Origin of the sequence: Propionispora hippei DSM 15287 (assembly GCF_900141835.1) — a bacterium.
Lineage (GTDB): Bacteria > Bacillota > Negativicutes > Propionisporales > Propionisporaceae > Propionispora > Propionispora hippei.
Window position 1 is genome coordinate 115,343 of record NZ_FQZD01000007.1, and the last position, 57,671, is coordinate 173,013.

The 57,671-nt window shown below is 43.6% G+C and carries 50 protein-coding genes (2 of these 50 running past the window's edge); 41 read left to right on the forward strand and 9 right to left on the reverse strand.

From position 1 onward, the window contains the following. A protein-coding gene (locus tag F3H20_RS05065) for a Na+/H+ antiporter NhaC family protein (protein ID WP_188128205.1) crosses the window boundary here: on the reverse strand, positions 1-735 show its 5' portion. It extends 699 nt beyond the left edge of the window; the window shows 735 of its 1,434 coding nt (coding positions 1-735); it begins with the start codon at positions 733-735; the stop codon falls past the left edge of the window. A gap of 227 nt (positions 736-962) precedes the next feature. Here F3H20_RS05065 and F3H20_RS05070 point away from each other — a divergent pair, with 227 nt between their 5' ends. The 6 genes from F3H20_RS05070 (at position 963) to F3H20_RS05095 (ending at position 6,989) form a co-directional block, all read left to right on the forward strand. Further along, positions 963-1,514: a macro domain-containing protein gene (locus F3H20_RS05070; RefSeq protein ID WP_149733862.1), complete on the forward strand. Its 552-nt coding sequence runs from the start codon at positions 963-965 to the stop codon at positions 1,512-1,514. Positions 1,515-1,597: 83 nt separating this feature from the next. Continuing rightward, on the forward strand, positions 1,598-1,888 hold the full coding sequence (locus F3H20_RS05075) for a YciI family protein (RefSeq protein WP_149733863.1): 291 nt from the start codon (positions 1,598-1,600) through the stop codon (positions 1,886-1,888). A gap of 692 nt (positions 1,889-2,580) precedes the next feature. Further along, on the forward strand, positions 2,581-3,297 hold the full coding sequence (locus tag F3H20_RS05080) for a metallophosphoesterase (protein ID WP_149733864.1): 717 nt from the start codon (positions 2,581-2,583) through the stop codon (positions 3,295-3,297). A gap of 341 nt (positions 3,298-3,638) precedes the next feature. Continuing rightward, the gene (locus F3H20_RS05085; protein WP_149733865.1) at positions 3,639-4,667 is read left to right on the forward strand and encodes an ROK family protein; all 1,029 of its coding nucleotides are present in this window, start codon (positions 3,639-3,641) and stop codon (positions 4,665-4,667) included. Positions 4,668-4,723: 56 nt separating this feature from the next. Then, positions 4,724-5,917 carry an MFS transporter gene (locus F3H20_RS05090; RefSeq protein WP_223191630.1) on the forward strand — a complete coding sequence of 398 codons (1,194 nt, stop codon included), beginning with the start codon at positions 4,724-4,726 and terminating at the stop codon, positions 5,915-5,917. A gap of 328 nt (positions 5,918-6,245) precedes the next feature. Further along, the gene (locus F3H20_RS05095) at positions 6,246-6,989 is read left to right on the forward strand and encodes a GDSL-type esterase/lipase family protein (protein ID WP_149733866.1); all 744 of its coding nucleotides are present in this window, start codon (positions 6,246-6,248) and stop codon (positions 6,987-6,989) included. A gap of 278 nt (positions 6,990-7,267) precedes the next feature. On the opposite strand, the gene F3H20_RS05100 is transcribed toward F3H20_RS05095, so the two are convergent. The 3 genes from F3H20_RS05100 to F3H20_RS05110 form a co-directional block, all read right to left on the reverse strand. Continuing rightward, entirely contained in the window at positions 7,268-8,536 is a 1,269-nt protein-coding gene (locus F3H20_RS05100) for an MFS transporter (protein WP_149733867.1), read from the reverse strand. Positions 8,537-8,637: 101 nt separating this feature from the next. Continuing rightward, the gene (gene eda, locus F3H20_RS05105; protein WP_149733868.1) at positions 8,638-9,282 is read right to left on the reverse strand and encodes a bifunctional 4-hydroxy-2-oxoglutarate aldolase/2-dehydro-3-deoxy-phosphogluconate aldolase; all 645 of its coding nucleotides are present in this window, start codon (positions 9,280-9,282) and stop codon (positions 8,638-8,640) included. A gap of 36 nt (positions 9,283-9,318) precedes the next feature. Beyond that, entirely contained in the window at positions 9,319-10,107 is a 789-nt protein-coding gene (locus tag F3H20_RS05110) for an IclR family transcriptional regulator (protein ID WP_149733869.1), read from the reverse strand. 283 nt (positions 10,108-10,390) lie between these two features. On the opposite strand from F3H20_RS05110, the gene F3H20_RS05115 reads away from it, so the two are divergent. From F3H20_RS05115 to F3H20_RS05210, 19 genes are all read left to right on the forward strand, one after another. Next, positions 10,391-10,984: an AAA family ATPase gene (locus F3H20_RS05115; protein WP_149733870.1), complete on the forward strand. Its 594-nt coding sequence runs from the start codon at positions 10,391-10,393 to the stop codon at positions 10,982-10,984. A 574-nt stretch (positions 10,985-11,558) separates the two neighbouring features. Then, positions 11,559-13,445, forward strand: a complete 1,887-nt coding sequence (locus F3H20_RS05120) for a glycoside hydrolase family 9 protein (RefSeq protein WP_149733871.1) — start codon at positions 11,559-11,561, stop codon at positions 13,443-13,445. Between the two features lie 33 nt (positions 13,446-13,478). Then, positions 13,479-14,027, forward strand: coding sequence for a carbohydrate binding domain-containing protein (locus tag F3H20_RS05125; RefSeq protein WP_149733872.1), 549 nt, complete (start codon positions 13,479-13,481; stop codon positions 14,025-14,027). A 223-nt stretch (positions 14,028-14,250) separates the two neighbouring features. Continuing rightward, entirely contained in the window at positions 14,251-14,628 is a 378-nt protein-coding gene (locus F3H20_RS05130) for a nuclear transport factor 2 family protein (protein ID WP_149733873.1), read from the forward strand. 231 nt (positions 14,629-14,859) lie between these two features. Then, positions 14,860-15,420 (forward strand): flavin reductase family protein, encoded by a 561-nt coding sequence (locus F3H20_RS05135; protein WP_149733874.1) that lies wholly within the window; start codon positions 14,860-14,862, stop codon positions 15,418-15,420. 112 nt (positions 15,421-15,532) lie between these two features. After that, positions 15,533-15,715 (forward strand): 4-oxalocrotonate tautomerase DmpI, encoded by a 183-nt coding sequence (dmpI, locus tag F3H20_RS05140; protein WP_149733875.1) that lies wholly within the window; start codon positions 15,533-15,535, stop codon positions 15,713-15,715. Between the two features lie 328 nt (positions 15,716-16,043). After that, positions 16,044-17,243, forward strand: coding sequence for a DUF3800 domain-containing protein (locus tag F3H20_RS05145; RefSeq protein WP_149733876.1), 1,200 nt, complete (start codon positions 16,044-16,046; stop codon positions 17,241-17,243). A 126-nt stretch (positions 17,244-17,369) separates the two neighbouring features. After that, complete coding sequence (locus F3H20_RS05150) at positions 17,370-17,939, forward strand: hypothetical protein (protein WP_149733877.1); 570 nt, start codon at positions 17,370-17,372, stop codon at positions 17,937-17,939. Positions 17,940-18,146: 207 nt separating this feature from the next. Next, positions 18,147-21,917 carry a hypothetical protein gene (locus tag F3H20_RS05155; RefSeq protein WP_149733878.1) on the forward strand — a complete coding sequence of 1,257 codons (3,771 nt, stop codon included), beginning with the start codon at positions 18,147-18,149 and terminating at the stop codon, positions 21,915-21,917. 42 nt (positions 21,918-21,959) lie between these two features. Further along, entirely contained in the window at positions 21,960-22,829 is an 870-nt protein-coding gene (locus F3H20_RS05160) for a hypothetical protein (RefSeq protein ID WP_149733879.1), read from the forward strand. 1,084 nt (positions 22,830-23,913) lie between these two features. Next, positions 23,914-25,944, forward strand: coding sequence for an AIPR family protein (locus F3H20_RS05170; protein WP_149733880.1), 2,031 nt, complete (start codon positions 23,914-23,916; stop codon positions 25,942-25,944). A gap of 18 nt (positions 25,945-25,962) precedes the next feature. Beyond that, entirely contained in the window at positions 25,963-28,527 is a 2,565-nt protein-coding gene (locus tag F3H20_RS05175) for a DrmE family protein (RefSeq protein WP_149733881.1), read from the forward strand. A gap of 11 nt (positions 28,528-28,538) precedes the next feature. Next, the gene (locus tag F3H20_RS05180) at positions 28,539-30,266 is read left to right on the forward strand and encodes a DEAD/DEAH box helicase family protein (protein WP_149733882.1); all 1,728 of its coding nucleotides are present in this window, start codon (positions 28,539-28,541) and stop codon (positions 30,264-30,266) included. Then, the gene (locus tag F3H20_RS05185; protein WP_149733883.1) at positions 30,266-33,673 is read left to right on the forward strand and encodes a helicase-related protein; all 3,408 of its coding nucleotides are present in this window, start codon (positions 30,266-30,268) and stop codon (positions 33,671-33,673) included. Before F3H20_RS05180 ends, F3H20_RS05185 begins: the two co-directional genes overlap by 1 nt. 1 nt (position 33,674) lies before the next feature. Then, a complete protein-coding gene (gene drmB, locus F3H20_RS05190; RefSeq protein WP_149733884.1) occupies positions 33,675-35,549 on the forward strand; it encodes a DUF1998 domain-containing protein in 1,875 nt (624 codons plus the stop codon). Positions 35,550-35,591: 42 nt separating this feature from the next. After that, positions 35,592-37,505: a hypothetical protein gene (locus F3H20_RS05195; protein ID WP_149733885.1), complete on the forward strand. Its 1,914-nt coding sequence runs from the start codon at positions 35,592-35,594 to the stop codon at positions 37,503-37,505. Positions 37,506-37,694: 189 nt separating this feature from the next. Then, a complete protein-coding gene (locus F3H20_RS05200) occupies positions 37,695-39,164 on the forward strand; it encodes a DNA cytosine methyltransferase (RefSeq protein WP_149733886.1) in 1,470 nt (489 codons plus the stop codon). Continuing rightward, positions 39,155-39,559, forward strand: coding sequence for a very short patch repair endonuclease (locus F3H20_RS05205; protein WP_149733887.1), 405 nt, complete (start codon positions 39,155-39,157; stop codon positions 39,557-39,559). The genes F3H20_RS05200 and F3H20_RS05205 overlap by 10 nt, the downstream gene beginning before the upstream one ends. A 78-nt stretch (positions 39,560-39,637) precedes the next feature. Next, positions 39,638-40,507: an HNH endonuclease gene (locus F3H20_RS05210; protein ID WP_149733888.1), complete on the forward strand. Its 870-nt coding sequence runs from the start codon at positions 39,638-39,640 to the stop codon at positions 40,505-40,507. Between the two features lie 183 nt (positions 40,508-40,690). Here the strand turns inward: F3H20_RS05210 and F3H20_RS05215 are convergent, their stop codons facing one another. Together F3H20_RS05215 and F3H20_RS05220 are read right to left on the reverse strand one after the other, a co-directional pair. Continuing rightward, positions 40,691-42,409, reverse strand: a complete 1,719-nt coding sequence (locus tag F3H20_RS05215) for a hypothetical protein (protein ID WP_149733889.1) — start codon at positions 42,407-42,409, stop codon at positions 40,691-40,693. A 541-nt stretch (positions 42,410-42,950) separates the two neighbouring features. Beyond that, the gene (locus F3H20_RS05220; RefSeq protein WP_149733890.1) at positions 42,951-43,256 is read right to left on the reverse strand and encodes a helix-turn-helix domain-containing protein; all 306 of its coding nucleotides are present in this window, start codon (positions 43,254-43,256) and stop codon (positions 42,951-42,953) included. 405 nt (positions 43,257-43,661) lie between these two features. Between F3H20_RS05220 and srlA the strand changes: the two genes are divergently transcribed. The 9 genes from srlA to F3H20_RS05260 all read left to right on the forward strand — a co-directional run bounded on the left by srlA (position 43,662) and on the right by F3H20_RS05260 (position 49,072). Then, on the forward strand, positions 43,662-44,246 hold the full coding sequence (gene srlA, locus F3H20_RS05225) for a PTS glucitol/sorbitol transporter subunit IIC (RefSeq protein ID WP_149733891.1): 585 nt from the start codon (positions 43,662-43,664) through the stop codon (positions 44,244-44,246). 34 nt (positions 44,247-44,280) lie between these two features. Continuing rightward, complete coding sequence (locus F3H20_RS20355; RefSeq protein ID WP_316842525.1) at positions 44,281-44,664, forward strand: hypothetical protein; 384 nt, start codon at positions 44,281-44,283, stop codon at positions 44,662-44,664. Next, on the forward strand, positions 44,661-45,194 hold the full coding sequence (locus F3H20_RS20360; protein WP_316842527.1) for a PTS sorbitol transporter subunit IIB: 534 nt from the start codon (positions 44,661-44,663) through the stop codon (positions 45,192-45,194). Before F3H20_RS20355 ends, F3H20_RS20360 begins: the two co-directional genes overlap by 4 nt. 13 nt (positions 45,195-45,207) lie before the next feature. Next, positions 45,208-45,573 carry a PTS glucitol/sorbitol transporter subunit IIA gene (locus F3H20_RS05235; RefSeq protein ID WP_149733892.1) on the forward strand — a complete coding sequence of 122 codons (366 nt, stop codon included), beginning with the start codon at positions 45,208-45,210 and terminating at the stop codon, positions 45,571-45,573. A gap of 19 nt (positions 45,574-45,592) precedes the next feature. After that, positions 45,593-46,000, forward strand: a complete 408-nt coding sequence (locus F3H20_RS05240; RefSeq protein WP_149733893.1) for a transcriptional regulator GutM — start codon at positions 45,593-45,595, stop codon at positions 45,998-46,000. Between the two features lie 27 nt (positions 46,001-46,027). Continuing rightward, positions 46,028-47,047 carry an iron-containing alcohol dehydrogenase gene (locus tag F3H20_RS05245; protein WP_149733894.1) on the forward strand — a complete coding sequence of 340 codons (1,020 nt, stop codon included), beginning with the start codon at positions 46,028-46,030 and terminating at the stop codon, positions 47,045-47,047. Between the two features lie 83 nt (positions 47,048-47,130). Continuing rightward, positions 47,131-47,877 (forward strand): glucosamine-6-phosphate deaminase, encoded by a 747-nt coding sequence (locus tag F3H20_RS05250; RefSeq protein ID WP_149733895.1) that lies wholly within the window; start codon positions 47,131-47,133, stop codon positions 47,875-47,877. A 275-nt stretch (positions 47,878-48,152) separates the two neighbouring features. After that, positions 48,153-48,635, forward strand: coding sequence for a DUF3887 domain-containing protein (locus F3H20_RS05255; RefSeq protein ID WP_149733896.1), 483 nt, complete (start codon positions 48,153-48,155; stop codon positions 48,633-48,635). A gap of 47 nt (positions 48,636-48,682) precedes the next feature. Beyond that, positions 48,683-49,072, forward strand: coding sequence for a hypothetical protein (locus tag F3H20_RS05260; RefSeq protein WP_091748739.1), 390 nt, complete (start codon positions 48,683-48,685; stop codon positions 49,070-49,072). Between the two features lie 236 nt (positions 49,073-49,308). On the opposite strand, the gene F3H20_RS05265 is transcribed toward F3H20_RS05260, so the two are convergent. Continuing rightward, positions 49,309-50,292, reverse strand: coding sequence for an oxidoreductase (locus F3H20_RS05265; RefSeq protein WP_149733897.1), 984 nt, complete (start codon positions 50,290-50,292; stop codon positions 49,309-49,311). 34 nt (positions 50,293-50,326) lie between these two features. Continuing rightward, positions 50,327-50,920: a Crp/Fnr family transcriptional regulator gene (locus F3H20_RS05270; RefSeq protein ID WP_223191631.1), complete on the reverse strand. Its 594-nt coding sequence runs from the start codon at positions 50,918-50,920 to the stop codon at positions 50,327-50,329. A gap of 216 nt (positions 50,921-51,136) precedes the next feature. Here F3H20_RS05270 and F3H20_RS05275 point away from each other — a divergent pair, with 216 nt between their 5' ends. The 3 genes from F3H20_RS05275 (at position 51,137) to F3H20_RS05285 (ending at position 53,185) form a co-directional block, all read left to right on the forward strand. After that, a complete protein-coding gene (locus F3H20_RS05275) occupies positions 51,137-51,763 on the forward strand; it encodes a GyrI-like domain-containing protein (protein ID WP_149733898.1) in 627 nt (208 codons plus the stop codon). Between the two features lie 121 nt (positions 51,764-51,884). Next, positions 51,885-52,265 carry a VOC family protein gene (locus F3H20_RS05280; protein ID WP_149733899.1) on the forward strand — a complete coding sequence of 127 codons (381 nt, stop codon included), beginning with the start codon at positions 51,885-51,887 and terminating at the stop codon, positions 52,263-52,265. A gap of 38 nt (positions 52,266-52,303) precedes the next feature. Beyond that, positions 52,304-53,185 carry a class I SAM-dependent methyltransferase gene (locus tag F3H20_RS05285; protein WP_223191637.1) on the forward strand — a complete coding sequence of 294 codons (882 nt, stop codon included), beginning with the start codon at positions 52,304-52,306 and terminating at the stop codon, positions 53,183-53,185. 257 nt (positions 53,186-53,442) lie between these two features. Here the strand turns inward: F3H20_RS05285 and F3H20_RS05290 are convergent, their stop codons facing one another. Beyond that, positions 53,443-53,721: a hypothetical protein gene (locus F3H20_RS05290; protein WP_149733901.1), complete on the reverse strand. Its 279-nt coding sequence runs from the start codon at positions 53,719-53,721 to the stop codon at positions 53,443-53,445. Positions 53,722-53,875: 154 nt separating this feature from the next. Between F3H20_RS05290 and F3H20_RS05295 the strand changes: the two genes are divergently transcribed. The 4 genes from F3H20_RS05295 to F3H20_RS05310 all read left to right on the forward strand — a co-directional run. Continuing rightward, positions 53,876-54,130 (forward strand): hypothetical protein, encoded by a 255-nt coding sequence (locus tag F3H20_RS05295; RefSeq protein ID WP_149733902.1) that lies wholly within the window; start codon positions 53,876-53,878, stop codon positions 54,128-54,130. 202 nt (positions 54,131-54,332) lie between these two features. Beyond that, positions 54,333-55,844 carry a sugar ABC transporter ATP-binding protein gene (locus F3H20_RS05300; RefSeq protein ID WP_149733903.1) on the forward strand — a complete coding sequence of 504 codons (1,512 nt, stop codon included), beginning with the start codon at positions 54,333-54,335 and terminating at the stop codon, positions 55,842-55,844. Next, a complete protein-coding gene (locus tag F3H20_RS05305; protein ID WP_149733904.1) occupies positions 55,837-56,859 on the forward strand; it encodes an ABC transporter permease in 1,023 nt (340 codons plus the stop codon). The genes F3H20_RS05300 and F3H20_RS05305 overlap by 8 nt, the downstream gene beginning before the upstream one ends. Before the next feature lie 98 nt (positions 56,860-56,957). Continuing rightward, positions 56,958-57,671, forward strand: partial view of an arabinose ABC transporter substrate-binding protein gene (locus F3H20_RS05310; RefSeq protein ID WP_149733905.1) — the 5' portion only. Its footprint extends 309 nt past the window's final position; the window shows 714 of its 1,023 coding nt (coding positions 1-714); its start codon is at positions 56,958-56,960; its stop codon lies off the right edge, out of view.

Sequence of the window (57,671 nt, forward strand, 5' to 3'; positions counted from 1 at the left end):
ATGATGTTCATCGTGGGCCTCGTGGGAATTATGGTCGCCCGTATCCGCTTCCGGTTTATAAGCAGGCTGGGCCAATTTTAGCCAGCTAAACCGGAAGGAGTAAAAAATGGCAAGGCAGCTGACAACTAGCATACTGATAGAGTAAAAATTCAGGGCGATGGCCGACAAATAGAGCCGGTATGGATTGCCGGTAAGGCCGACTTGGGCCATGGACGAACCGATAACTCCCAGAATATAGCCGACATAGGTGGTAGCAAAGGGAATGAGTGCAATGAGCTGGGAAGAGGTGGTGTTGACGATAAGTGCCAGTTTATCCTTGGAGCCGCCTACCTTTTCCAGTAAGGGTTTACTGATAGCCCCTGTGGCAATGGTATGAAAACAGCAGTCAAGAAAGGTGACCGGCGAAGCCCATAGTACGCTGAGCAGGGCGCCGCGTTCGGTTTTGATATAGGGTTCCGTAAATTTGGCGAAGCCTGAGATACCGCCGCCTACTTTAAATATTTCGGCCAATGCGCCGAAGCTGAATAGGAACAGGATAATATAGGCATGGCTTTCCTCGGATACTACACCGGCCAGGGCCTGACCGGCCAGCAGGACGGACTCCAGGAGGCTGCCGCCTGACTGCAATAAGGTACCGGCCAGCAGCCCCAGTACCAGCGACGGAATAATTCGCTTGGTAATCGCCGCGCCAACAATGGCCGCTAACGGCGGTATGATACTGTAAAAATTCAGCAAGATTGATCGCTCCTTTGGTAATATCGGCTTAGTATTAGCCGAAAAGCTGCCGGTTATGAATAGCAGTTAGCGCAAGGGCGATGGGTTGGCTTGGCTGTCTGGCTTTTAATTGAGGGCGGCAGGACTATGGTTCTGTGCTGAAGAATTGGTAAAGTGTTCATAGGAAATTCAAGGAAGACAAGTGACGGTCAAACGATAACAACGGAGCAGAGGAAGGGTGATCAGCGGTGATAAGCGTAGGCAAAAAGTCCGTTAGTATTAAACAGGGCAATATAACGGCGGAAAGTACCGACGCGATTGTGAATCCCGCCAACTCCAAGCTTCAGCATGGCGGTGGTGCGGCCCGGGCCATTGCGGTCAAGGGCGGACCGGAGATACAAAAACAAAGTAATGATATTATTAAAAGAATCGGATCAGTGCCTGTCGGTAAAGCCGTAATCACCGACGCCGGGAATTTGCTCTGCAAATTTGTGATCCATACAGTCGGTCCGCAGTGGGGCGAGGGAAATGAACAGGAAAAATTAAGGAAGGCCATGATAAGTGTACTTACCTTGGCTGAACTATATAACTTAAAATCTGTCTCTATCCCTGCCATATCCAGCGGTATTTTTGGCTTTCCCAAAACAGACTGCGCCAAGATATTGCTCGAAACCGCATACTGGTTTTTGCAGCAAGACGGAGTGGGGCTTGAGCATATTGTCATGTGTAATTTTGACGATGAAACTTATCAGATATTCTTGCGGGAGGAGAAGAGGCTCAGTGAAGAGTTAGGCCTGTGATTCGCGGAATATGGTTGAAGCAAGCGAACCATTCTAAGAGTTGTGTTGTTAACAATTAGCTGATTAAGAAGGAGGAGAACAACATGTTTGTCATCATTTTGAAATACGTAAAACCGTTAGAGGTAATCGACGAGCTGATTCCCGGGCATATCGTTTTTTTGGATGCATGTTATGATAAGGGAATCTTTCTTATGTCCGGCCGGCAGAATCCCCGTGAGGGAGGTATTATCCTGGCACAGGCCAATAGCCGGGCTGAGATTGATGCAATCATAAAGCATGACCCGTTCTATACAAACCAGGCGGCGGAATATACGGTGATTGAATTTTTGCCTTCTAAATGTGCTGCGGGACTGGAAAGCTTGATTAAACCATAACGGTAGGAGCATGTGAGACAGTTAACCTAATGAGGGAATATTCACAAGAAAAGTATTTTCTTACTATCCTGGGAAAATATGCTATAATGGATGTGTAGGCTGCTCGGGGGACGGTTAGCCCCTTCCTTTTCAGGAAGGGGATGGTAAGATGACTGTTTATGAGGCATTGACATTTGCGGTCGCATTTGCCACGCTCATGGTACTGGTCATGACCCAAAAGAAATAACCGCCCCTGCTCAGATGGCGGTTATTTCCTAATAACATGCATTTTTGGGCTAGCCGTTTTCCGGTTAGACAGCCTGGAGGGCTGGCGTGTATTAAGCACGTCAGTCCTTTTATTATATTATACCCATGATGGGAAAATATGCAACTAATCAAGGGGAAATTTGGTCTGCCAGAAACTTTATTTATAAAGATATTTTTGCAGTTATACTACTACCTGATCTGATAGTGGGAGTGCTAGAAACGGAAGCTTCATTCACTTCTCATTAGGTGGTAGAATTTTGCCGCTTTTTAAGCTGCCTTGCAGACAGGCCAGGACTCATGGGAATAAGCTGGGCATATACTATATATAAGGATGGTTGTGTTTCCGACCACTGATTCCGCCAAGGGGACGATGAATGAAACACTTCCGTTTATATTTGGGATACTGAATCAAAGAAGACATTTAAAACAGACAGTAAGGTGAGTTTATGCGTGTGGTAGACAGGATACTGGCCATTTCCGATATTCATGGGGAAAGCAGAAGCCTGTTGGCTTTATTGAAAGTATGCGATTACGATCCCAACAATGATTTGCTGGTCATTGTCGGTGATCTGCTGGACCGGGGCCGCGAAAACCTGGAAACCCTGGCGATTTGTCAAAAGCTTCAACAGCAAGGGGCGATCGTGCTTAAGGGAAATCACGAAAGATTTGCTCAGGACAGTATTGTGGAAATGCTGACAACCGAAAATTGGCGTACCCAGCCGAGTGAAGATCTGTATAATTGGTATATGTATCATGGCGGATATTCCACGTTTCAGGAAATTAAAAATTTACCGCCCGGAGGCCTCGAACATATTTTGCAGTTCATCCGTTCCCTACCCTTTTACTACACGACAGGCCGGTATATTTTTGCCCATGCCGGAGCCGATACGACGAAATCTATTGAAAACAATGAAGAAAATGACACGATCTGGATGGACGAATCGTTTCCGTTTTGTCCGGCTTATCATGATAAAATGCTGATATTTGGGCATGTACCAACCTGGAACTTATCTCCCTACAATCCGAAATTTAATAAGAGGAAGCAGGCAAAAATCTGGTACGATAAAGTCTATAAGGACAAAATTGGGATTGACTGTGGCAGTTGCTTCGGCGGACGGCTGGCTGCACTGGAAATACCAACGTATCGGGAGTTTTATGTATAACGTTGCAGGCGAACCGCTTTTGTCTGATAATATGGGAACTGTGTACACCTCCAAGCTGGTGCAAAGCAAAAGCACCGGGCTTGGAGGGTTTTTTTGTACATTCAGGAGTTAGCGACAGTGCTTTTAGTAATTGACAAAGAGGAGTGTTAATAATATATTATTAATATAACACTTTTAATAAGAGTTATTTAAAGTATTATTGAAAGAATAGCTGGAATGCGGCGGGCCCTAACTATGCCTCTGTTAACGCTGAACGTCGTAAAAGAACCTGCAAGCTTTGTCTTTTAGCGCTAAGCCAAGCAAACTGTAAGATGAGTCGGATCGATAAGGAGAAGTGTAAAATGCCAATAGTTAATAATACCATCCGGGTTAAACAGGTCAATGTTGAATTGGTTAAGACCGCACTGAAGGCTTTGAAAGGCGGCACCAAAATCACGTTGGCCAATGCAACGGGATTAAGCGTTGCAACCTGCGGCAATATTTTAAATGAGCTATTGGAACGGGGTGAAGTTATTGAGACTGACTTAGAACAGTCCAGCGGCGGACGTCCGGCCCGGCGGTTTATGTACAACGCAAATTATTCTTATATTGCCTGTATTTATGTAAGTAATGAAGGCGGAAAGCAGCGGATCATTTATGCAGTTGCTAATTTGATCGGTGAGATGATTGAACAGCAGACGGTTGAGGTTCCTCTCATTACTTATGAAGTGATAGATAATCTGGTGGAAGAGCTCATTGAACGTTACGAAAATATTACGGCCCTGGGAATTGGTGTGCCCGGGCTTGTAAGCAAAGGCTTCATTGTCTCCTGTGACATAAAGGAACTGGCAGATATCGCTCTGTCTGCCAGGTTAAAAGAAAAATATAATGTAGCGGTTACTGTGGAGAATGATGTCAATTTAATCGCCTATGGCTTTTACCAAAAACAAAAATATGATGAAGACAAGACCATCGCAGTGGTCATTTTCCCCCGCGACAATTGTTCCGGAGCGGGCATTATGGTCGATGGCCACATTGTTCGGGGCAATACTAACTTTGCCGGGGAAGTCTCATATTTACCCTTTGATATTTCACGGGAGGAACAAATTCAACAGCTCAATCGGACCAATTCAGTTTCGCCTTTAATGGTAAAGACGATTGTATCGATCATTGCCGTCATTAATCCGGAAACCATTATGCTGACAGGTAACTTGGTCCGGTTAGATATGTTGGAACAGTTTTATACTGACTGCGAAGCGATTATCCCGCAGGAACATATGCCGCAGCTCCTGATTGAAGAGAATATCCAAGGCGATTATATCAATGGTTTGATTGCCATTACTTTGGAAAGTCTGGCCTGTGATGTTCAACTGATCGAGAAAAGGCTGTAGATTGTCCGGTACCAGAAGGTTCCTCGTTATAATTCAAATGATGGGCAGGGGATAACATGGCTAAAATGGGTAATGCATTGCCCTCTAATGAGAGTACGCTTTCTAAACGACAGATACCGGGGTTTTGGGAGCAAGTTTCCACCCGGGTTGCTTTTTTTATTGCCGGTTTTGGCATCTCGGCCTGGGCTCCGCTGGTTCCCTATGCCAAGGCGCGCCTCGGTGTTGATGAGGCTACTCTTGGTTTTCTTTTATTGTGCCTGGGGGCTGGCTCGATAAGCATCATGCCTTTTGCCGGTTTGCTTGCGGCACGCTTTGGCTGCCGGCTGATTATTGGCCTTGCCAGTCTGTTCCTGTGTATTACGTTACCCTTTCTTGCTACGGCGGCAAGCATACCGGCAATCGTGGCTGCCTTGCTGGTCTTTGGCGCCGCGGTCGGTATGATTGATGTGGTCGTCAATATCCAGGCTGTGATTGTCGAAAAAGCCGGTGGCCGGCCCATGATGTCCGGTTTCCATGGACTTTGGAGTGTGGGCGGTTTTGTTGGGGCCGGCAGTGTGAGCGGCCTGCTGGAAGCCGGTGTATCCCCGGTGGCGGCAATGCTCTGCGTTGCCGTGATAATCCTTGCCCTGTTAGTGATGTTTGGCAGGTACTTGCTGCCCTACGGAAGTGAGGAAAAGCAGGGACCCGTGTTTGTTTTGCCTAAAGGAATTGTCCTTTTCATCGGGATTTTATGTTTCATCGTCTTTCTGGCTGAAGGGTCCATGCTGGATTGGAGTGCCGTATTTTTAACTTCACTGCGCGGCGTTGAACTAGCGCAGGCGGGGCTGGGCTATTCTTTATTCTCCGTTACCATGACGATCGGGAGATTAACCGGGGACCGGATTGTTGCCAAATTCGGCGGCAGAAACGTGATCCTGTTCGGTGGGATCGGTGCGGCAGCAGGGATTGCCATTGCCATATTCGTTCCCACCTGGACGGCCGCGTTGCTTGGTTTTGCCTTGCTGGGACTGGGATCTTCCAATATCGTACCGGTGCTGTATTCCGTGCTGGGCCGCCAGAAAGTCATGCCGGCAAACCTGGCCGTATCCGCCGTTTCTACCCTGGGCTATTCAGGCATCTTGGCCGGACCGGCGCTTATCGGTTTTATGGCTCATTCGATCAGTCTCCCTTTTGCCTTTATTGTTGTTGCGGCAACTATGCTGGCGGTGGCAGCCAGCGCAGGCATCGTTGCCAAGAACAGTACGCCGTAAATCCGATAAATAAAAAGGCAGAAGATTGCTATGGAGCTCGGGAGCACGAAAAACCTCCAAGCTGGTGTAAGTAAAAGCACCGGACTTGGAGGTTTTTCTTATAGTAAAAAAATAAATGCTCCGGTTATAGACAGAAGCATGAAAAACTAACATGCCGGCAACTAAAAACTTATTAATTTGAAGGAGTTGTTAGATCTTTCGGCGAAGTATCTTTTTGGTTTAAAGTTAATAGGTGATTTTTATGTATATGAGGACTGAACTGGCCGCATGAGGCAAGCTGCAGTACTACTTTTTAGCCAAGCACAGCTAGATTATTGGAGGAATTACTATGAAAATTCGCTGTATCACGATTGCCTTACTCGCTTTATTTATCGGTCTTACCCATTTCTACTCTCCCCTGGCAGCTATTGCTCAGGAAGATGAGGCGCGTTTCTGGGACTGGAGCAATCAGTTAGGGCGTACGCCGCAGGATCCGCCATATCTTACACTCCATTACCGGGTGCGCAGTCTTTACTTCTCGCTGGAGCCTCACTCGGTTCATCCGATTGTTTTCCTGGGTGACAGCATGACCGATGAAGGGAACTGGTCTCGACTATTTCCGCAATACCCCGTACTCAACCGCGGCATTGGCGGTGACAGCACGTTAGGTGTTTTGCACCGGCTGCAGCAGGTGACAGACCTAAAACCGGCCAAAGTGTTTCTTATGATCGGTACCAACGACCTTTGCTATAACCGTTCCATCCCTGATATTATGGAAAACTATCAACGCATTATTGATCAGGTAAAGCAAAAATCACCGGAAACCAAAATTTATGTGGAAAGTGTCCTGCCCTTTAATGATGAACTGTTTCCGGCCAGGAATAAGCGGACCAATAGCAATATCAAGCAGCTTAACCGCCAGATTGAGCAATTGGCTAAGAATACCGGCTGTAGGTACCTGAATCTTGTACCTGCCTTTAGCGATTCCAACGGACGGCTTCCGGCCGTCTATACCACTGATGGACTACATCTGAATGAGCTTGGCTATCAGGTTTGGAGAGACCAAATCTCAGGCCAGGTAAATCTTTTTTAGTATTTGAAACCAGGATGCTGTTCCCCGACATGCACAAAAAACATCGCTGAAGCCCAAGCGCTTCTTGGCGATTATATCTATGTTGATAATTTTGAACGCATTCAACTGAAATCAAAACTGGCACCGTATGAATACGATGCCAGTTTGCATATTTTAACGCTATTTCTGCCGCTTGGAGGTCCATTTACTGTACGTTGCTTTTTGGATCAGCCCATGATGCAACCAGGAGCGGTTTCCTTTTATTATAGTCTAAATAATTGTGACAGGATATTTTGTTTTTAAGGTTCAATTGGTTTGCGTAAAAACATACCGTAACTAATGGCCGAAACAATTAATAATACTGATCCAATCAAAAATACATATTCAAAAGAGCCGGTCATTTGTACAATTGCTCCTGTAACAATGGGGGCGATTGCGGCGCCAATAAACCCGCCGAAGTTTTGTATAGAGCCCAGGGAAGCGACCATATTTTTTGGGGCAACATCGGTAGCCAGTGTCCAGATGACACCTGTTGGTACGGAAGAAGCGAAATATGCCAGAGACAGTAAGGCAATACAGACATTAATGTCCTGTACATAAGGAACCGGAATAACGGCTAACGCAGCGACGATAGCGCCTGATACTAGAGGAACTTTACGGGCTTGAATTGGCTGATAGCCTTTGCGAATAAAGTAATCTGATATAATTCCGCCTAGTGGTACGCCAATGATACCCACAAGAAAGGGAATCGCAGCAACCCAGCCTGTTTTTAATATGCTGAGGCCTCTTCCGACTACCAAATAACCTGGCAGCCAGGTTAGAAAAGTCCACATCGTATATACTAGTCCGAAATTGCCTATGATCATATACCATGTCGACTTATACTTGAACAAATCTCCCCAGCCGACTTTATGTTCAGCAGCTACCTGGTTCTCTGCCTCCTGAATACTTGCCACTTCTCCATTCTTGGGGTCACGGTAAGAAAAGCACCATAAGGCCATAATAACGAGACCGGCGACACCGATAATGATAAACATGAGTTTCCAGGAGTATGCCAGCATTAAGGCTGTTAAAAGAGGAGGGGCGATACCGTTGGCAATTTGTGAACCGGTATTAATAATAGCCAGGGGAGTTCCGCGATCATCTTTAGAAAACCAACGGTCAATAGCCTTAACGGCGGCAGGAAAGAACGGTGATTCCGATATACCCAGCATGACCCGCAATAAATAAAAAAGAGAATAGCTATTAGTGAATGCGGTAAGGATCGTTACTACAGACCAGAGCGCGCTTGCACCGGCAAACATCTTTTTAGGACCGATGCGATCAACCAGCCAGCCGGCGGGTAAATTAGCTAATGCATAAGGCCAGAGAAAAGCTGACATTAAAACGCCCATTTGTAAGGGGGACAGTCCGTATTCTTTGGCAATGAGCGGATTCGCCACGCTAAGATTGGACCTGTCCAAATAGTTTATTATTGCCCCGAGCAAAATCAGAATAACGAACCACCAGCGAAGTTTATTTGTCTGTACCGGGTATGTAACTGCGTCCGTTGCTGCACTATTCATCATAGTTAACACTACTTTGGATTTTTTATAGAAAGGCACTGTCTTCTGGCCAATCTTATACAACGGAGAAACCTATGCTGTGCTACTATTTGCTACCTGCTCTATTATGACCGGGCGGAATTCACCGCTGCGATAAATTCCTTAGCTGCCGCAGTAACTTTACTATAGTCGCCGTCTTTTTTTGCAGCTTTTGTAATGAAGCTGCCGACACCTACACCTATACAGCCAGCCTGAAACCATTCCTGTACGTTTTCAGGCGATACTCCGCCGGTAGGCGCAATAGCGGCTTGCGGTACGGGAGCCATAATGGCTTTAACATATTGCGGTCCTAGATTATCTGCAGGGAACAGTTTTACGATGTCAGCTCCGGCTTCCAACGTATCTATGATTTCCTTCGGGGTCATAGCTCCGCTGACAGTAACAGCCTGATAGCGGTTAGCCACCTTAATCATTTCAGGATTTAACTGCGGGCTTACTAGAAGCTCCGCACCGGCCAAAATGGCTGCTCTGGCAGTTTCACCGTCCAAAATGCTCCCGGCACCCACTACCACCTGATCTTTATATTTCTTTGATAATAAACTGATGACTCCGAGCGCATTCGGAACCGCCATAGTAATTTCCAAGACTTTAATACCGCCTTCAATCGCAGCCTCAGCAACAGCCAGCGCGTCCTGATCGCTGTCAGTACGGATAATAAGGATGCTGCCGCTCTCATAAATCATTTTTAGGTTGTTAAGTTTTCTCCACATGGAATAGTCCTCCTGAAATTTTTTTGGTTGAAAGAATTAGTCCCGGTACAGTTTTTGGCTGCTGAACCCCAATTGGCAGGACAATTTTAATGCTGTTTCAGTTACAATTTGAACTACCTTAGCCCGATGCTCTGTCGTCATATTGGAATATAGGCTGGCCACGCTGATCGAAGCTACAGGCTGATTCCAGCGATCAAAAATAGCGCAGCCAATACAGTACATCTCCAAATGATCTTCCCGGTCATCAACAGAATATCCCCGCTGGCGAATTTCCCTCATATCCTGCAAAATTTCTGGGATGGTCACCTTAGAATATGGTGTTTTGCGGGGTATATCCCCATCACCTAAAATGTGCAGAATTTTATCTTCCGGAAAAGCTGCCAACAACGCCTTGCCCAAGCCGGTAGTGTGCATGTACCTGCGTGAGCCGAGCTTAGCCGTAGGACGCATGTAAGAGTAGTTTTCTGATTTGTCCAGATATACAATATTACCCTTATCCTCAATTCCTAAAAAGGCGGTTCCTCCTGACAGCTTATTCATTTCCTGTAAAAAAGGACGAGCCAGATGGGGGATTCCCATGTTTGACAAATAGCCTATTCCGGTTTCAAATGCACTCAGACCTAGTCGATAAGTTTTTAGCCGTTCATCATCGAATTCCAGAAAGCCTTTGTATAATAGCGTCTGGATTAACTCAAATCCGCTGCTGCGCGGTATCTCTAAAGCGGAGCAAATCTCATGAAGGGTTAAAGGCGTATTGCTCTTTGAAAGTAAGACCAGAACATCAAGCGCTCTTTCCGCTGATTTGTTAACACGAATATTTACCATATAGTCTCCTTATTTACACTTAAATTCGTATATGCGAATCGCATTCGTTAATATGAATCTATTTATAGTATAGTATAGTATATTTTTATCAGAAACTTCAATATAATTTATGAAAATAAAAAACTGTTGAATTTTTGCATAAATCAGTATAATCTATAAACAAATTGAATATAGATGAGCCTAAAATTTAATTTAGAGCCGGGATTTGCAGAATTGGTAATGAATATGGGATGCACATCTAATGAATTGAATTTGCATATGCGAATTAGAGGGGGATTTGTTTATGGAACCAATAGCAATTTTTCTAATTGGTGCCGCTGCATCAGGAAAGTCAACGATTGCAAGGAAAGTAGCAGAAAGATATAATTTTTGCTACTTAGATAAAGATATTCTGTGTAACCATTTTACCGGTTTACTGCTTCAGGCTAAGGGATATTCTCCGCATGACCGTGATGGGTGCGCATATTATACGGAAGTAGTGAGGGAGATAGAATATCAAACATTGCTGAATATTGCCGATGATAACTTACGTCTTGGCCGCTCAGTAATTCTTGACGCACCTTTTGGCGCTTATTTTTCTAATCAGGATTATATTAGTCAATTAAAACAACACTGTAACTGGGAAAAAGTAAAACCTATCGTTTTACAGATTACTATTGATTATTCGGTATTGAAAAAAAGGATGCAATTGCGTGCTTTAGAACGTGATGTCTGGAAATTTGCCAATTGGAATACTTATATCGAAAGTATTGAGAAAAACCAATGTAAGTGGACTAATGTAGAAATTATTCAATTTGATAATAGCCATGAAGTCGTAGAATTAGAGAGGCTTTCTCAGTTATTTCACGCCTTACAATTAGACGTAACCGATTTATAAAGGCTTATTTTACACGTGATAGTGTCTGTAATAATTGGGCGGTTATAAATCAATATAGAATTTTACTGAATCTCCGGCTTTGGCTGGGGATTTTTTTATACAATCCAGACCGGGTGAAACTGAAGCAGCGGGCTGGAGATTGTATAGTATTGGCCAAGGATAGCGAACTGACAGCCATTTATTAAAGATTTCTACTGTTTTAATATGTAAGCAAACGCTAAAACACAGGGCTTGTTATCTGAAACACTAATAGACATAAGCTGGCATAATATCTAAAACTGTAAAAGAATAACAGTCCATAGTGTTTGGCATGATTATTGCTTAATAAATGGAAAATAAACGAATTCTTAATAAATCAGAGCGTTGAAATGAAACTTTATAAAACTAAGCGCCTGAAGGAACCTTAGTTAGCCGCCAACCCCAGCCGGCACAGTTTCCAGAGAAATCCGGTTCAGTTGCGGACTGGGCTGCAGTTATATGTTAATCCTTCCCCCAAAAACTGATGAAAGGAGTTGAACCAACTAAGGGAAAAAATGTGGGCAGTATCACGACAAATAACATGGAGGAAAAATGAATGAAGAACCTGCTTAACACGCTCATGATACTCGGTGTGATCTCAGTTCTGGCGTTGCTTTTGCTAGTACCCGTGTACGCAGCTCCCGATAGCGGGACAGGTGTTGAAAAAATCCATGTCGATCTAGTGGGCTACCTCCCGGATTATCCCAAGGTTGCAACGATTGTTGCCGGTAAAGGGGCAAAAGAATTTAAAGTAGTCGATGCCGTTACTAACAAGCTGATCTACAAGGGGAAACTGTCGGCCCCGCGCTTAGATATTTCCTCAGGCGATACTGTCAGACAGGCTGATTTTTCGGCGATTACGGCGACTGGCACATATATCGTCGCTGTTGATGGTATAGGCACTTCCGACCCCTTTAAAATTGAAAATAATGTATATAATATTCCCTTTATACATACGCTGCGGTCTTTTACTCTGGCGCGCTGCAACACGGCTGTTAATGACCCGGTCACCGGTTTGAGCTATGCCGCCAGCCATGAGAAATATAAGACTGCCAAAGTGTTCTTTACCGATGATGTCAGTACGGCCGGACAAATCCTGGATGTAAGCGGCGGCTGGTATGATGCCGGTGATTTTGGCAAGTATATCCCCACGGCCGGGGTCACGGTCGCCAATCTGTTACTGGCCTATGAACAGCATCCGGAAAAGTTTACAAAAGGGCAAATGTTTTTCCCGGCAGGCCTGTCAACCGTTGACCCATCCACGGCTATGCCTGACGTATTGGCGGAAATGAAGTACGAACTGGATTGGATGTTGAAAATGCAGCGCCCCGACGGTGGTGTATATCTCAAAACCTCAGGCAAGTATTGGCCGGATTTAAAGATCAGGCCGGAAGAAGATGTACAGAACCGTTATATTTATGGCCTTTCTACCTATGGCACGGCTATTTTTGGCGCAACCAATGCGATGGCCGCCCGCATTTATGAACCGTACGATCCTGCATATGCCCAAATCCTGTTAGACTCTGCCCAAAAAGCCTTTGCCTTCTTAGAAAGCCACCCGGAACCGATCTTCCGGATGGACGCAAATCAGGATAACGGCTCAGGCCCTTATGAAAAAACAAAAGAGAACGGACAGCGTACCTGGCTTTCTTCTGTAAAAAAGGAGAATCCCACCTTGCCAATGCCGGCCGATGCAGAAGAACGCATCTGGATTGCGGCAGAATTGTTTAAGACTACAGGAGATAAAACCTATGAAGCCTATCTCAAGGCCACGCCTGCCGCCATCCTGACTGTCGTTCCCGATGCATTCTCCTGGATGAATACTCTTGCATTGGGACAGTGGGCTTATATAACCAATCCAAAGGCAGATCAGGCATTACAGGCAAAGACGAGAAAAGCATTTCTCCAGTATGCAGATAACACGGTGAAACAAATTGCTGCTGACGGGTACGGCTGCTCACTGCGAAATGACGAATATACCTGGGCTTCCAATCGAATTGCTGCGGCCAAAGGCAACATGCTGCTGCTGGCTTACCAACTGCAACCCCGGCCCGAATATGTACAGGGCGCCCTGGAGCAAATCCACTACCTGCTGGGCAGAAACACGAACGGAGTCAGTTATGTAACGGGCGCCGGGATCAGAGCACCCCAACACGTTCACAACCGCATTGCGGAAAGTACCGGCATAAAAGTTCCGGGACAGCTTGTCGGCGGTCCCAATAATTGGCCGGGCGGGGACCCGCTGCAGGCAAAGACCGTTTCCAATGAAAAATGGCCGCCTGCCAAAGTTTATTTTGACGTAAGCGCCTCCTATTCCACCAATGAATACGCGATCGATTATACGGCGCCGGTATCCTATCTCTTAGCCTATTTTTCACAACCTGACGATAAGCTTACTGCGGAAGCTCTCAAGCTTTCCGTGCAAAACAAAACCATACGGTAATGCGAAACTCTATGGGAATGAAGGAGGAAAACAATGAAAAAACTGTTTATCTTCACGATGCTGCTTGTGGTGAGTCTCTTCACTACAGTATTTGCCGCCGAACCTGCGGTAAAAGGTACCGGCGATCCGGCCAGGGAATATATTAGTTATTTTGCCGGACAAAAACCCTTTTCAGACGGGGCATCGGTCATAAAGCCGGTGGTCGATGCCCAGGGTGCACTGAAAATCGAATATGTACTGCAAAAAGGCGGCTGGCTGGGCGCGACCTGTGAACAATTTTACGAAGATTGGTCGGCTTTTAGCGGGTTGCAGTTTACCATGGCCGGCGGCACCGGGAACAAAGTAAGACTGGAATTAATTGATGGCAACGGTGTCTCCTATGAAGTTATCCTTGTTGACGATTCAGCCAAAGGCAAAACGGTGACTGTCCCCTTTAGTGATTTTGCCGCAAGAACCGATTACCAGCCGGCAGGAGCGGATACAGATAAGCCTTTTTCCCTGGTTCCTGTCCGTACCTTAAATATTTCACCGCTTAGCGGTAAAGGAACAATCTCCTTCTCCAATATGAAGCTCTATAAATAACCCATACCTCTACCCGGCAAAAGGATATCACCGATGATGGTGATATCCTTTTGCTCATTAAGCAGGATGCGCGTAACCGGTCGCGCTGCTAGGTAGACGCGGAATAAACCGGCAAACTATAGGGTTTTGTTTTTGGCAATATTAAAGAGAAAATAAGGAAATATATCTGTGAATATAGCAATCTTGCATGTAAAATGAATTTATGGGAGAGGAGTAGATAAGCATGAGATTAAGGGAATTCAACATCCAAAAGTATTTTGCTTCATGGCTTACTAACGATCCAGGCAATTTAGGACATATACTTGCCGAAGATGTTTATTATAGTGAATGTTATGGTCCGGAATATCAGGGGCTTCAACAAGTATTGAAATGGTTTCATGACTGGAATAAAAGAGGGACCGTGCTGGAATGGCAAATAAAACAATGCATTCATGAAGGAAACTATACCGTGGTAGAGTGGTATTTCGAGTGCGAATTTGACGGAGTCTGTGATGAATTTGACGGTGTTTCCATAGTATTGTTTAACTCCTGTGGAAAAATTGTTTCTCTAAAAGAGTTTCAGTCCAAATCAAAGCATTATCAACCCTATGGTGAATGCTAAAGGACCCGGTGACTGCTCCAATGGCTGTATGCCGGAGTATGAATATACTTGCCGGGTATACTGGTTATATGAAACTGTGTTTGTTAGCCGCAAAACTTACTTTCCTTTTGGGTACTATAATACTAAAAAGTGCGTTCTTGCTAAAATGAGCTATAGTTACTAAAATAATAGCAGAGTTTGGATTTTGCAGGTGGATAAATCCAAAACTTTTAATGAAGGGGACTACTGCGGATGAAGAAAAACATTGGCTCCGTGATTGGATTATACCCCACACCGGCGACAGTGGTTGGAACCGTGGTTGAGGGCAGAGTAAACTGGCTGAACATTGCCCATATTGGCCTCATCGGAATAGACCGTGTTATGATCAGCAGCCGGAAGGAGCATTACAGCAACCGGGGCATCAAGGAGAATAAAACCGTATCCATCAATCTGGTGAACGAAGCTATGCTGGTCGAGGCCGATTATGTCGGTACTGCGACGGGAAGCAAGACGGATAAATCAAAGGTGTTTGCCTATCATATGGGTGAATTAAAAAATGCGCCGCTCATTGATAAAGCCTATCTCTCGATGGAATGTGAAGTGGTGGATGTCTATGATCATGGCATCTATGATAATTTCATTTTGAAGGTAGTGAATACCTATGTGGAAGAAGACATGCTGGATGAGGCGGGCAAGATTAATTATGAAAAAATCAGACCGGTTTTATTTGAGATGCCAACGAGGAGTTACTTGAAGACCGGTGATGTCATAGCGAAATGCTGGAGTGCGGGAAAGGATTATAAGGATGCCTGACTTAGGATTTCCAGCGTTGCGGAAAGGAGATGGAAAAGCCAAGCTGGATGTGGCGGCTATATTTCTGGAATTAAAAGAAAAAAATAACTAATAATAAAAAGGAGAGATTAGCATGCCGGTTATTACCTTAGAAGCATCAAAAATGAGCAGGGAACAGAAGGCCAAGTTAGTACAGGAGTTTACCGAATCAACCTTGAACATCCTGAATGTACCGAAACAGAGTATTACCGTTTTGATAAAAGAAAACGAGAAAGACAATATCGGTGTCGCCGGACAGCTTTTATCTGATAGATAAAAGCGGGAAGTCCTGCCGTTAGCCTCAAAGAATCCTATACAGAGCTTGCCTTGAGCAAGCTATAGCCGGATAAAAAAGTCAGGCGGTCAAATCAGAAAATGGTTTGACTGCCTGACTTTTTTCGTCATGGGGTAGCAATGAATATTTTGTAAGTTTTGGTTATTTCAGGGCCGAAACTGCAGGACTATGGTTCTGAACTGGAGAATTGGTAGAATATTCATAGGGAATTCAAAGATAATGCTTCTATAAAACTCGAAAGGCTATTAAATTTTAAGTTTATTGTGGCTTTTACAGCAAAGTGAAATACATGCCGTGAGGAGGACTACGTATGGAAGGATATCAGTTAACGTTTGAGGATATTGAGCGTTTGAATCATTTTACCACACAGCCCGGACGCACGGCATATATTGCTGAATGCGGCAACTTCGGCTTTGATTTTGAAAAAGACGGTGTTTCCACGCATTATATTGTTTGCGCCGTGGTGGTCAACAATGAGAACCTGTTTGAAATCGAGCAAAAGGCCGACGAATTGCGCCGAAAATATTTTGGGAAAGGTGAAATCAAGTCGAGTTCGCTTGGCAACAAGCATTCCCAACGGGCAAAAATAGTAGCCGAATTGTTGAATTTGGAGTTTTCGCTCATTATTCTTATGGCGGACAAGCAGGCATTTTATAAAGATTCACCGCTTACGGAGTATAAAGGAACTTTTATAAAGTTTCTACATCAGCAGTTGTACGAGTCGATGTATGCTTTTTATCCGAAACTGAAAATCGTAGAAGAGGAATATGGAACCTCCGAGTTTCAGGCAGGGTTCCGGAGCTATGTTCGTAGAAATAGACCGGCCCCGAATCTGTTTAATGAATATGATTTTGATTATGTAGACAGTCGTGATAGTCATATCGTACAAATTGCGGACTTTATCGCCGGGTCTATCCTGCAGCATGTGACGGATGACAAAGCGCCTGACGCACTTAAAATATGCGGCAGTAAGATTCGAGAAATCATCAGGTTTCCTAAGCAAATCGTACCTTATACGGCGGGCGCGAATGCCAACCCTTCGTTTGATCAGCAGATCTATGCACTGGCCGATCAATGTGCGGCAACCTATATTGACCGCAATAAACATGCCGATGAGGAAGAGATTCGCCTACGTATTTTATTCTTAAAAAGATTGCTGTTTACAGCCCACAATATCAGCGATTCCCTGTATATTCATTCCAGTGAATTAATCAGAATGCTGTCAACCCTTTCGGAAGTAAAAGTTACGCGGGAGTATCTGTATCGCCGGATCGTAGCGCCGCTGAGAGACGCTGGCGTGCTGATCGCCAGCAGCGCGCAGGGCTATAAAATTCCCACTTGCGTCAAGGATATATACGCCTATATAAACCAAACGAGCGGTATCGTCGGCCCCATGCTCAGCCGGATTGAAAAATGCCTCAAGCAAATAGAAAAACAGACAGACGGCGCGCTGGATATACTGGACGACCCGGCATTGGTTAAGCTTAAGCGGTATTTTGGTGACTCTTGAAAAATCTAAATAACCTTTTTGTTTTAGACAGCGGCCAGTGGGAGAGGGAAGTGAGCACGAGAAATAAGGACTGTAATTTTAATAAAAGGTTGCTGAACCGACCCTCTGAACATAGGGAGAAATATCATGCGGTTTTATAAAAAACGTTATATATTTATATTCACATTTGTACTTCTTATTATTTTACAAGGAATTTGTAGTGCCCGTGAATATGAGAATCAAGACCAAAACTTCAAGATTAGTTTACCTGAAGAGTGGTTCTTTATATCTAATTCAACGAAAGAGAATGGCGCATTGTTTTGGAAAATGAAACGTATCAATGATGCAAATTATATTATCGGTAATATTACTATAAAGTCTTTCCCGATAAGTATGCTGAATAAAGAAACGGTTTTTTCATTGGATGAATTTAGTGAGGAAGAACTTTGTAAACGAATTAAGTCTGCGTTTGATTCTGAAAAAACTTATACACTGCTTGAAAATAAAATAATATATGTCAAGGGACACAAAGCTCTTTTCGCGGTTGTACAACGATCTGATGATAGTGTGATTGTTAGAAACATAATCTTCGTGCAATTCGTATTAGAAGATACCTATTATAAAATTGTTGCTGATAGCCGTGTGGAAAGGTATGAGGAGCTTTTTGCAGACCTTACCGAAATGCTTAATAATTTTCAGCCGTTAACAAGCAAATGATATTAAAAGTGAAAATCAGCGTATATCATTCATTGGGTGTGCCGAAATACTAATGGAACCGCATACCGATTTTTACAGTTGGATGGAATAAGGCTTGTGTAAATTGACAATGAAACTTACCAGATATTTTTCAGCGGAGAAAAAGATTAGTGAAAAGATAATATTATATGTTTTAGCATCTGAGAAATTAACTTATTGGAGGAAATAATGAACGAGGATTATCATGATTTTTTGGACATGTTTGCTTCAATGGCCCCAAGTCGAGAAATTTCTCACACCATACAAGATAGGCCAAGTCTAAAAAAGAAGCTTAGGCCATTTCATCCAATTAAGGCAGCAGCGCTAATTTCGGGTTTATTGACTTTGCCAGCATTATATGCAAATACTCTTCGCCTTGAAATGTTAATCCATATTATTCTGTCACATTCCTTAGGAAATAAAGAACCGATAGCACAGCACATTCATTTATGGCTTAATAAGGAATTGGGCGCGACTTCTTTCGCTAATTTAGAAGACCCGGTAGAAGATGTGTTTATAACTAATGTGATTACTGAAGTGGGGAACATCCGAATATTTGAAGGGGTTTGGGAAAGTAGTGATTTTTATCTCCAAAGGTTATTGAACGTAATCAGAACACTACCAGATGGTCCGAGCACACGTCAATTGAACCGCGAGGTATACGGAATCTTAATGCTTAGTGAAGAAATTGCCGATCGACGCCATCTTAACCGCTTTATGCCAGGAGGAGGTAGTGATAAAGGCTATGTCAGAATCCCTTCTGATAAGGAATTGAAAGCGCTTAGTAAAACTATCGTATTCACATTAGAGGATTTGCAACGTCTTGAAATCTTGCCTGTAGATCTTGAGCCTTTTATTTTTGATTTGCAACATACAAATAAATTGAAGGAGCAGTCCTTAGAGGAAAGTGATCTTCAGCAGCATCCAATAGTAAAGGAGAACGATAAGTGGCTTGTTCTATTACCCAATAGCATAAGCTTTGCTGTGCGGACGCATATCTTAAATTGGATGATACAGCAGGGTTATCAAAAGGGATTTGATAAACACCTTGTTTTAGAATATCAAGAGTTTCTACGGGAGAATCCGGTTATGGGAGCAGCTTTTCCTAGAGGGAGCATTCCGGTAGAAGGTGTTCCAGATAAGTATTTGATGACTCTTACTAGAGAATTTGATTCAGGCCGTTATATACAAGTTATTGCAGTAATTGACAGTATTTCCGGCCATCAGCAACATGGCCTTTTGGCATATGAGCCTGAAATCATGGATGAATATAATAACCAAATTAAAATACATATCAAAGACGCTCGTTCCTATTTCCGAAAGCAAGAAGGCTTTAAGCAAGGTTTGACATTGGTGATTGGGTGTGGTTATGGACGTCCGAATGGATTTCGAGCGGTCCAAGAAACGCCGGATTGGTTGATTGAATTCATATCCGCGCCTGATTTTCAAACGCTTGCGTGGACATCTGAAGCTTCGCCTTTATTTTTATGGAAATTGATTAAGCAGGCAAGGCACCTAAAAAAACAAGGTGTGTCAATTGCTAATGCTAACGGTTTATTGAATCTTTATGGTTGGTGGGTAGATACAAACTACTTAATGATACCAGCAGATGTTGAGTTTGGTGATAAACCAATTCATATGATGATTCCAACCGATTCTCTTGCTGAGATTAGGAGAAAAATTCGTCAAGGTTGGGATTTGCATGTTTTACCATTACCTAATGGCAAGCTGGTTCGAATGCGGAAAAAAGGTATTAATAGTTATTTTCCGGATGATGTAAATCAACCTCTTTATGCTTGTATAGACGCTGCACGTCAAGGTCAGTTTTTAGGAGCATGGGTTGGTAAAAAATCTATTTGGTGGGTTTTAACTGAGACCGGAGCTACTGGACTATCGGGTGATATGGTTTTCAAAGTTTGGGATGCGGTTCACAATTGGATTGGTAGAGCTGTCTCAGTTTTTGAATATCACTTACATAAGATTGCCAATAAAGTGGTGCAAGTTATTTTAGATTTCAGCGATGTGAAGGAAGAGTATGAAGACATTAATTCGATTACAAAACGAATAAATAACTCACATAATACACTTTTGATCGAGCAAGAAAAAAATACGATCCGCATTAAATTTCATGATTCATTTTTTGTTAACTTTTACAATCCTCAAAATATTGCCGAGCGTTTGATTATGCGAGCTGTTGCAAACGGCACACTTCAGCTTACAGGTGAAATACCACGCGAAGAGTTATTAGATATACTTGAGGATAAAATTGTTCCAAATGATGATGCTCGATACTTTCATATGTTTGAAGCAAATCGTTTTCGTGATCACATTTATTGCTATGATCAGTCCAATACGCTTTTTATTGATGGTGCAGACGCAGCAATGAGTAAATTAGGCTTAGGTTGGTTAGTGCAGAATAGGAGTACCGGAGATAGATTTCAAACAGCAGAAGAAAGTACTCGTTTCTTAAATAAAGTTATAGAGAAAATTTGGGAGCGTATGCAAATAAAGCTTCATACTTTGAATCGTGTACAGTTTATTGAACAAGCTCTGCGATATATAGAAGGAGTTGAAAACCAAAGATTACAATGGCGGCGTACAATTAGAGCGGTGATTGCATTGCGTGAGAACCCGAAGTCTACCAAGGCAGTAGCGATTGAACAGCTTGCACGTTGTAATGCCTCAACGCTAGCTTTACGGTTGCTGGTGGAAATGGCGATTTCAGAATGTCCTTTAGATGGTGGAGAACATGTTGGAGTGCTTGATTTAACACCTTTGATGAGTGATATACTTTTTATATTTAACTTTGGCGGATTATCAGATGCCATTATGAAAGGGGTAATGAAGCCGGAAATCAAAATTGCACCTAATGGGGATATTTTGTCTCATACCGGGTTTCGTGATGAAGTAGTTGATCCGTTTGGTCAAGAGTTTGAGTCGAAACGACTTGATTATGAGAAGACTCGATATGAGAAACATTTTGAAGCTTCTCAGCCTATACCTACTGTACAAGGAATATTTCCTGATGACTTTTTAGCTGCATTTAAGGCCGAGTTTGGATTATCGATTGATTCAATGCGTGGAACACGAGATGCGCTGGAGAATTTGGCAATCGAAAAAGAACAATGTGTTTTTATTGCAAATAAAGATGAACTTCTGACTTATTGCGGCAATAGTGAATTTACGACGAAAGAAGATGCTCAGATATTCTTGGAACGTTTTTCTCTTTGGCCCCGTGAAGCTTGGGATAAGGCACCTAAGGGATTCTCAAATAGGGATTGGTATCCTTGGCTATTTGGACGAGCATTGTCTTTGGTTGCACGACCTGTTATTCAATTGGAAAACAACGATAATCCAAGATATATCGTCTCACCTGGTTTGATCTTAGATGGAATTATGCATACAATTTCCCAGTACTATGAGGCCGAAATTGCTACCTCAAAATGTAAGTCATCAGTAATGAAACATTGGATAGATGATGAAAAGGCTCGACAGAGCCACTCATTTGTTAATGAAGTTGCAGGTGTTATGAAAAAGGCAGGCTATGAAATTCGTATTGAAATACCAGTAACTGAATTACTGAATGAAAAGACGCCTGATAGAAATTATGGTGATGTTGATGTTCTTGCTTGGAAACCAGGTCAAAATAACATCTTGGCTATTGAGTGCAAGGATTTAAAGCTAACTAAAAACCCAAATGAAATTGCTGAGCAATTAAATCATTTTAGCGGCCGAGTATTACCAGACGGAAAACGGGATGAATTAAGAAAACATTTAGATCGTTGTGTATTTCTAAATGAAAAGGCTCAACGAGTTGCCAAGAATCTTGGGATGGACGATCGCAAGATTCGTATTCGAAATATTGTTTGTTTCAGTAAACCGAATCCAACGCAGTATATGGCAAGTAAGTTTTCGGATGTTACGTTTCTAACAATAGATGAGTTATCTAAATTTAATTAAAGGAGGAAAACTTTATTCGTAATATTGGGGTGATTTTAAATTATGAAAAACAAGCCTCTGCTATTCTCGCTAAATGAATTGGAAAAAGAAATTTTAATTTTGAAAGCTGCTATAGATATTATCGATTCGATTGTGAATTATAATTCCTTAGACATCCATCATTTTGAACATGGTTCAGTCGTGCGTTTTAAAACAAATATTCATCAAGAATATTTTAGTATTTATCTTGTTGATTTTTTATCAATGCCAGCAAGTGGATTTGGACTGAAAAAATCAAGTTATATATCATTATTAAATGATGTTTGTTCTTCACCAGCGTTTGACAAAGATAATTCAATAGCCTACCTTATAAAGCCCGTTACCGAATTCTATAATTGGCTTGAAACTGAAATTACAATAAAGCAATTATGGTTTCCAACAATTAATTTAAAGATCGATTTAAAGATTACCTATTTAGAGTTCTTGTATATAGGTGGCAATGTCTCAAAACATAACTTTACTCGTCTGTCGGCTTGTGCAACAAAGATGCAAAGAATTTTGAAAGATAATAATGTGAACAAAGAAACGATGGAATGTCTTTTAGCTTTGGAGGATTATCAAAACTGGTTTCATGGTGAAGGCAATATACTGGGGCATCTTAGTAGTACAATTGTAAAATACTTAAACAACATTCGGTGGGGAATTCATCATTATTTACAACCAGAGTTCCTTCGTTCATACACTAGTGGTAAAGAGAGAACATACAGCTATAACTCCCCGAGTACTATTTTAAATCCAACAATTAAATTTTGTTATTGGGACTTAATGAATAGCATAAGAAGAAATCCTTATATTCCAGAATTTGAAGTTTCAAGACACTATAGACATCATCCATTGATAGTCCAGTATTCTTACCAAGGCAATAGTCGATGAAAAAAGAAAAATAGTTGCAGGAGTATAAGTTAGAAGACGGACAATATTCGATAGTACGCTCAAAGGGGCAAAAGATAATATTTGCGTAGAATCTTTCGTGGATATTTCCTTGATCTTCGAAGTTTATTAGTATGTTAGAATTAACATAGGCTGGATTACTTTTTAGGAGCGATTCAATTGGATAATAAAAATCTCAGGGATGGTCCTCTTGAATCGATGTTTATGGTATGTTAAAAGAAATCTGAAGTTGTAAGTTTGGCGAAGTAAAAATAAAATAAATAGTAAACGAATCGAATGAACCGTCCCTTCTTGATGTAAAGATGCAAATGGTTTATTGATTGGAATAAAAGAGGAACTGTGCTGCAATGGCAAATAAAACAATGTATTCATGAAGGAAACTATACCGTGGTAGAGTGGTCTTCGAGTGTGAGTTTGATGAAGTCAGCGATGGATTTGATGGCATTTCTATAATATTGTTTAACCTCTATGGTGAAATTTGTTTCTTTAAAAGAGTTTCAGCCAAAAACAGAGCACTATCAATCCTATAGTGAAAATTCTATTCGAAGACATAAAAAAATAATGTTTTTTCAGAATGAATATAGCCAGATAGAAGCCAGACGGTCCAATCAGAAATGATTTGACTGCCTGGCTTTTTAATTGGTTGGCGATGAATTATTTGTAATTTTTGGTTATTTAAGGGCGAAATCTGCAGGACTATGGTCCTGTTCTAAAGAATTGGTAATATATTTATAGGAAATTCAAAGATAACGATCAATGCTTATAAATGATAACCGGGATATGTAGAGAAATAACAGACAGTGATAGTAGTAGGTAAGAAAGGCCATTATGAGCGTACTTACCTTGCCTGAATTGTATAACTTAGATCTAAATCCATAGCCCAGTACCCGGAGGTATTTTGGGGTTTCCGAAAACAGACTGTGTTGAGATACTGATCAAGGCGCATATCAATTCTTGCAACAAGAAGGAGGGGATTGAAAAGTATTGTCTGTCATGTGCAATTTTAGGAAATGAAACCTATCGTCACAGAGAATTTAGAAAAACGTCTAAATGAGGAGCAGAAGCAATGAGAAGTTTGACATTCAGTGACTTTGCGGCATTATTTTATGAACAGATAGTGTTAGCCAAGGAAAGCGATTCTTTTGATATGGACTTAGAGGATTTTTTTACAATTGTCATGCTGGAATATCTTGAGGAAGCCGGAGAAGTTGACTCTCCAATACTGTGTCCTTTTCGCAGCCATGGGCTTCAGCTGAATGCCTATAGTATGTCAGAAGACTGTGAGAATGTCGATATTTTTGTCAGTCTGTTCTCATCTTCCGAGATCCCTCAAAGGATATCCCGAACAGATGTCGATGCTGCATTAAAGCGTGCCATACAACTTTATCGAAAAGCGGTCAACAACTTATATGCTTCTTTTGATAAAGACAGCGATACATATGGTTTTGCACACTTATTGTATAAACATAAAAATTCAATAAAAAATGTACGTATTATTGCACTTACAAATGGTCTTATAAAGCCAATAGATTTAAAGAATATTCATATAGAAGGAGCAGAAGTCTCTTTTTCAATATGGGACATGGACAGACTATACAGATGTGCCAGCTCCGGGAAAATGCGTGAAACTATTGAGATAGACTTTATAGAGGAATTTGGAATACCTATTGAGTGCATTGAAAATACAGCCAGCAAGAAGTATCGTGTCTATCTTGCAATACTGCCCGGAAAAATTCTTGCCGGTTTATATGAGAAACATGGTGCACGGTTACTTGAACGGAATGTAAGATCGTTTCTGCAGGTTAAAGGGCAGGTTAATAAAGGTATTCGTGATACAATCAAAGACGAACCGGAAATGTTTCTTGCCTATAATAATGGTATTTCGGTAACCGCAGAAGATGTCGAAATTATTCGGGATGAAAACGGTAAACCTTCGATTGCAAAAATCCGCGATATGCAAATCGTTAATGGGGGACAAACCACAGCTTCCATATTCAATGCAAGTGTCAACAAAAAACTGAAAGCAGATCTGGATCCGGTTTATGTTCAGATGAAACTGTCAGTTGTTTCTGATTCAGATCAGTTGGATCAGATAGTACCCAGGATTTCAGAATACGCAAACACCCAAAATAAGATACAGGTAGCGGATTTTTCAGCTAATGATCCCTTTCACAGAAAAATGGAAGAAATCTCACGTGTAACCTGGACTCCGGCTCAGGGAGGGATAAAGCCCAGGAACTGGTTCTATGAACGGGCAAGAGGCCAGTATGTGAACATGCTGGCCCGGGAGACAACCGCTTTGCGACGAAAACAGTATAAAGAGGAACATCCGCTGTTTACCAAAACAGATCTTGCAAAATATGAGAACACATGGGATCAGTTACCTTATATTGTAAGTGAAGGAGCTCAGAAGAATTTTAAAAAGTTTACTCAGAGAATAAAAGACCGCGGCGGTTTTATTCCGGATGCTAAATATTATGCAGACCTCATTGGCAAAGCTATTTTGTTTAGACGGACAGAAAAATTGGTCCAATTACAAAATTATGGCGGATACCGGGCAAATATTGTCACCTATACGCTGGCTTTTTTATCAAAAAAGACTTCGCAGAGAATTGATCTGGGCCGTATATGGAAAGAGCAGCAGCTTACAGAGCATTTGGAGACAGAGATTGTAAAAATTTCTGCTCTGATTCATGAATACATTACTAATCCTCCGGGAGGAGCTAATATCAGTGAATGGTGCAAAAACGTCAGATGCTGGAACACTCTTGCCGAAAAAGAATATATACTGAGTGATGCTTTGCAAAGAGAATTAATTTTGGTGGAAAAACCGAACCAACAGAAGAATATTTCAACCGGAATAAATGCCATAACTGATGAAGAGGCCAAGATCGTTAAGGCAGCAATGAGTATACCGGCAGAAACCTGGTTTTCACTATCACGATGGGCGAAAGAAACCAATAATTTTCAGGCATGGCAACGCAGCCTGGTGTTTACCGTTGGTACGCAGATTGGCCGTTCCAAACAAATGTCATATAAACAGGCCAATCAGGCATTAAAAGTTTACACAGAAGCAGAGCGCAAGGGATTCTGCTGAGTGAAAGGGGGGATATCTGTGGAATGGTCAGATTACGTCAGGGAAGAGCTTCTGCGAAAGAGCTGCCTGTATAGTCTTGAGGTTACAGGCGGCAATGATTTCACAGGTGTTCCCCCTATTATCAGAGTGAGCATCGATTTATTAAATCGGTTTTTGTCTGCCGGGGAGAAATATTTGGTAATGGTATTTCCGGAAAGGAAAGAAATCAGTTTTTTACTGACTGTTTTGAAAATTATAAGTGACATCCTTGAAGGCAGAGTTCAAAGTGAATATAATCCTGCTTTATTCAAAAAAGGACAAAAACTTAAATGTAAGAACTGTATAGTTGAGTTTGACCGACTGGAAATAACGAACGAAGAACAGTTACTTTGGGTAAAAAATGCCGATTGTTCTGTGGGAATTCCAATTGATCTAGCGCCATTTTTCCAGTTCGTCGAAACGAGCAGGCTGCTATCAAAAGATATTAATTTTTCACGGATAAAGCGACAAATACGGAAAGAGAGACTTGCGATGACTTCAGGTGAGAGGTTGGTTGCAAGTCTTATTGATAACAAAACCCACTTTAAATGTACCTTTTTTTATGTATCCCAGGTTAATAAAGCAAAAGAGTTCACCAACAGTGTCCGGATTAACGGTAAAACTATCAAAGAAATTCTTTTGATAGGTCAGTCTGATGCAGAAGGGAATCTGAAAATTGTTAATGCCGGTCAGTTGGCAGGAGAACCTGCGATTGTGCTTGCACCTGATCTATATGCTGTTAATGAGGCTGTTAAGCAGAACTCTGAAGTAAAACTTTTGCTGGTTGACGTTTCAAATGGTAATCTGATTGCTAATCAGCTTGATGTTCTTGATGAACTGAAGACAAAAGGATTTCCGGTAATATTTCTGACTGATACCCTGAATTCATTTGATTTAGACGTATTGGAGCAACGGGGCTTCTGGGTATGGCGCTGGGATGAAGAAAGTATAACCAGTATGTTATATGATGAACATTTAAATCAGATGGATCAAAGAATTAAAAATTGTGCCTGTAAAAAAATTGAATACATAAGTTGTGATGAGAGAAACACCATTAGTAAAATATTTTTTCTATTGCATAAAAACAGGCAGGATATAGCTGATGCCGCCCAAAATGTTTCTGTTATATATGATAAATTGGTTTCACTTGTTTTTAACCTGATCAGAGCGATGATTCCTCCTTCTGACAATGAGTTGATCCTGTTCAATTCACATTTGGAATTCTGTGAAAATGAACTAAAAGCCGCAAAACGTTTTATTTCCCCGGGCCTTTATGATGGTTTTACCGAAATGATAAAAAGATTTAAACTGGTATTTGAAAAACCAGTAGTGTACCCGAAAATTGAAATGGTGAAACATATTATCCGGGAACGTAAGTATAACAAGATTTGCATGATTGTTTCAGATCAGGTGGATGTGATACTTTATCAACAATATTGGGAGGCTTTTTGCAGTTCGGAAAAAATCATTACTGCTGTACGCGTATTGAATCAGAATCAATATTGGGAAGCTGATCTGATCCAGGCTGATGTTACACTGGTTTGTGGATGGCTAAACCGTGATCGCATGAAAAGAATTTTATATAGCCATAAAACCCCTGAATATATAGTATTTCTTTATGAGTGCGAAGAGCGATGGAAAAATTCTCAAGTTGCTGCCTGGAGAAATGTGCTGCACAAAGGAAATAAAAGGAGAGTAATTGAAAAAGCACTTAGTTCCGGACATAGCTTTTGGGCGGACCAACAACCAGAACAAATGACTGAAGCTGCTTCGGATGAAGTAGCTGAAATAAACATGGTTTTGCGAGAAAACCGATACCGTCAGTATGGCGTCAGGAGTTTGGACGAAGAAAACGGGGATGTCACAAAAGCCATTCCGGTTAATTATATCGGCGGGTATTTTGGATTTTACAAATCAACACATAAACTTATATCCGCAAATGATATTGTATTACATGGCAAAAACGAAATTCGGCTCCTGAACCCGAATAAAATATCTGTGGGTGATTTTGTTATTGTACGTGAGGCATCACGTGATATTGTAAAAGAGATGGCTGATGCTATTCTTGAGAACAGCGGGCATGCAGGACTGCGGGATCTGGCGACAAAGTGGAGAGTTGCTCTTGACGTGGAAGGGATCTTTTCGAGCTTTGATGAAATATTTGCCAAGTTACAGAATTCGGGATGTACAAAGGATGCCGGGACTGTCCGTCAATGGATCAAAAATGACAGTACTATTTCTCCCCAGGATAAAAGAGATCTTGAATTTATTGCGAGAGCTACTGACGATGATGTTTTACTGGAGCAGATTGACCGGGTCTATGAGGCAGGGAAATTAGTAAAAAGCGCCCATGTTCAGGCAGGAAGGAATTTGTCCACTTTGCTTCGGACCCAGATTGCACAAAAAATACAGGATCTTGGACAAATTGACCTTTATAATTTGTGGGAACCTATTCCTCTTTATATTGATGGCGTGGGAAATGTTAAAATGCTTAAAGTAATTGATATCGGCATGGAAATGGTGGTTGAAACAGCCAATATCAATCGTTTGTTAAGCGAGTTTTAGGGAGGCTGGACATGGCCAGAATGGTACCATCAGTTATTTCTCCGGAAGTTAAGAGCGTCGCTGAAAGAAGGATATTCGAATGGTTCAAAAACGATCCTGCCACAGAGGGGTGGGTAGTGCTCCATTCGCTGGGAATCGCAAATCATCAGACTGTTCTGTATGGTGAACTCGATTTTCTGGTAATTGCCCCCGGGCTGGGAGTATTTGCCCTGGAAGTCAAGGGCGGGCGGGTCAGACGTGACACTGGTATATGGCATTTTACAAATAAATATAACAAAACTTCTTCAAAAAGACGGGGCCCGTTTGAGCAGGCAAATGAGGCTGTATTCAGTCTGTTTAATGATATAAAGAAAAAATGTGGCAGCCGTCACAAACTGAGCAGCCTTCTGTTCGGAACAGGAGTTATGTTTCCAGATATTGTTTTTACTGTCGATGACATGGATGGGGAACAATGGCAGGTGTTTGACCAAACTGACAATGGAAACGTAAGCGGATTTATTAAACGGCTTGCAAAGAACACCAGGAGAAAGTGGGAGGAGAAATACGGGGTTATTAATCCGGAGAAAATTCCCGATACGCGTGCAACAAAAGAGCTTGCAAATCTTTTGCGCGGCGACTTCGACAAAGTGATTTCCATATCCACACAAATAAACTATGCTGAGGAAGCGCTGATTTCACTGACAGGGGAACAACTGAAATGCCTTGATCAACTGGAGGACAATCCCCGCTGTCTGATTCAGGGCGCAGCAGGAACAGGTAAAACTCTGCTTGCGATAGAGGAAGTGAAAAGAGCGGTATCTAACGGAGAACGGGTTGCTCTTTTTTGCTATAATAATATGCTTGGCGCCTGGCTGAAAAGACACTTTGAATCTTTACCGGCTGAGCTCAGGCCGGACTTTGCGGGTACATTTCATTCGTTTATGTATAGGATGGTAAATGAAACAACTGACAAAGGCATATACCCGGCTACCGGTGAGATACAAAAATTTTATCGGGAGGAACTTCCTCTTTTATCACTGGAAGCGTTGGAGATCAATAATTTATTTTATGACCGGATAATTGTGGATGAGGCACAGGATCTTTTATTTGAAGATTATCTGGATGTTATGGATATGATGCTTAAAGGTGGCATAGACAGAGGAAGATGGAACATGTTTGGCGATTTCACAAGGCAGGCTATTTACTCGGATGGCACAACCCCGGAAGTTCTGAAGGAATGTCTGAACAGTCGCACATCGTTTATAAACTACAAGCTAAAAATTAATTGCCGTAACACGAAACCTATCGGCGAGGAGATTAAGTGCCTTACTGGTTTTGATAGTTCCTCATATTTGTGGACGAAGGTTGAAGGTCCGCCTGTGAACTACTATACGTATCAAACTATGGAAGAGCAAAGGCAGAAAATCGAATCATTGCTGAAAAATTTACTTCATGAAAAAATTGAGCCCGGAAAAATTACCATTCTATCTCCTGTTAAACGTGAAGCATCTGTTGTTTCCCTTATAGAAGGGCACAAGATCAGGGAATACAAACCGGATTTGGAAGATTCGATTTCTTTTAGCACGATTCAGGCTTATAAAGGACTGGAGAATACCGTTATTATCCTGACAGATATAGAAAGTTATGAGTACGAAAAGTTATTATATGTGGGACTGAGCCGGGCAAGGAGTGCTCTGTATGTTTTTGAAACAGTGAACGCAGATGCTGAGCGTAATAAAATGCTGTTGAGGTGGATATAGTGGCGACTGATAATCGGAGAGAACAATTACTTGACGTAATTAAACGAGAGTTTATCGGACCGGATCCACTTGATTTCCCTGAATTATGTCAAAAAAATGGAGAAGAAGTACTGTCTTCTGATCCGCCACATATCAGATACGCAGCAGGTATCCTTTTTCCGCAGGGAGCAATGCCTTCAGATGCTGATGCGGTAAAAGAAGAGACGGATAATGTCCGGGATGAGTTAGAACAAGAGGAAGGGGCTTCGGAGGAAGAGGGTGACGAAAAAACAGTCGGACGTTCTGAGCTTCTGCAGGAAGAGGAAGAGGTTCTTAACCTTTCCAATGCATTTCGTCAATCTGCAATAAGCCTGACAATTGCAGTCAGGCCAACCCAAAAAATATTGGCTGATATCAGTGCCGGTGTCTATGAACGCATTACACTCACGGATTCTAAAACAGACAAACGATACCAGCGTTATCCGAGACGGTCATTGCGATGGAACAACGAGGGTAATCTGATAGAATTGCCCGGTAAGGATCAAAAGCAGAAAGAATATAAAATAGTTGAAAATAATAAAGAAACGCATCTTTGTTTTGTTATTACATACCGATATCTGGACTTAAAGAGTGAAAAGCTGATTTATACTTTTACGTTGCGAAACAGTAAGCAACTTCGTCCTGATGAGGCCATTCGGGATGAAGACTGTTTCTTTCAGGTATTCTTTTCTCTGAAGTCTGATGAAGGCTTTCCCTGTTTGCCGGACAGTCAGAAAATCAATATAAACGACGAGGATTATCAGTCAAATCTTCTGCTGTACAGAGATGTAAAAAACTATGTGATTGGACACGGTTGTTCCGGTGACTGGGTTGAGCATAATGGGCGGGTTACTGAAATTCATACTGAGATTTTTCCGTCCTATGAAATAAAACCCATCATTCCGACAACGATTCCGGGTGTCTCGCTTGAAATGTATAAAATGAGCGATACCGGAGATTTCGATGCAGCAATTCGTGAGCTGGAAGAGTTGTGCGAACGTTACAGAATTTGGGTTGAGGAATTAAAAAAAGACAGTTTTAAGCTTAATGCCAGTTATCAATGCACAGCGGAGAGGCATATCAGAGCCTGTTTTGCCTGTCACCGGAGAATGAGCGATGGTGTTCAGCTACTGAAGAATAATCTGAATGTCCGTAAGGCTTTTCAATATATGAACAGAGCTATGCTACTGCAACAGCTCCATTATAATCTTCCCCTGCAAATGTGGGAGGATAATGGCGACGGAGAGTTGCAGCTAATAAAACAATATTCTCAAATCCCCGAGATTGGCGATAAGACCACCTGGTATGGAGATATCGGCCGATATGGTAAATGGCGGCCTTTTCAGCTGGCATTTATTCTTATTAATCTGAAATCTATGGCAGACAGGGACTGTGAGGAACGGAAACATGTGGATCTTATATGGTTTCCGACCGGGGGCGGAAAAACGGAGGCTTATCTGGGGTTGTCGGCCTACACAATTTTTATCCGAAAACTAATGAAAAGTAGCGATTCCGGTACTGCCATTATCATGAGGTATACTTTAAGACTTCTGACTGCGCAACAATATGAGCGGGCGTCTTCTATGATTTGTGCATGTGAGCTGATTAGAAAGGAGAAAGAAGCCGAATTAGGTTCTTCAAGAATCACCATAGGATTATGGGTTGGCGGCGATAATACTCCCAACAAAATGGCTGACGCTGTAGATGCTTACGAAAGCCTTAAACGTGGCGGAAACGAGGAGAATCCTTTCATAATGCTCAAATGCCCCTGGTGTGGTGCACAAATGGGGGTTGTTCCAATGAAAAACAGGAACATCAGGCATCTGCCCGGATACAGGAAAATCGTAGCACGACGCAAAGAGATTGTTTTTCAGTGCAAAAATGACCAGTGCAGTTTTTCCAGGGATGATTTTAATCTTCCTTTGTTAGTTGTAGATGAAGCGATTTATAATAATCCCCCGACTCTTTTGCTGGGGACGGTGGATAAATTTGCGATGCTTCCATTTCTGCCGGAAGCACAAAAACTGTTTGGAATTTATCCGGAAGGTCGCAGAGGGTCGCCTGATCTTATTATTCAGGATGAACTTCATCTGATTTCAGGGCCGCTTGGGTCAATGGTTGGGCATTATGAAACAATGATCCACGAGTTATGTACGATTCGGGAAAATGAAAAAGAGTACACTCCAAAAGTAATCGCTTCCACTGCTACCATAAGCCGGGCGAAGGAACAGTGTAATGCACTTTATAATTGTGGCAGGGATCGGGTGAATCAGTTTCCGGCGGCAGGCCTTAACGCCGGTGATTCCTTTTTTGCTGTTGAGGATAAAACCGGAGTCGGACGCCGGTATATCGGTATTTTGGCAGCGGGATCTTCATCCTACGCTACCACAACAATTCGTTTATATGCAACGCTCCTGTATGCCGCCAAGGCGCTTGGTGTTGACACTGAAGATGATCGCGATCCTTACTGGACCAATGTGGGGTATTTTAACAGTCTGAGAGAACTTGGACAGACTGCAACCTGGATAAGTGCAGATATTGAAGAGTATCTCCACACTATTTATAAACGTCGTTATGAAGATAAAAACGAAGGATATAAAGATAACCGTCGTTATATATACCGATATGAAGAGCTGACGAGCCGTGTCAGAGGCGACAAAATTCCCGCGAATCTTCAGAATCTGGGGATCAGATACCCCTGTAAAGAGCGGGGAAAGCGTCCTGTTGACATATGCCTTGCAACCAATATGATTTCTGTCGGAGTTGATGTCCCGCGTCTCGGGCTGATGACGGTAACAGGACAGCCAAAGACCACGGCCGAATACATTCAGGCAACAAGCCGGGTCGGAAGAAGTTCGGAGTCTCCGGGCATTGTATTTACAACATATCATCCTGGTAAACCACGGGATAAATCCCATTATGAGCAGTTTCGTTCATATCACGCCAAGGTGTATTGTCACGTTGAGCCAACCAGCGTTACTCCCTTCTCTGCTCCGCTAAGGGAAAGAGCACTTCATGCTGTGCTAATCGGACTGGTACGACTGCTCGGCAAATCAGAGACATATAATGATCCCAAAAAGATTGATGCGCGGGAATTATCCCGGCTTTTTGGCATTATTAAAAACCGGGTCGAGGCGATAGACCCGGAGGAGCTGGATAATACAAGTCAGTACCTGGAAGAAATCGTTAGTCAGTGGAAAGACCAGCTGCCGCAGAAGTATCACGATTTTCGGGCGGAAAGTGCGGTTCCGTTGATGTATCCTGCCGGAACAATGCCCAATATTGACTGGGATGGGCGCGGAATGGAAACACCAACATCTATGCGCAGTGTGGATGCAGCCTGTGAAGTATACGTTTTGAAAACCAGTTATACGCCTGAGGAGGATTAAGATGGCTTACTCGTTAAAACCTGTTAGACGAAGTCAACTAATTAGTCCCTGGGGAGTAGGCGCAATAGTTCCGTTCCCGGAAGATGAATCCCTGATGATTGCCGGACTTGACATGTGGCAATTTGGCCGAGAAAAATCAGAGTTTATTGTCAAAGATGAACGGCTGGAAAAAAGGCTGGGTGTTAAGGAACTGCGAAGACCACCGGATTTCAGGGATTATAAGTCAGATAAAATCAATCATTCCATCAAAATTCCCGCTGTCAGATTTCCACGGTGGCAATATTGCCCATTTTGTGGCACGATGAGCAAATCAAATTATTATTCTGCTCAGGAAAGATGCAGCGGATATACCTGGCCACACGGGCGTTCCTGTACAGGGAAAAAATATAAGCGAAAACTAATTCCAGAGAGATTTATTGTTGTGTGTCCGGAAGGACATATAGATGATTTTCCTCTCATGGAGTGGGTGCATTATAACTCTGATAATCCGGAGACGCCATTCCCGGTCAAAGACACCTGTGTTCTCCGAAGAAGTACAGGTGGCATGTCTGCCTCTCTTTCATCTGTAAAATTTGAGTGCTCCTGTGGCGTTAAAAGGAGTATGGCAGGCGCAACCAACAGTGGGGCACTTGAAAGAATTGGTTACCGTTGCAGGGGGAGTAAGCCCTGGCTTGGTATTGAAAAAGATGACGATCATCCCTGTAACAGTCAGGGCCTTAAAGTCCTTCAGCGTGGGGGGACCAATATCTGGTTTGCAGATGTCAGAAGCTCAATATATATTCCGATTGACGCTGAAGATACTAATCGCCGCATCATATCTGTACTGAATGACTATTTTGAGAGGATAAATGCAAGGCGGGTTAACGGTGAAATAAGCAGAGAGTATATAGAAATGATTGCGGAAGTTAAAAAGGTTGACTCCCAGGATTTGTATGATGCGGTTATTAACAGGATTGAAAAAAGTGATGACATTGCTGAAGTTACCGAAGATATATCTGAAGAGGAATATCGCCTTGCTGAATACCGGGTGTTAGTGAAAAGCAGCGGCAGCGATAAACTCGAATTTCACTCAAAAAACTATTCAGTTCAGAAATACGACCGGATAATCCATAAATATTTAAAAAGTATTTCACTTGTACCCAAATTGCGCGAAACCCGCGCGTTTATTGGCTTCTCAAGGCTACAGCCTGATTATTCGATGAGCATTGCAGAGAAAAAGAAAATGATTCGTTTGCATGAGGGTGACTGGCTTCCGGCTGTCGAAGTGTATGGTGAGGGTATTTTCTTTGAATTTGATGAATATGCCCTGCACCAGTGGGCTGAGCTCCCGGAAGTGAGAGCAAGAATAGCTAAACTGAATGCGTCTTTTCAAGCCATAAACCGAAGACAGAATAACCGTGTTGCTCAGTTAAATGCCAGTTTTGTACTGATCCATACGTTTGCGCACTTACTTATTAACCAGTTGAGTTATGAATGCGGATACGGGAGTTCTTCCATCCGTGAAAGAATTTACTGCGATAAAACCGAGTCGGATATACAAATGTGCGGCGTTCTTCTGTATACTGCATCAGGGGACTCAGAAGGCTCTCTTGGGGGACTTGTACGCCAGGGGCAAGCCGGTCGGATAGAAGATACTATTGTTGCCGCAATCAGAAATGCTCAATGGTGCTCTTCTGACCCGGTGTGCATACAGTCGCTCGGGCAGGGGCCGGATTCCTGTAATCTGGCAGCCTGCCATAACTGTTCACTGTTGCCTGAAACATGCTGTGAGACTGGGAACCGGCTTTTGGACCGTGCATTGGTGGTTGGTACTCTGGACAAGCCATCCGTTGGATTCTTTTTCGGCCTTGGAGAAACAGAAAGTATTGAAAAATAGTAAAGCTCGCAGGTTCTTTGCAGATATCCAGAGAGGTGATCTATGAGGGCTGTCAGTCAGGAAGTTATTGATAAATTTCTTAAACAGGCAGATTGTGCCATGGAGGATGGAAACTTGGTCCAGCTTATTATAGCAGGATATGAGAATGATAAAGAACTGTTCCATGATGTTTTTCTGCAAAGTCGGCTTATATTAAACATGCGCGGTGAAGATATTCAGGTTTTGCTTAGAAGACTCTCTGAAATTATAAGCGAAGAAAAGGGCAGTGATTTGGTTTGCCTGAACTGTTTGAGATATTACATATGCTGCTGTGATGATGAAATAAAAAGTCTGATCCATGAAAGAGATATCTCTGCACAGGATCTGCTTTATTCCTATGAAAAACTAGTGGTAAAGTATAAAACTGAAGGAAAATTTTTTGATGATGTGCCTCCTCATATTGCAGTATCGCAATTTGAATCTTATGAGAGCGCATTTGGTTGCCTGATAGATACAATAAAAAAATATAAAATACCTTTTACAAATATGACTCCTGGGAAAAGGCAGGACCTGATTCAGATCCTGTCTCTAATAGTACAGAAAGAGAGTGCAACTGAAAAATTTGACAGTGTGTGTTATAAATTTTTTACAACGCATTATACAAATAATTGCTTTGTTATGAAACACACATGTGACTACTGGACGAAATTTGAAATTTACCGTGATTTAAATATTACTTATTTTTATTCGCAGGATCCTACTCAGAGGGATTTAGTCAAGCTGTTTGAAACTTCAGGCTTTTTGACAAGATATTGCAACAATGAAGTTGCCCGGTTTGATTTTGCGAGGGCTGAGAGTTACTGCGCCGAACTGGAAACATTTAAAACCCGTCAGATGCTTGAGTTTCTTTATGGCAGCGAGGACACTGAGTTTGAGTATCAGGCAGGTATTTTTAGAATCCGGGAACTGCTGGAAATAGCAAAAGCCCTTACTGAATATGCTGACAGAAATGATAATTTGTATTATGGGGAAAAACATTATCCCATATTGAAAATCGTTGGGTGTAGGCAATTGCTGAGGATGATTGGTTTATTGCCAACATCCGGGAGAAAGAAGTTAGTGGAACTGTTTTGTTTTGACCTGGACAAAGATAAGGATAAGGGGTATCATGCTGGCAATAAACTTCTCTTTCGGAGGGGAGACCTGATTTATTTATTACATTCCCGGATACAGACACCAACGCTTATAAAAGTCATTGATAAGATTCTGGCCAATGAGGTCGTTGTCAGATATCCGGAGAAAAAGAACCGGGGGATTTATTTTGAAGAATGTCTTGAACAATTTTTCAAAAATAATGCGATTCCATTCTGGAAGTTTTCCCGGAAAAACGGTGAGAAAATTCCTGAAATTGATGGGATATTTTTAATTGATAATATTGTTTTTCTCTATGAGGCTAAAGCCAGCATAAAGCCCGAGTCTTTTTTTGAGTCATTTAATTTTCTAAAGGACAGTTTGCTTAAAGCTCAGACGCAAATACGGGAACGTATGGATTTGCTCGAAACTGACACAGTGAGGCGACAGTTCATAGAAAAACAAACAGGGCTGTCTTTTGTAGGAAAAACTGTGCAGCCGCTAATAATCTGCAACCATATGTTCTTCTCGGGATACAGAGAACTTTCCGTTGATGAAAACCGACATATACCGATCATAGACTTTATATTGCTTAAGATGCTGATTACAGACAAAAAGGCCCCCGTATGGGAGCTTGACGAAAAAAACGGACGTTATAAGAAAAAGGAGCGACAAATATTAAATGGTGAAGATATCCGGAACTATCTCCTTAATCAGATATTATTAAAGGGAGATATTAAGATACAATACCAGCGTACACGATATGGAGTTGTTTTTCCTATATGCCCGCCTGTGGTTATAGATGATGAATTTCCTGTGAACGGTGAAGATGCAGAACTGTATTGATTATATTTATTTTGTACTTTGAAATATGGTCTCTGGATATAAATAAGCGTACTGCCAAGCAGTCTTATGGAGTGCAACCAGGCCAGTTTCCCGACTTGTTGCTGTCAACTGGAAAAACCAGCAGGATTTTGGCAAAAGTTGGCGAAGAGTTATAACAATTATGAGTAGAGATGGCGGTGGCGTTCCCCAATGGCAGATAAAAAACTCAGAGTGCTTGAACTCTTTTGCGGGGCCGGAGGATTTTCTCTCGGATTTAAACTGTATACTGAGAAAAGCTATCATCCGTATGAGATTGTCGGGGCACTTGACTGTGACGCCAACGCCATTGAGACTGTTCGTTCATCACTGATCCGGGCGGGTTATGAACCTGATAAAGCAAAGAAAATAACTATTTGTGGCGATATTCGTGAGGGCAGTGTTAAGCAGAGACTGTATGAAGCCTGTGCCGAAGCGGACATCATCATCGGCGGACCTCCCTGTCAGAGCTTTTCCATGATAGGGCCCCGCTCAGGCTCACCAGAAAAACAGGAAGAGAATGTAACGAATTATCGGAACGATCTCTTTGAGCATTACATTGAGGTTGTAGATCATTACAAGCCTCTTTATTTTGTTTTTGAAAATGTGCTTGGGATACTGTCCAAAAAGGATAAAAATGGTGTCCGCTATATTGAAAAAATAACTAAAAGACTGAAGGATGCCGGTTATTCTCTCCGGAGTTCAAAAGAAGCTATAACGACAGACTTTCTTATCCTCAATGCGGCAGACTATGGAGTTCCACAGCTGAGAGAGCGGGTTATTATTATTGGTAACAGGCTTAACAAGCTCAATCCCTTTCCCGAGCCCACTCACTGTCCAGTGGAACAGGTCGGAGACACCGGTTTGCTACCATATGTGACATTGCGGGATGCCATTGGTGATTTACCGCCTGTACTTCCTAAAATCACCACGACAGCTGCAGGTAAAAAGAAAAAGGGTGTTACTATATGTGAGGCCCGGAAACAAAAGATTGCACGGCGAAATATGAAACGTAACTGTGGGGCAGACCCGGCTGCGTATCACTGGGATGCTTTAAACCAAAGCCTATTCTCCGGGAATAAATCCAGGAGAAGTTTTCTTCGTTTTGTCATGTCCAAATCAGAAGACACTGAATTAACCGGACATATAGCCAGGGGGCAGCAACAGAGTGATATTATTCTGTTCAGATTTATGGAAGAAGGGACTTCTTCCAAAAGCTTTGGCACAAATGACACTCTTAGAAACCGGCGACTCGGAACACTGATCAAATATAAAATGGACAGTTTTGAGGATAAATATAAAAAACTGTCCTGGGACAAACCATGTTCCACGATCTTTGCCCATCTTACCAAAGATGGCAACCGGTTTATTCATCCGGATAGCAGACAGGGACGGACCATAACAGTAAGGGAGGCTGCCAGAATTCAGTCATTTCCCGATGACTATGTCTTTGAGGCCATTGGCAACAGGCGGTATACCTATATTGGCAATGCTGTGCCACCTTTGCTCTCAATGGCAATTGCCGACTCGTTGTTCCATGCGATGAATTCAGGAGAGTTGCAGGCTGCTGGAACGCAAACCGGGAATGACCGTGAAGCCACCGGTACCGACCCGGTTATTCAGGCTGAACTGCAGTGGACGTAAAATCTAAGGAAGCCCGCAGCAAAAACATGGCGGCGATCAAAAGCCGGGACACACGGGTTGAGCTTAAACTGCGAAAAGCTCTTTTCGCAGCCGGTTACCGATACCGGGTGAATTATAAAATTACAGGAAAGCCGGATATTGTCTTTGTGGGAAAAAAAGTTGCTGTGTTTGTTGACGGATGCTTCTGGCATGCCTGTCCGGCCTGTTACAGGGAACCGGAAAACAACCGGGAGTTCTGGCGCAAAAAGATATCCGGAAACAGGGAACGGGATCTGAAAGTAACCCGGGAACTGGAAGAAGCAGGTTGGTTGGTTCTGCGGTTCTGGGAGCATGAAGTCAGGAAAAATACAGAGCCAGTGATGGAAGTAATCAGAACAGCGCTGGCTGAACGATAACCCTGATGCCTTATGGAGTTGAAACGGAACAACGGCCATGAAGGCATTTTTATTTTATGATCACGGAGGTCGGGGTGTATGCCAATAATTCTGTCGCAGCGGGTGGATACAGGCTCGGATTATAATGATGTGCCCTTCGTTGTATATCATTTTCCAAAACGTTACCGGAGGCAGATTAACCCGGGGGATTTATTCCTGTATTATCAGGGGAACCGCGTAAAGAAAGAGCAGCGGTATTATTTTGGAACAGGCATAATCGGAAGGATTGAACTGTGCGAAGATGGTGAGCATTATAATGCCTGGTTTCTGGAAGCGAAACAGTTTACCAGACGGGTTCCTATTTATAATCCGGCGGGCGGGTATTATGAAAGCCTGGATTATACCAGTATACGCAAAAGTGAAACCCCTCCCTGGCAAAATTCAATCAGACCGGTGTCGGAAAGTGCTTTCAGTGCCATTTTGGCTGCCGCGGGCTTGCAGCGCACTGATGACCGGTACGGGGTTATTGAGAACGCGGAGAACCCGCTTCAGGCAATCAGGCTCCTGAATGAAACATATAAGGAATGCTCACCGCAAAAACGTGACCGGATGGTAAGCCTTCATATTGAACGGGGCACACGGATAACCAGTTCACTGAAAAAGCTTCTTGGGCCTTTTTGTCAGATATGCGGCGCCGAGGGATTTGTCAAACATAACGGTGACCGGTATATAGAAGCACATCATCTGGTGCAGATTGCACTGAGTGCTTCCAGTTCACTGTGCTCGGATAATGTAATTCTTGTATGCCCCAACTGTCACCGGGAACTTCATTACGGGCGTGATGTCGAAGTGGCTGACCGGGGAGATGAAATTCTGATCAGCCTTGGTAATGTGAGGGAGCGTCTGATCAGGAAAAACACCGTTGAGTATCTTGAAGACTGTTTGATCAATAATGCCACTGTTATTTAGTTCATAATATTCCCAGGGGGTAAGTACTCTGGCAAAAAACTATGCAATCAGGAAATTTTGAATGCAGGATAAACTCAGATGGATAAACGTGTGTAAATATTGATTGTTTTTACCCATGTTATATTCATACGGGAAGATTTTACTCATATCGGAAAGAGGATAATTCGGGCAGGAGAGCAGTAATTACTCTAAAATGAAGCCTGCTGTTCTGAGATCTTCCAGTACCGATATAGTATTATGAAGATTACCGCTGATTTCCGGCACCACATATCGCACTGTGGCATCGTCAAATATATACAGTAATGCATCCAGGAAGGCTTCTTTCTGGTCTTTGTTATTGTTAAAATAACTTAGGAAGTTCCCGCTATCGCCATTTCTTTTTGAATCAGATTTCATTTTACCTAATATATGAATGCATTTTACATATGCCTGAAATTCTTTTATTTGTCCCAGAAGCCGTGGCATTTTATCTGTCTTAAAAGATCTGTCGAGCTTAAAGAGCTGGGCAAAGTCAATGCTGATCTTTAACTGTAAGTTGTGTTTCGCAATAAGTCCGCACACCTTATCCATGTCATCAACCGATGTAATCAAAAAATCCGGACCGCGGCGCAATGTTCCGCACCGGTTCACCACTGCAATGTCAGTATGAGTGAACCTGCTGCGGATTTCATACTCGAAAGGCTGATAAAGTTCAAGAAATTTTTCAAGGTCAGACACGGTATTCTTTAAAGGAGGATAAATCTCAATAAGTTCGGGCTCTGCCGAACTTTGGGTTTGCTTTTTAATGAGATCGGCAAAAGTGATAGCCCATTCCCTGTTAAGCCATAACAAGGGAATACCGTTATGATGATTTTGTAAAACCGGACTGCATGCTTTCAGCGACGGTGATGAGAAGGTTCTTTTTCCGTAACCATTCTCTGTATTAAGAATATAGCGACCGGTTTCTTTTATCGCTTCAGTATCAAAGTGTGCCTCAGCAAGCCTGACATGGCTGGGTGCTTCCTGCGGAAAGGGATTGTCTGCATACTGGACTAAAACAAGGTGGCGGGTACCGGCAGGATTTACTGTTTGGTGCCGTTTTTCATTTAGGCTCAGATAGACCGGCCAGTATTTTTTATCTCCGGAAACCTGCCATAACCATGTGTACATCAATAAAATTTCCAGTTCCAGTTTGCGGTTAATTAGGAAGGGCAGATCTTTTACCCTCTCGTATAATGCATTGATTTCAAACAGGTCGTGATCGCTGGATTTACAGTCATAGTCACGTACCAGATCAACACGGTCATACTGACGATTATATTCAAATGCGCAATGCTGATCGAACCAGGCGTTAGTGTAATCTTCGGCAAATTTCATCAGATGGACGGAATAGTTATTGAAGGTGTCTTTAATCCATTCAATCATGACGCGGCCCAACTGAGGATGCTCTCCGAAAGTATAATTTGAATTTGTGTTCTTTCTTTTCGCAATGCTGACCATCAATTGAAGTATTTGTTCTTTGTGCTGCTGTATCCAGGGCAGCGTTGACTGGTAGGAATGCAGATAGCCATCAGCGAATGGTCCGAAGTCGTCTGGCTTGTAACGGAGAAGATAAGTAAGATCTGTTTTTAAGTGATTTTTCACTGACAGATCCAGTTGTTTACCATGTTTCATATAGCTGGAAAGAAGCCATTCAGCAGTGTCTCTGTCATACACTGCGAATTGCTTCTTCAGTTTTTCTGCTTTCTTCCATCGGTCGGCTTTGTCTTCATCCAGTTTTTGGGGATCAAGGTATTTCTCGAAATAATCGATAACATAGCTGATGCAGAGGCCCATATTACGCACCCGCTGGTCGAGGTCGAACTCATTTACAGCATCCTTGTTTTTTCTTTTTGCTAAGTATTCCTCTACCGAAAGATACATGGCAGCGACCCCCAATTATTATTAATGATCAATGTATACTGCCTTCAGGGGGGAATGTCCTGTTTCATTCGCAAAAATACTTTTTCATTGGCGGTTTAAAAAACATGCATGCGAAAAGAAAAACCGCCACAGAAATGTGACGGCTGATGCCAGGCCGGCAGAATGTCTTTTTGTAAGAGACGGCATTGTTGGCTGAATTACTTTGAGTACAGTTGATGAGCCACCGAAAAATCGATAGTATTGGATTTGGTCAGGTAGTTGTTGCTACAACAATCATACAACATTGCCGCTGAAAAGTTCCGTAACGGTCTGTGACGAAATATAACGACTTTCCATATCCGTGGCGTTTTGAAGCGTAATGTGGAGCCTTCGCACGACTACGAATCAAAAGGTCGCAGGTTCGAATCCTACCGGGCTTTACACTCGATTCTGATAAATAGTTCCTGGATCACTATAAGAAGTGAATCCAGGAACTGTTTTTTATTTGCGGTTGTGAGAGGAGAGTTGATTAAATATCCTAGTAAGCAATCTGTTTACGCAATTACTTATTCAAAGTTTCCAGGAAACTAGTAAGCAATTCTTTTTGTTCTGCAGTTAAGTGTTTACTTGCTTCCAGCAGTCGTTTGACATTTGGGTTAATATCGGAATCATCTTCTTGGAAAAATTCTGCAAGGGTAATGTCAAGAATTGTACATATAGAATCAAGAGTCTCTAAAGAGCATTTTTTACTACCATTCTCTATCCCGGATACAAAGCTTTGTGATACTTCGAGTTGTTCGGCTAGGGAATTTGAGGTGAATCCTTTAGATTTTCTTATTGTTTTAATTCTTTCGCCAACATTAATCATATTGTTATCCTCCAATATAATCCGACGATTATTGTAATTATAACCTGAATATGAAATAAAAAATCACTTATAAGTTATAAAATTATTGACTTGAAAACCTATAGGTGATAAAATTTAAATATAAATAGAACTGATAAGTTCTATTTTGGAGAGGTTAAGGAGGTGATACGAATAACATAGTTTCCCAAACCAAATCAAAAGCGAGGTGAGCAAACACGCAAAGCAGTATCGTCAGCCGGCAAGCAGGATACTGCCTGGTTCATTGTGCCCAAAAACAGGCACAAAAAGTACAAAACACATTTTTATTATAGCTCATTTACCAAATTTCGTAAACTATCCTGTTACATTCTCTAGTATCCTTCGCACTCGTTCGTAACTCATTTCTGATATGAAGGAGGAGTTCCCATGGATTTTTTAGTTGCCACCGGCGAGAGTTTTATTAAGCTCATTAATACCGGTGGGGAAACACTGGTCGGCATGATCACCGGGATTTTACCGGCGGCTTTAATTGCCCTGACCATTATGAACACCATCATTGCCCTAGTCGGCCAGGACCGGATCGAAGGCCTGGCCCAGCGGCTGGCCGGGAAACGGATTCTGGTTCGCTACTTATTCCTGCCGTACCTGTCGGCGTTTTTCTTTTCCAATCCCACCGCCTTTTTGATGGGGCGGTTTTTGCCGGAGCGATATAAGCCCGGCTACTACGAAGCGGTCAACTGCAGCACGATGGCGCCGCTCATGTGCTTCTTTCCCCATGTCAATCCGGCGGAGTTATATGCTTGGTTAGGCGTGGCTGACGGCGTGATGAAGTTGGGGCTGCCCATCGGGCCGCTGGCAGTCAGCGTCTTTTTCCTGGCCATGTTTACTACGACTTTAAAAGCCTTCGTCGTCGAGAAAATCGCCCATGCCTTAGCCAGGAAGAAGGGCCTCGACTGGGACAAGCTGGAGGCTAGGAAGGTAGGCCAGCCTATCGAGGAACCTTTGCTGTAAAGTGAACATAAAACAATAGAGGGGGATCGTACCTGTGAATCAACCAATTGTAGCTATTTCTCCCGGCCCACGGGGCTGGGGTGTACCCCTGGAAGTCATAATTCAGGACAAGCGCCGTAAGATTGTCTGCATTACCGGCGGCGGCATTCATCCGGTGGCCCAAAGGATTGCCGAACTGTCTGGTGGCGAAGCGGTGGACGGATTCAGTACCATCGTGCCCGATGCCGAGACTGCTTGTGTGGTCGTCAACTGCGGCGGTACGTTACGGTTGGGAATTTTCCCTAAGAAAGGGTTAAAGACAGTCAATGTGAATCCGGTCAGTCCGTCGGGGCCGTTTGCTGCCTACATTAAACCCGGTATCTATGTATCAGCGGTCGGACTGGACCAGATACAAGTCAAAAAGGAGGGAACCCCATGAGTCAGAACTTCGTTTTGTCGCTTTCCTCTGTGATTGGCCGGGTGGTCAGTACCTTCGTCCAGGCCGGACGGGAATCGGTCAAACTGATGCTTAGTACGGTATTACCGTTTATGGTGTTCGTCAGCGCCATTGTCGGCATCATCATGGGCAGCGGCCTCGGTCAACGCATTGCCGATGGACTGGCAGCTTTAGCCGGGAACCCCTGGGGCTTACTGGCCTTAGGGATGGTGTCGGCTATCCCAGTCTTATCACCTATCTTAGGACCGGGGGCGGTTATCCCGCAGACCATCGGTGTCTTAGTGGGCACCTTGATTGCCAGCGGCAAGATTCCGCCGCATCTGGCCTTACCGGCGCTGTTTGCCATTCACCAGCCGGTGGGGGCCGACTTTATCCCCGTGGGCCTGAGCCTGACGGAGGCGGAACCGGAAACCGCCGAAGTCGGCGTCCCGGCAGTGCTGTATGCCAAGTTTCTGGTGGCACCGATTGAAGTAGGGGCCGCCTTGGTTGTCAGCTTCTTTATCTATCAGTAGGAGGAAGTGGACTATGGATATCTACCGCACCGTAATTCAGTCTATCGGTCCCTACGCTTTGGACTTTCTCGAAACTGATGTACTGATTACCTTTTACCCTCAGGCCCCGGACGGGTTAAAGGACTACTGCTTGATTCTGACACCTACGGACTTAGCAGCCGACATTCAAATAGGGGATTATCTGGTATTGGGTGAGAAGCGGTATTTCATTACCGCCGTAGGCCCTGTTGCCAGTGAAAACTTATGCAACCTCGGCCATATCTCACTACGCTTTGACGGAGCCATTACCACTCCCTGGGCTGGTAGCATCCATCTGGCGGGCGGCAAACCTAGGGCCGCGAGTGTAGGCGAGACTCTGGCTATTGAGCGGGAAGCGTAGGGGAGGGAGGTAAGGCCGTATGAACAGCCTAAGCCTGGAAGCCCTGCTAGTCTATCTCTTTTTGCTCATCCTACTGCAGGGACTGCTCGGCATTTACCAACTGAAAAAGATTACCCGGACATTGGGACGACTGCAGAAGCTTGGTATTTGCGGCTGTGGGATAGCCCGACACTGGACGGGATGGCGGGTGTACTATCTGATTCTGGCTGACTCGACGGGGCGCATCCGCAGTGCCTACCGATTGAAAGGCATCAGCCTCGGTACTGATTTTGTGCCGGACAAACGGTTTATTTTTGGTGAAATTCCCGAACTGCTGGCCGACTATGGACAGCGGGAAAGATTAACCCTCCAAGAGACCGCCCAGCTTCGCGCCGCCGAAGAGGTTCATCGGAAACTGGCGGCATTGCAAGCCGTTCAGGCGGTCTAACACCAACATAAAGGAGAATCAACGATCATGAACCAGGAGAAATATCCGGTTACCTATGGCCGGAATCTGCTAACCATCTTAACTGACAGTAAAGAAAACTGGCTGATTGTCACTGATCCGGTCATCTGGGAGAAGCTGAAAGGACAGGTCAAACAAGACGCTATCCAGCTCTATTTTGTCACTACCATGGAGAAAAAGATCATGGACGAAGAAGTTAAAACCCTGTCGGGTTTTACGCAGGTGCTGGGCCTGGGTGGCGGTATGGCTGCCGATGCGGCCAAGCTATGGGCCACGGCTCATCAGGTGCCACTTTACCAGATGCCGACCGCCTTATCGGTCAATGCCTTTCTCTGCTACAAGACAGCCGTTCGCTACGACCATGTGGTTAAATATGAAGGCGATATTCTGCCCAAGGAGATTCTGATTGATTTTGATATCCTGGAGCAGGCGCCCCGCCATTTAAACCTGTCGGGCGTCGGTGATTTATTAAGCTGCCTGACCGCCAGCTATGACTGGAAGATCAATGCCTTAATCACCAAATCTCATGCCTTTGATCAGCGGATCTATGAGGAGACCCAGGAGATGCTGGCCCTGTTAGCTGAGTATATGGGAGATATTGTACAGAACAAAGAACCGGGCCTGCGCTTTATCGTCCGGGCCTATAAGGGAATCGCCGAACACAGCTACCGGATGCGGCATACCATGTGGGAAGACGGCTCAGAGCATAACGTTTTTATGAACCTGGAACGGATCACCGGCAGGCAGTTTCTCCACGGCCAGGCCGTTTGCCTGGGTGTCTACTTTATGTCGGCTTTCCAGGATAACCAGCATGAACGGGCGGTGTCGCTGATTCAGCGGTCGGAGATTGATATCCGGCCCCAGGCGCTGCAGGTTACGATCGACGATATACGGCAGGCGTTACTCACGCTGAACCAGTTTGTCCGGGATCAGAATATCCGTTATTCGATCTGCAATGCCAAAGAGGTTACAGCGGAGTGGGTAGAAGAGATCTTAGCGAAGTATCAACGGGATTTTCCCGTCGGATAAGGTAAGCAACCAAATACAAAATCAGTACCAATACATCACCGGGCAGGCGGATTGCCTGCCCGGTATAAGGAGGAGTACCGTCAGTGAAGATCATTGTCACCGATTCGTATGAAGCATCCTGTCGGGAAGCGGCGAACCAACTGTTGAGCGTTATTAAGGGTAATCCGCAAGCCTGTTTAGGTTTGGCGACCGGCGGGACAGCGCAAGGGGTGTATCCGCATCTGATTGAGGCGTATAAGCAGCAGGCGGTGAGCTATACAGAAATCCGGACGGTGAATCTGGATGAATATATCGGCCTAAAGCCCGATCATCCCCAGAGCTACCGCCATTATATGGATACATATTTCTTTGATCATATCGACATCAATCCGCTCAATACCTATATTCCGTCGGGTAGCCAACTGCTGCAGCCGGAGATCACCAACTTTAGCCGTATCCTGGAGATCTGGCCGCGGGATGTGCAGCTACTGGGTGTCGGGGTGAACGGGCATATCGGGTTTAACGAGCCGGGGGAAGTGCTGCAGGCCGGGGTGCATATCGCCACACTGGATGAGGCTACGATTAAGGCGAACGCCCGGTTCTTCACCAGCGAGGACGAGGTACCGAAGACGGCCATCACGATGGGCGTGGGCGATATTCTGCAGGCCGGGAAGATTGTACTGCTGGCCACCGGCAGCCAGAAGGCCGCTGTATTGAAGAAGCTGCTAGCCGGGGATGATGTCACTACGCAAGTTCCCTGCACGCTCTTAAAGCTGCACCGGGATGTGACGGTGATCCTGGATAAGGAACTGGCCCAGCAGGTGGGGGTAAGCTCCCGGTTTACTGAGTAAGCGGCGGGAGAGTGGAAACGCCGGAAGTTTAATTTGGAACATTCGCCCAAGAACATTGGTTGACAAGTCTAAGTCGGTATTGCATTATAGGTTGTTGTGCCTTATATGAAAAGGGAATCCTGCCAATCTATTGATGGATTGGCAGGATTTTGGCCGTTATTGGGAAATATATGATAAGAAGGTAGGGCCAGGGTTTTGCTTAGCCGGTTATCCTATGGGTGTGCGAGCCGGCGGCAGGAATGGGCTGATGAAAAGTGTGAAAAAGGAGTGGAAATATGAAACAGGCAATTTATATAGCAAGGATGCTTGTTGTTGTATCGGCTATCTGGCTTATGGGGGTAGTACCATGCTTAGCGGCAGACGCGGGGCAAGATCATTTGGGGAAATGGAGCTACACGGATGAGATAAGAAAGTTTGCCGATCCGATGACGGAGAATTTACTGCAAATGATTAATCAGGATAATTACGGCCAATTTAGCAAGGACTTTTCGCAAAAAATGAAAGAGGTCATTCCGGAGTCTGAGTATAAGAAGATACGGGACGATATCCAGACTAAATTTGGCTCCTATGCTTCCAAGGAATTTGTCAGTCTGGAAATCCGGGAAACCTATCTGACTGTTTATTATAAGGTTACGTTTTCACAAAGTGAAAAGCCTGTTTTGGTCAGAAGCGTTTTTGTTAAAGAAAATAATAAAATCCGTGTGGGAGGGTTTTGGTTAAGCCCCTTGTCATATGCGGGTAATAATGGGGAGCAGTGACAACAAAGTCATAGTAGAAATTCATTTTAGCCAGGAGAACAACAATTATGAAAAATTCTGCTACATACGAATACCATCACATGGGAATTCCTACCGATAAACCACAGGCAGGGGAACGATATAGTTCCACTTTCAAGATGTATACGACAGCTGGCCATAATGAATTTCGGATACAGTGGCACCGTTTTGAAGAAGGCTGCCCGTTACATCCTCTGGTACAGAGTGTACCTCATATTGCGTTTAAGGTGGACAGTATTGAAAAAGCAATAGAAGGCAAAGTTGTACTGTTAGAACCGTATTATCCTTTTGATAACTACAGAGTAGCCATCATTGAAGTAGAGGGGGCGCCTGTCGAGCTTATTGAAACCAGTCTTAGTGAAGAGCAGATATGGTGCGATTCCCATAATAATTCAGTCATATATCCCAATAAAGATTAACTATAATATAATCAAATCCCCACTCAGTGGTTCCCTAGACTCCCCCGATAGGTAGACAGGAGAAATATAAAACCTGTTGCCGAGAGGGGGAGTATTTTCATGCTATGAAAGAGTCAATATAGCGGTGAAGAAAAGTTGGCAATCCTAGATGAGTTTGATCAAGGGACTGGCCATAAACCGGTGGCGACTTTACAGGTTAGCTGTAAAGTTGTTATGTGCAAAGACTCTTTACAACCTCATATTTCAAATTTTATTCCTATGAGCTTTTCGCTCAAAGCCCATAGCCGTTGAGCCAGTTGAGCATCAATTGCCCACGGACGTACGCCAAACGGGCTGGTACTGTCAGAGGCAACCGTTATGGCTATGTCACAATCCTCGCAATAGACGCCACCCATGTCATCTAATTGCGCACTTGTTGCACACCAGACACTGGTCGCAGCCCCTTGCTCCACCGACTTATATTGAGCGTTAGTTTCATCAGAGGTGATAAGCCCTTGCGAGTTTTTCACCGGTTGCGGTTTAAGCTCTGAGGGGTCTAAATCACGGCCTAAATCGGTATCAGGCACTAAGCCCGGATGCACGGCAAAAGCCCGAACGGCGTAGTCTCTTCCGCGTTTGTCGAGTTCGAGTGCAAACAAGCTGTTTGCTGATTTTGACTGGGCATAGGCGGTGAATTTGTTATATTCCTTGTTTTCAAAGTTGGGGTCAGCAAAATCAACACCACCGAGACGGTGTCCGCGTGATGAAAGCGCAACGACTCTCGCGCCATGTGCTCTTACTAATGCCGGCCAAAGCCTTGCGGTCAGTTGAAAATGTCCCAAATGGTTTGTTGAAAACTGTGATTCAAAACCGCGTGAATCACGCCTAAGCGGGGTAAACATCACCCCGGCGCTATTAATAAGCAGGTGCAGCGGACGGTTGGTAGCTAAAAAACGTGCAGCAAAATCATCAATCGATGTAGAGTCCATCAAATCAGTTTTTTCAAGCTCTACATGGGGGATTCCCTCTAAGGCTTTAAGGGACTTTTCCGGCGAGCGGGCGGGTACAATCACGGTGGCGCCTGCGTTGGCCAGGGCACGGGTTGTTTCGAGACCTATACCGGAATATCCTCCTGTCACAATAGCTATCTTCCCTGTAAGATCACAACCCTTGAGGATTTCTTTGGCGGTTGTCTGGGGACCAAAGCCGGAATTTATCGGTACTTGTTTCGTATATTCCATTGGTAGCTACTCCTTTAATTTCGGATTTAGCAAATCAATTTTCTTCCCGGATAACGCGCCGTATCCGGCTGAGCGATACTGGCGTAATGCCTAAATAGGAAGCAATATGGGTTTGGCTAACCCGTTTCTCGATATGGGGATAAGTCTTTTTTAAATCGAGATAACGCTCAGTAGCGCTTTTGGTAATCAACGCATTTTCTCTTAGTATTTTATTGTTCAAGGACTGTTCCAGTATTCTTGTGTAATCCAAGAGAACATGAATATTATTCTGTAAGGTTTCCTTTAACACTTGGCGGTCGAGTACCAACGAAACACAGTCCTCTAATGCTTCAAAACTGCATACACTGGCCTTTTTCATTGTTAAAAAGTCAGAACCGTAATAGGTGTTTTCAAAGATAAATAAATTAGTTACGTCCACACCCTCAACGTTTAAAAAGAAAACCCGTATTAGCCCGGACAATAAGATGCTCGGCTCATAGCTGTCTTGTCCCGCTACTATAATTAAGTCTCCTTTTTTATGCTTCCTTATTTGGCCCGTGGATAAAAATCGATCTTTGATAGCATCATCAGTCATTAGCGGCAAATCTGATACATTGTTTTTTAAATATGGAAGGTCTGTTTCTTTCATAGCTGCTCTATCCTCCTAATCTTATTGTATCTAAATCGCCGTTCTTTTCCTTATCATAGGATAAGATTTTATAAAAAACATTATTTTTTCCAGTTTTATCCGGGAAAGGTTCTGTGGCAAGGTGAAATTGAAAGGAGAAAGGGTGTATTACGTAGAATGACCAGGCATAGCGAGAACCTGCATGTGCATTCTTGGGCTAAAAAAGGAGCATGGCAAATGAAATACGAATGGAAAAAGGAAGAAAAACAATTATACCTGCCTAAGACCCTTCCGGAATTAATTACGGTCCCCAAGCAAAAATTCTTTATGTTAAAAGGGAAGGGGAATCCGAATCGGGATTCCTTTGCTGAAGAAGTAGGTGTTCTTTATTCATTGGCATATGCTGTTAGAATGATGCCCAAACAAGGCTATACTCCCGAAGGATATTTTGAATATACGGTCTATCCCTTAGAGGGATTATGGGATTTAACGGAAGAGGGAAGAAAGTCCGCAACGTTGGACAAGGACGAGTTTCTATACACCATCATGATTCGACAGCCCGATTTTGTGACCCAGGATGTTGCTGACAAGGCCTTTGAGCTTGTAAGAAAAAAGAAACCGCATCCATTACTGGAGCGTGTGGTATTTGATACGATGGAGGATGGCTTATCAGTACAAATGCTTCACCTAGGTTCATATGATAATGAGCCTCAAAGTTTTAACCTGATGAGGGACTTTATAGCAAAAAACAATCTTGAAATAACATCTTTAAAGCACCGGGAAATTTATCTTTCCGACGCGCGAAAAGTTGAACCGGCTAAATTAAAAACCGTTTTAAGGTATAGGGTTAAGCCCATAGCGTGATACAGGGAAAGCTGTAAAATAAATAACAAACAAATCGAATGAACCGTCCCTCTGGATGCGGAAGAATGATGAGAGGGTTGTGCTTAATACTAATTAAACGGATATGTCGGGAGGGAGTTTCATGATTCAGGGGATATGCCTAGGTAATATTATGGTTGACTGCGGCGATGAAATAAAGCTATGCGAATTCTACCATCAATTACTTGGCTGGGAAAAACGAAACATGTTTGGACGGCCTGCCTTATGTAGTGGAACTGGGATTGTATTTCTGTTTATGGAAGAAGCGGATTATGTGCCACCTGTCTGGCCGGAAGAAAAAGAAAAGCAGCAAAAACAAATGCATTTCGATTTTCAGGTGCCCGATGTTGCCGCAGCAGTTGAATACGCTAAATCCCTCGGCGCGATTGAGGCAACATCCCAATTTGGCGGTCGTGAGTTTGTTACAATGCTAGATCCTGCCGGACACCCGTTTTGCCTTTGCGCCGAAGATAATATGGCTTAATATAATAGGCACTTGAAGTCTCGGGAGAGGTGATATTGATGAGTCATAGAATTGAAACAAAAGTATCCATAACTGCACAGGGAACATGCCTGGCGCGGACAGTATCCTATTATGAAAAGGATTCTAATTACAAAAGCGATGATTATGTTGCTCCGGTCATGGGACCTCCATTTCTTGGTTTCCTGGCTAAACATGACTTTTCCCGGAAGCTGTTAAAAAATTGCTTCCTTAAAGCTCCGGGGAATTATGAATATTTGATTGCCCGGACCAAATTCATTGATGCGATGTTTAAGAATATGGGCGGGAATGTTGAACAAATCGTCGTATTTGGCGCCGGATTTGATTCCCGGGCGATTCGGTTTCAAAAGGAATTAAAAAACGCGACGGTATTTGAACTTGACGCTCCGGTAACCCAGCAAGCTAAAAGAGAGAGAATTAGGGGAGCCAACATTCAGCTTCCGGAGAATCTAAAATTTATTTCTATTGATTTTAACAAAGAAGCCGTCTCGGAAAAGTTAGATGAAGCCGGTTTTAAACAAAATAAGACTTGCCTTTTTCTGCTTGAAGGGTTAACGATGTATCTTAATCAGACGTCTATCGATCAAACCTTTCAACTGATTGATCAATATACAGGGCAAGACAGCCTGATTATTTTTGATTATGTTTCTGCTTCGATGGTTAGACAAGAACAGCTTCAAAATGATCCTCAGGTTATAAAACATTATCAGGTTCTTGCTAAAGCCGGTGAGAAACCCGGTTTTGCAATTGATGGACATATTCAGGATTTTTTAGCAAAATATAATTTAGCTTTAATGGAAGAATTGGATTCGGTTAAACTGGCGGAAAGATATTTTGGTGAAGAAGATTTAGGACTACTTGCTAAAAAATTTAGAATTATAACGGCAAAAAAGTCAGGATAATCAAGTAAGTGCTATTAAGCTGGCCGTTCGGCGTATGGAGTTACGGGGGCGGTCCTTTTGAATCGATATTTGGTGCGTGTTAAAAAATTTGAAGTTGTAGGTTTGGCGGGGTAAGAGTAAAAATCAAGCAAATGTTCACCTGGATTTAAAAGAGGCGGCATCTGGTGTTTTAGACCGGATGCCGCCTTTTGGGCTGTGACAAAGTTTAATTTGATCGTTGTTTAGCAAGGCCGTTGCTTGTTAGAGCAAGTAGGCCCTTAGGCACTTAGTTTTTGAATAAAATCTCCAACATCCTTGATACTCAGGATTACACTCTTGGTAAATGCCCGATCGACTGTTTTATTGGTCATTTTTACTTTTATATGAATGGTTAGTTCACCCATGACCTCTTGTAATTCGGTTAAAAATTGATCGTATTTTTCTTGTTCTGTTCCGGTAAATTGACAGTCATTGTAGGCAATAAAATTGGTAGAAACTGTGTATTGGATAACAAAGTCGGTATGGTTCCCGGTAATGATAAGTTTATATAGTTTCATTTCCATCCTCCAGAAGTAGTTATAGTTTGCTTGCAATAAATATTAAGCAAAATCCATGCCAACATACTATACAGGCTGCTGTCTTACCGTTCTTGAGCAACAAGCGCTGCAGCGGGTTCCTAGTGTTTTCCTTTGCAGGTGTAGTGTTTGTATCTTGGCTTCCTTGTTGAAACAGTTAGGTTGGATCTGTTTTGCGGCAGGGTTTACTGACAAGTTTTGCGCGACAGTTACTAGGATTGCCTCATTTACAAGCTCGTTGCAGGGGATTACGGGCAATATTCAGAACACCGTATCACTGATCGCGCTTGCGATGGAGCAGTTAAATAAATTAAGCGCCATAGCTGATGCCAGTCAGGGCAAGTTGAACCAGTTGGTTGAGCTAGTCCGGTTTATGGATAAAAGCAAATAAAGCTACATAAACAAGTCTCCCGGTTTTGACTGTCCGATCAAGCCCGGGAGACTTGTTTGCGTTTATGGGAACCCGGTTGAGGTAAGAGCAAGATTTATAAATAAGTAGGCAAGGATTAGTAATGTAAACCGGAGAAAATAATTCTATAATAAAATAAATTAGAATATTAAAACAATTGCCATAAGGACTCAAGGAGGTCGGGATGAAAAACGTTTTAGAATTTAAGGCCATTACCAAATACTTTCCCGGAGTCAAAGCGCTGGATGACATCAGTTTTACGGCGGAAGGCGGCGAGGTACTGACTTTTCTTGGTGAAAATGGCGCCGGCAAATCGACCTTGCTTAAGGTGTTGAACGGAGACTATCAGCCGACCTCCGGGCAATACCTGCTAAATGGGGAAGTACGGCATTTTTCCAATCCCAAGGAGGCCATTGAAGCCGGCATCAGTGTGATTTATCAGGAACGGCAAATTTTGATGGAGGTAAGCGTTGCCGAGAATATATTTGTCGGCCGTCTGCCGGTAGGGAAGCTCGGGCTGGTTGACCGGAAACGGCTGAATCAGGCGGCAAAAAAAATTATCGATGAATTTGGTCTGCCCATTGCTCCGGACAAAAAAGTGAAGGAGCTCAGCGTGGCCCATCAGCAGATGGTTGAAATTATGAAAGCCTATAGCCGGGAATTAAAGGTCATCGCCTTTGACGAGCCTACGGCCAGTTTGTGTGACAGTGAGATTGACATATTGTTTAAGATCATTGAAAAGCTAAAACAGGAAGGGAAAGTCATTATTTATGTATCTCACCGGATGAAGGAGCTGCGCCAGATTGCCGATAAGGTGGCTATCTTTAAAGACGGCCGGTTTGTCAAGCTTGTCCGGCAGCAGGAGGTAAGCGAACAGGAGATGATCCGGCTGATGGTGGGCCGTGATCTGGGCGATGTGTTTAAGGAGCTTAACCGCAATACGGAGCTTGGCGAAGTCCTGCTGGAAGTAAGGAATCTCTGCTCCGACCGGGTAAGGCAAATATCTTTTCAATTACATAAAGGCGAAATACTGGGGTTTTCCGGGCTGGTGGGAGCCGGGCGGACTGAAGTCATGCGGGCCATTATCGGTGCCGACCGGATAAAAGCGGGGGAAGTGCTGCTGGAAGGCAAGCCTGCTTTCAGTCAGTCTCCCGGCGAAGCCATTCAAAAAGGGATTGTGATGGTGCCGGAGGACCGGAAGACACAGGGCATTCTGCCGAACATGACGGTAGGGGCAAATATCAGCATCTCTATTTTGGGCAATATCTTAAATTCCTTTCATCTGATTCAGGAAGAAAAGGAAGCTCTTATTATTGAGGAAAATATCAGGCTGCTGAATATAAAAACCCCGCATGCAGGCAAGAACATCGTGGAATTAAGCGGCGGGAATCAACAAAAAGCTATTTTAGCCCGCTGGCTGATAACCGAACCTAAGGTCCTGATTCTGGATGAACCAACCAAGGGGATTGATGTGGGGGCCAAAGCGGAATTTTATAAATTGATCTGTGACATTGCCCGGCAGGGAGTAGGGGTATTGCTGATTTCTTCGGAGCTGCCGGAAATTATCGGGCTTAGCGACCGGATTATCATCATGAAAAACGGCAGAATGACCGGTGAGGTAAGCCGGGAGGAAGCGGCCGAGGATAAGCTTCTGGCCTATGCCATGCTGGACGAGGGGGAAAAACAGTATGCTTAAATGGGACCATATCACGCAAAAAATCGAAACAGACAAACTTGGCCTGATCGTTGCTTTAGTGGCCCTTGTCATTATATTTTCATTCTTTAACAGCAATTATCTCAGCAGCGCTAATCTGATCAATATCTTAGTAGCCGCTTCGCTGCCGGGGCTGGTGGCTATCGGGGAAACCTATCTGATTATTGCCGGTTTATGTGATTTGTCTACCGGGTCGGTGGCGGCGTTTGCCAGTGTGCTGGCGGCGGTATTGATGCAGAAGGGGCTTAGCTTCTTTCCCATGCTGCTGGTGGTCATCGGCGCCGGTATCCTGGTTGGCTATATCAATGCCTGGGCTGTTAACAAGATCAAGCTGGAGTCCTTTATTGCCACTCTGGCCACCATGTCGATCTTCCGGGGCTTTGCTTACATTATTTGCGACGGCAAACCGGTTTATATCATGGACAGCACTTTTATTGATTTTGGCAAGGAGCGCATACTGGGCCTGCCGATTCCGGTCATTATCCTTTTGCTGGCCTTTCTGCTGTTTGGTATTATTCTGGCCAAAACCCGGTTCGGGCGCAGTGTCTATGTGGTGGGCGGCAGCAAAAATGCGGCTCGCCTGGCAGGCCTGGACCCGGAGCGGATTACCAATGTGCTGTTTATGCTGACAGGCGCCTTGTCGGCCCTTGGCGGGATCATTCTGGGAGCCAGAATGAGCTCAGGACAGCCTGCGGCCAGTGTGGGGCTGGAGTTTGACGCCATTACGGCTGCCGTGCTGGGCGGCACGGCCTTCACCGGCGGTGTGGGAACCATCTTCGGCACCGTGCTCGGGGTGTTGATCCTTCAGGGCTTTAATACCGGGCTGATTATGTTGAACGTTCCTGTATTCTGGCAATTTGTTGCCCGGGGGATGCTGCTGTTCATTGCGCTGGCCTTTGACTTCCTGCGTAAGAAAAACCGGGAAAAGAAGCTGCTGGAGCAGAGTATGGCCCTGCTGGAGCAGAAGGAACCGCCGGTGAAAACAACTCCGGCCTAAAGAGAGTCTTGCGGATAGTCGGTTATCAGCAGGGAGGGGGAGATAGGGCAAGTTTTAAACCGGGTGGACGAATATGCTATAGAGGGGGAGCGTGCAGGATGAAATTTAAAAAACAGATGGCTGTATTGCTGGGGACTTTACTGGTGAGTACCTTGCTGTGGGGGTGCGGCTCAGGTTCGGGTGATCAGGGGAAAAGTGCCGGCGGCGACAAGAAGAAGCTGGTGATTGCCGGCATTTATAAGGCCGGTGATCAGGTCTGGTTTATCGATGAAGGCAAAGCGGCGGAAAAAGCGGCTAAAGAAATGGGAGCTTCCGATTTTCTGTTCATTGATGCCAAGATGAATCCCGATACCTATTTGCAAGCGATTGATAATGTAATCGCCCAGAAGGTGGATGGGGTGGTTACCTGTATTCCGGATCAGAAGCTTTCCAAAGTGACGGTGGAAAAATTAAAACAAGCCGGCATTCCTGTTGTAGCGGCCGATGATGCGCTGCAGGATGAAAGCGGCAAGAAGCTGGCGCCCTGGGTGGGCATCAACGCCTACAAGATTGGTCAGGTCAACGGGGAATGGATGGCCAATTATGCGAAAACCAATGGTTTTGACAAAGACAATCAGGCCGGTCTGTTAATCCTGACGATGGATACAGTGTCCAGTTGCGTGCCGCGGACGCAGGGGGAAGAAGAGAAGTTTAAGGAACTGCTGCCCGGATTTAGCGGTGACCGGATTTTTAAAGCGGACTACAACGGGGAAACGGATAAAGGCTTCAACGGAGCGGCAGCCATCTTTACCGCTCATCCGGAAATCAAGAAA

Bases quoted from the DNA above. Each gene is read 5' to 3' on its own strand.
- F3H20_RS05075 (WP_149733863.1), top strand. From the start codon at position 1,598: ATGTTTGTCATCATTTTGAAATACGTAAAACCGTTAGAGGTAATCGAC.
- F3H20_RS05080 (WP_149733864.1), top strand. From the start codon at position 2,581: ATGCGTGTGGTAGACAGGATACTGGCCATTTCCGATATTCATGGGGAA.
- F3H20_RS05085 (WP_149733865.1), top strand. From the start codon at position 3,639: ATGCCAATAGTTAATAATACCATCCGGGTTAAACAGGTCAATGTTGAA.
- F3H20_RS05090 (WP_223191630.1), top strand. From the start codon at position 4,724: ATGGCTAAAATGGGTAATGCATTGCCCTCTAATGAGAGTACGCTTTCT.
- F3H20_RS05095 (WP_149733866.1), top strand. From the start codon at position 6,246: ATGAAAATTCGCTGTATCACGATTGCCTTACTCGCTTTATTTATCGGT.
- F3H20_RS05100 (WP_149733867.1), bottom strand. From the start codon at position 8,536: ATGATGAATAGTGCAGCAACGGACGCAGTTACATACCCGGTACAGACA.
- eda (WP_149733868.1), bottom strand. From the start codon at position 9,282: ATGTGGAGAAAACTTAACAACCTAAAAATGATTTATGAGAGCGGCAGC.
- F3H20_RS05110 (WP_149733869.1), bottom strand. From the start codon at position 10,107: ATGGTAAATATTCGTGTTAACAAATCAGCGGAAAGAGCGCTTGATGTT.
- F3H20_RS05115 (WP_149733870.1), top strand. From the start codon at position 10,391: ATGGAACCAATAGCAATTTTTCTAATTGGTGCCGCTGCATCAGGAAAG.
- F3H20_RS05120 (WP_149733871.1), top strand. From the start codon at position 11,559: ATGAAGAACCTGCTTAACACGCTCATGATACTCGGTGTGATCTCAGTT.
- F3H20_RS05125 (WP_149733872.1), top strand. From the start codon at position 13,479: ATGAAAAAACTGTTTATCTTCACGATGCTGCTTGTGGTGAGTCTCTTC.
- F3H20_RS05130 (WP_149733873.1), top strand. From the start codon at position 14,251: ATGAGATTAAGGGAATTCAACATCCAAAAGTATTTTGCTTCATGGCTT.
- F3H20_RS05135 (WP_149733874.1), top strand. From the start codon at position 14,860: ATGAAGAAAAACATTGGCTCCGTGATTGGATTATACCCCACACCGGCG.
- dmpI (WP_149733875.1), top strand. From the start codon at position 15,533: ATGCCGGTTATTACCTTAGAAGCATCAAAAATGAGCAGGGAACAGAAG.
- F3H20_RS05145 (WP_149733876.1), top strand. From the start codon at position 16,044: ATGGAAGGATATCAGTTAACGTTTGAGGATATTGAGCGTTTGAATCAT.
- F3H20_RS05150 (WP_149733877.1), top strand. From the start codon at position 17,370: ATGCGGTTTTATAAAAAACGTTATATATTTATATTCACATTTGTACTT.
- F3H20_RS05155 (WP_149733878.1), top strand. From the start codon at position 18,147: ATGAACGAGGATTATCATGATTTTTTGGACATGTTTGCTTCAATGGCC.
- F3H20_RS05160 (WP_149733879.1), top strand. From the start codon at position 21,960: ATGAAAAACAAGCCTCTGCTATTCTCGCTAAATGAATTGGAAAAAGAA.
- F3H20_RS05170 (WP_149733880.1), top strand. From the start codon at position 23,914: ATGAGAAGTTTGACATTCAGTGACTTTGCGGCATTATTTTATGAACAG.
- F3H20_RS05180 (WP_149733882.1), top strand. From the start codon at position 28,539: ATGGCCAGAATGGTACCATCAGTTATTTCTCCGGAAGTTAAGAGCGTC.
- drmB (WP_149733884.1), top strand. From the start codon at position 33,675: ATGGCTTACTCGTTAAAACCTGTTAGACGAAGTCAACTAATTAGTCCC.
- F3H20_RS05195 (WP_149733885.1), top strand. From the start codon at position 35,592: ATGAGGGCTGTCAGTCAGGAAGTTATTGATAAATTTCTTAAACAGGCA.
- F3H20_RS05200 (WP_149733886.1), top strand. From the start codon at position 37,695: ATGGCAGATAAAAAACTCAGAGTGCTTGAACTCTTTTGCGGGGCCGGA.
- F3H20_RS05210 (WP_149733888.1), top strand. From the start codon at position 39,638: ATGCCAATAATTCTGTCGCAGCGGGTGGATACAGGCTCGGATTATAAT.
- F3H20_RS05215 (WP_149733889.1), bottom strand. From the start codon at position 42,409: ATGTATCTTTCGGTAGAGGAATACTTAGCAAAAAGAAAAAACAAGGAT.
- F3H20_RS05220 (WP_149733890.1), bottom strand. From the start codon at position 43,256: ATGATTAATGTTGGCGAAAGAATTAAAACAATAAGAAAATCTAAAGGA.
- srlA (WP_149733891.1), top strand. From the start codon at position 43,662: ATGGATTTTTTAGTTGCCACCGGCGAGAGTTTTATTAAGCTCATTAAT.
- F3H20_RS20360 (WP_316842527.1), top strand. From the start codon at position 44,661: ATGAGTCAGAACTTCGTTTTGTCGCTTTCCTCTGTGATTGGCCGGGTG.
- F3H20_RS05235 (WP_149733892.1), top strand. From the start codon at position 45,208: ATGGATATCTACCGCACCGTAATTCAGTCTATCGGTCCCTACGCTTTG.
- F3H20_RS05240 (WP_149733893.1), top strand. From the start codon at position 45,593: ATGAACAGCCTAAGCCTGGAAGCCCTGCTAGTCTATCTCTTTTTGCTC.
- F3H20_RS05245 (WP_149733894.1), top strand. From the start codon at position 46,028: ATGAACCAGGAGAAATATCCGGTTACCTATGGCCGGAATCTGCTAACC.
- F3H20_RS05255 (WP_149733896.1), top strand. From the start codon at position 48,153: ATGAAACAGGCAATTTATATAGCAAGGATGCTTGTTGTTGTATCGGCT.
- F3H20_RS05260 (WP_091748739.1), top strand. From the start codon at position 48,683: ATGAAAAATTCTGCTACATACGAATACCATCACATGGGAATTCCTACC.
- F3H20_RS05265 (WP_149733897.1), bottom strand. From the start codon at position 50,292: ATGGAATATACGAAACAAGTACCGATAAATTCCGGCTTTGGTCCCCAG.
- F3H20_RS05270 (WP_223191631.1), bottom strand. From the start codon at position 50,920: ATGAAAGAAACAGACCTTCCATATTTAAAAAACAATGTATCAGATTTG.
- F3H20_RS05275 (WP_149733898.1), top strand. From the start codon at position 51,137: ATGAAATACGAATGGAAAAAGGAAGAAAAACAATTATACCTGCCTAAG.
- F3H20_RS05280 (WP_149733899.1), top strand. From the start codon at position 51,885: ATGATTCAGGGGATATGCCTAGGTAATATTATGGTTGACTGCGGCGAT.
- F3H20_RS05285 (WP_223191637.1), top strand. From the start codon at position 52,304: ATGAGTCATAGAATTGAAACAAAAGTATCCATAACTGCACAGGGAACA.
- F3H20_RS05290 (WP_149733901.1), bottom strand. From the start codon at position 53,721: ATGAAACTATATAAACTTATCATTACCGGGAACCATACCGACTTTGTT.
- F3H20_RS05300 (WP_149733903.1), top strand. From the start codon at position 54,333: ATGAAAAACGTTTTAGAATTTAAGGCCATTACCAAATACTTTCCCGGA.
- F3H20_RS05305 (WP_149733904.1), top strand. From the start codon at position 55,837: ATGCTTAAATGGGACCATATCACGCAAAAAATCGAAACAGACAAACTT.